General features: G+C 64.8%; 38 protein-coding genes and 1 other RNA gene. 25 read left to right on the top strand and 14 right to left on the bottom strand.

The window, feature by feature from the left end; translation table 11 throughout:
* The first annotated feature begins 318 nt into the window (after window positions 1-318).
* The 12 genes from ccoN to E3U47_RS21085 all read left to right on the top strand — a co-directional run bounded on the left by ccoN (window position 319) and on the right by E3U47_RS21085 (window position 12,302).
* Entirely contained in the window at window positions 319-1,761 is a 1,443-nt protein-coding gene (gene ccoN, locus E3U47_RS21140) for a cytochrome-c oxidase, cbb3-type subunit I (RefSeq protein WP_134693552.1), read from the top strand.
* Window positions 1,761-2,369 carry a cytochrome-c oxidase, cbb3-type subunit II gene (gene ccoO, locus E3U47_RS21135; protein ID WP_134693551.1) on the top strand — a complete coding sequence of 203 codons (609 nt, stop codon included), beginning with the start codon at window positions 1,761-1,763 and terminating at the stop codon, window positions 2,367-2,369. The genes ccoN and ccoO overlap by 1 nt, the downstream gene beginning before the upstream one ends.
* A gap of 5 nt (window positions 2,370-2,374) precedes the next feature.
* Window positions 2,375-2,566 (top strand): cbb3-type cytochrome c oxidase subunit 3, encoded by a 192-nt coding sequence (locus E3U47_RS21130; RefSeq protein WP_134693554.1) that lies wholly within the window; start codon window positions 2,375-2,377, stop codon window positions 2,564-2,566.
* Window positions 2,563-3,546 carry a cytochrome-c oxidase, cbb3-type subunit III gene (ccoP, locus tag E3U47_RS21125; RefSeq protein WP_134693550.1) on the top strand — a complete coding sequence of 328 codons (984 nt, stop codon included), beginning with the start codon at window positions 2,563-2,565 and terminating at the stop codon, window positions 3,544-3,546. The genes E3U47_RS21130 and ccoP overlap by 4 nt, the downstream gene beginning before the upstream one ends.
* Before the next feature lie 299 nt (window positions 3,547-3,845).
* On the top strand, window positions 3,846-5,261 hold the full coding sequence (ccoG, locus tag E3U47_RS21120) for a cytochrome c oxidase accessory protein CcoG (RefSeq protein ID WP_134693549.1): 1,416 nt from the start codon (window positions 3,846-3,848) through the stop codon (window positions 5,259-5,261).
* A 15-nt stretch (window positions 5,262-5,276) separates the two neighbouring features.
* Window positions 5,277-5,807 carry a FixH family protein gene (locus E3U47_RS21115; protein ID WP_134693548.1) on the top strand — a complete coding sequence of 177 codons (531 nt, stop codon included), beginning with the start codon at window positions 5,277-5,279 and terminating at the stop codon, window positions 5,805-5,807.
* A gap of 148 nt (window positions 5,808-5,955) precedes the next feature.
* Window positions 5,956-8,427: a heavy metal translocating P-type ATPase gene (locus E3U47_RS21110; protein WP_134693547.1), complete on the top strand. Its 2,472-nt coding sequence runs from the start codon at window positions 5,956-5,958 to the stop codon at window positions 8,425-8,427.
* Window positions 8,409-8,621 carry a cbb3-type cytochrome oxidase assembly protein CcoS gene (ccoS, locus tag E3U47_RS21105; RefSeq protein ID WP_134693546.1) on the top strand — a complete coding sequence of 71 codons (213 nt, stop codon included), beginning with the start codon at window positions 8,409-8,411 and terminating at the stop codon, window positions 8,619-8,621. The genes E3U47_RS21110 and ccoS overlap by 19 nt, the downstream gene beginning before the upstream one ends.
* Window positions 8,614-9,297, top strand: a complete 684-nt coding sequence (locus tag E3U47_RS21100; RefSeq protein WP_134693545.1) for a sulfite exporter TauE/SafE family protein — start codon at window positions 8,614-8,616, stop codon at window positions 9,295-9,297. The genes ccoS and E3U47_RS21100 overlap by 8 nt, the downstream gene beginning before the upstream one ends.
* 97 nt (window positions 9,298-9,394) lie before the next feature.
* Window positions 9,395-10,777, top strand: coding sequence for an oxygen-independent coproporphyrinogen III oxidase (gene hemN, locus E3U47_RS21095; RefSeq protein ID WP_134693544.1), 1,383 nt, complete (start codon window positions 9,395-9,397; stop codon window positions 10,775-10,777).
* Window positions 10,778-10,964: 187 nt separating this feature from the next.
* Entirely contained in the window at window positions 10,965-11,699 is a 735-nt protein-coding gene (fnrA, locus tag E3U47_RS21090; RefSeq protein WP_023630845.1) for a Crp/Fnr family transcriptional regulator FnrA, read from the top strand.
* A gap of 54 nt (window positions 11,700-11,753) precedes the next feature.
* Window positions 11,754-12,302, top strand: a complete 549-nt coding sequence (locus E3U47_RS21085; protein ID WP_028692867.1) for an adenine phosphoribosyltransferase — start codon at window positions 11,754-11,756, stop codon at window positions 12,300-12,302.
* Window positions 12,303-12,392: 90 nt separating this feature from the next.
* Here E3U47_RS21085 and recR read toward each other — a convergent pair whose 3' ends face one another.
* The 4 genes from recR to E3U47_RS21065 form a co-directional block, all read right to left on the bottom strand.
* Window positions 12,393-12,995, bottom strand: a complete 603-nt coding sequence (gene recR / locus E3U47_RS21080; RefSeq protein WP_134693543.1) for a recombination mediator RecR — start codon at window positions 12,993-12,995, stop codon at window positions 12,393-12,395.
* 89 nt (window positions 12,996-13,084) lie between these two features.
* Window positions 13,085-13,420 (bottom strand): YbaB/EbfC family nucleoid-associated protein, encoded by a 336-nt coding sequence (locus E3U47_RS21075; protein ID WP_023632783.1) that lies wholly within the window; start codon window positions 13,418-13,420, stop codon window positions 13,085-13,087.
* Between the two features lie 63 nt (window positions 13,421-13,483).
* Window positions 13,484-15,538 (bottom strand): DNA polymerase III subunit gamma/tau, encoded by a 2,055-nt coding sequence (gene dnaX, locus E3U47_RS21070; RefSeq protein WP_134693542.1) that lies wholly within the window; start codon window positions 15,536-15,538, stop codon window positions 13,484-13,486.
* Window positions 15,539-15,676: 138 nt separating this feature from the next.
* Entirely contained in the window at window positions 15,677-16,222 is a 546-nt protein-coding gene (locus tag E3U47_RS21065; RefSeq protein WP_372239545.1) for a DUF2938 domain-containing protein, read from the bottom strand.
* 37 nt (window positions 16,223-16,259) lie between these two features.
* On the opposite strand from E3U47_RS21065, the gene E3U47_RS21060 reads away from it, so the two are divergent.
* Entirely contained in the window at window positions 16,260-16,664 is a 405-nt protein-coding gene (locus E3U47_RS21060; RefSeq protein ID WP_134693553.1) for a helix-turn-helix domain-containing protein, read from the top strand.
* Between the two features lie 72 nt (window positions 16,665-16,736).
* On the opposite strand, the gene E3U47_RS21055 is transcribed toward E3U47_RS21060, so the two are convergent.
* The 7 genes from E3U47_RS21055 to E3U47_RS21025 all read right to left on the bottom strand — a co-directional run bounded on the left by E3U47_RS21055 (window position 16,737) and on the right by E3U47_RS21025 (window position 27,178).
* The gene (locus E3U47_RS21055; RefSeq protein WP_134693540.1) at window positions 16,737-18,683 is read right to left on the bottom strand and encodes a hypothetical protein; all 1,947 of its coding nucleotides are present in this window, start codon (window positions 18,681-18,683) and stop codon (window positions 16,737-16,739) included.
* Window positions 18,684-18,708: 25 nt separating this feature from the next.
* The gene (locus tag E3U47_RS21050) at window positions 18,709-19,089 is read right to left on the bottom strand and encodes a hypothetical protein (RefSeq protein ID WP_134693539.1); all 381 of its coding nucleotides are present in this window, start codon (window positions 19,087-19,089) and stop codon (window positions 18,709-18,711) included.
* A 149-nt stretch (window positions 19,090-19,238) separates the two neighbouring features.
* Window positions 19,239-19,335: signal recognition particle sRNA small type (gene ffs / locus E3U47_RS21045), an RNA gene on the bottom strand.
* Window positions 19,336-19,476: 141 nt separating this feature from the next.
* A complete protein-coding gene (ligA, locus tag E3U47_RS21040; RefSeq protein ID WP_134693538.1) occupies window positions 19,477-21,831 on the bottom strand; it encodes an NAD-dependent DNA ligase LigA in 2,355 nt (784 codons plus the stop codon).
* Between the two features lie 99 nt (window positions 21,832-21,930).
* The gene (gene zipA, locus E3U47_RS21035; RefSeq protein ID WP_134693537.1) at window positions 21,931-22,821 is read right to left on the bottom strand and encodes a cell division protein ZipA; all 891 of its coding nucleotides are present in this window, start codon (window positions 22,819-22,821) and stop codon (window positions 21,931-21,933) included.
* A 204-nt stretch (window positions 22,822-23,025) separates the two neighbouring features.
* The gene (smc, locus tag E3U47_RS21030; RefSeq protein WP_134693536.1) at window positions 23,026-26,514 is read right to left on the bottom strand and encodes a chromosome segregation protein SMC; all 3,489 of its coding nucleotides are present in this window, start codon (window positions 26,512-26,514) and stop codon (window positions 23,026-23,028) included.
* Window positions 26,515-26,518: 4 nt separating this feature from the next.
* The gene (locus tag E3U47_RS21025; RefSeq protein WP_134693535.1) at window positions 26,519-27,178 is read right to left on the bottom strand and encodes a GntR family transcriptional regulator; all 660 of its coding nucleotides are present in this window, start codon (window positions 27,176-27,178) and stop codon (window positions 26,519-26,521) included.
* 272 nt (window positions 27,179-27,450) lie between these two features.
* On the opposite strand from E3U47_RS21025, the gene xdhA reads away from it, so the two are divergent.
* From xdhA to guaD, 4 genes are all read left to right on the top strand, one after another.
* Complete coding sequence (gene xdhA, locus E3U47_RS21020; protein ID WP_134693534.1) at window positions 27,451-28,905, top strand: xanthine dehydrogenase small subunit; 1,455 nt, start codon at window positions 27,451-27,453, stop codon at window positions 28,903-28,905.
* The gene (xdhB, locus tag E3U47_RS21015; RefSeq protein ID WP_134693533.1) at window positions 28,898-31,297 is read left to right on the top strand and encodes a xanthine dehydrogenase molybdopterin binding subunit; all 2,400 of its coding nucleotides are present in this window, start codon (window positions 28,898-28,900) and stop codon (window positions 31,295-31,297) included. Before xdhA ends, xdhB begins: the two co-directional genes overlap by 8 nt.
* 152 nt (window positions 31,298-31,449) lie before the next feature.
* On the top strand, window positions 31,450-32,295 hold the full coding sequence (gene xdhC / locus E3U47_RS21010) for a xanthine dehydrogenase accessory protein XdhC (protein WP_134693532.1): 846 nt from the start codon (window positions 31,450-31,452) through the stop codon (window positions 32,293-32,295).
* A 10-nt stretch (window positions 32,296-32,305) separates the two neighbouring features.
* Window positions 32,306-33,610, top strand: a complete 1,305-nt coding sequence (gene guaD / locus E3U47_RS21005) for a guanine deaminase (RefSeq protein ID WP_134693531.1) — start codon at window positions 32,306-32,308, stop codon at window positions 33,608-33,610.
* Here guaD and aqpZ read toward each other — a convergent pair.
* A complete protein-coding gene (aqpZ, locus tag E3U47_RS21000) occupies window positions 33,607-34,305 on the bottom strand; it encodes an aquaporin Z (protein WP_134693530.1) in 699 nt (232 codons plus the stop codon). The two genes, guaD and aqpZ, sit on opposite strands and share 4 nt — an antisense overlap.
* Window positions 34,306-34,492: 187 nt before the next feature.
* Window positions 34,493-35,248: a GntR family transcriptional regulator gene (locus E3U47_RS20995; protein ID WP_134693529.1), complete on the bottom strand. Its 756-nt coding sequence runs from the start codon at window positions 35,246-35,248 to the stop codon at window positions 34,493-34,495.
* A gap of 355 nt (window positions 35,249-35,603) precedes the next feature.
* Here E3U47_RS20995 and E3U47_RS20990 point away from each other — a divergent pair, with 355 nt between their 5' ends.
* Window positions 35,604-36,953, top strand: coding sequence for an NCS2 family permease (locus tag E3U47_RS20990; RefSeq protein WP_134693528.1), 1,350 nt, complete (start codon window positions 35,604-35,606; stop codon window positions 36,951-36,953).
* 185 nt (window positions 36,954-37,138) lie between these two features.
* On the opposite strand, the gene uraH is transcribed toward E3U47_RS20990, so the two are convergent.
* On the bottom strand, window positions 37,139-37,492 hold the full coding sequence (gene uraH, locus E3U47_RS20985) for a hydroxyisourate hydrolase (RefSeq protein WP_134693527.1): 354 nt from the start codon (window positions 37,490-37,492) through the stop codon (window positions 37,139-37,141).
* A 367-nt stretch (window positions 37,493-37,859) separates the two neighbouring features.
* Here uraH and puuE point away from each other — a divergent pair, with 367 nt between their 5' ends.
* From puuE to E3U47_RS20950, 7 genes are all read left to right on the top strand, one after another.
* On the top strand, window positions 37,860-38,786 hold the full coding sequence (puuE, locus tag E3U47_RS20980) for an allantoinase PuuE (RefSeq protein ID WP_134693526.1): 927 nt from the start codon (window positions 37,860-37,862) through the stop codon (window positions 38,784-38,786).
* Window positions 38,786-39,301 carry a 2-oxo-4-hydroxy-4-carboxy-5-ureidoimidazoline decarboxylase gene (gene uraD / locus E3U47_RS20975; RefSeq protein ID WP_134693525.1) on the top strand — a complete coding sequence of 172 codons (516 nt, stop codon included), beginning with the start codon at window positions 38,786-38,788 and terminating at the stop codon, window positions 39,299-39,301. The genes puuE and uraD overlap by 1 nt, the downstream gene beginning before the upstream one ends.
* A 103-nt stretch (window positions 39,302-39,404) precedes the next feature.
* On the top strand, window positions 39,405-39,908 hold the full coding sequence (locus tag E3U47_RS20970) for an ureidoglycolate lyase (RefSeq protein WP_134693524.1): 504 nt from the start codon (window positions 39,405-39,407) through the stop codon (window positions 39,906-39,908).
* Window positions 39,909-39,963: 55 nt separating this feature from the next.
* Window positions 39,964-41,280 carry a urate hydroxylase PuuD gene (locus tag E3U47_RS20965; RefSeq protein ID WP_038705699.1) on the top strand — a complete coding sequence of 439 codons (1,317 nt, stop codon included), beginning with the start codon at window positions 39,964-39,966 and terminating at the stop codon, window positions 41,278-41,280.
* A 178-nt stretch (window positions 41,281-41,458) separates the two neighbouring features.
* A complete protein-coding gene (locus E3U47_RS20960) occupies window positions 41,459-42,814 on the top strand; it encodes a nucleobase:cation symporter-2 family protein (RefSeq protein ID WP_134693523.1) in 1,356 nt (451 codons plus the stop codon).
* Between the two features lie 141 nt (window positions 42,815-42,955).
* The gene (locus E3U47_RS20955; protein ID WP_134693522.1) at window positions 42,956-43,741 is read left to right on the top strand and encodes an outer membrane protein OmpK; all 786 of its coding nucleotides are present in this window, start codon (window positions 42,956-42,958) and stop codon (window positions 43,739-43,741) included.
* Window positions 43,742-44,091: 350 nt separating this feature from the next.
* Window positions 44,092-44,874: an outer membrane protein OmpK gene (locus tag E3U47_RS20950; RefSeq protein ID WP_134693521.1), complete on the top strand. Its 783-nt coding sequence runs from the start codon at window positions 44,092-44,094 to the stop codon at window positions 44,872-44,874.
* Window positions 44,875-45,092 lie beyond the last annotated feature (218 nt).

Here is a 45,092-nt window from a genome sequence, read left to right as displayed (position 1 = left end):
GACCGGAACAGACGTGGTGCACAGCCTGACACCACGCCTGCGATCCAGTCACACGAGCCTGCGGCTTTGGGATGACGCCTTGCGTGCCCGTCCCCGCTTTAAAAGCTTGACCGATCGATCAGAAAAATATGAAAAACGGTACACATTACAAATATTTGTTTGTGTACAATCGTTCAACCCCAACGCCACGGGACGGTGGCGAAACGGGTCTGGACACGGGTCGGCGCCCGATCCCTTGCGTTGCCATAACCCTGGTGGTTATCGATACTGGCGCCGATTTACCAACCAACAAGAACACCCAAACCGTGGAACCTTAGAATGAGCACTGCAATCAGTCCGACTGCTTATAACTATAAGGTCGTCCGCCAGTTCGCCATCATGACGGTGGTCTGGGGGATCCTTGGCATGGGGCTCGGCGTCTTCATCGCCTCGCAACTGGTATGGCCCCAGCTCAACCTGGACCTGCCATGGACGAGCTTCGGCCGCCTGCGCCCACTGCACACCAACCTGGTGATCTTCGCCTTCGGCGGCTGTGCCCTGTTCGGCACCAGCTACTACGTGGTGCAGCGCACCTGCCAGACCCGCCTGATCTCCGACAGCATGGCCGCCTTCACCTTCTGGGGCTGGCAGGCGGTGATCGTCGGCGCGCTGATCACCCTGCCGATGGGCTTCACTACCACCAAGGAATACGCCGAGCTCGAGTGGCCGCTGGCGATCCTCCTGGCCATCGTCTGGGTCACCTACGCCCTGGTGTTCTTCGGCACCATCGTCAAGCGCAAGACCAAGCACATCTACGTCGGCAACTGGTTCTACGGCGCCTTCATCGTGGTCACCGCGATGCTGCACATCGTCAACCACATCTCGCTGCCGGTGAGCCTGTTCAAGTCGTACTCGGCCTACGCCGGCGCCACCGACGCGATGATCCAGTGGTGGTACGGCCATAACGCCGTGGGCTTCTTCCTCACCACGGGCTTTCTGGGGATGATGTACTACTTCGTGCCCAAGCAGGCCGAACGGCCGATCTATTCCTATCGCCTGTCGATCGTCCACTTCTGGGCGCTGATCACCCTGTACATCTGGGCCGGCCCCCACCACCTGCACTACACCGCCCTGCCCGATTGGGCGCAGTCGCTGGGCATGGTGATGTCGATCATCCTCCTGGCACCGAGCTGGGGCGGCATGATCAACGGCATGATGACCCTGTCCGGCGCCTGGCATAAGCTGCGCACCGACCCGATCCTGCGCTTCCTGGTGGTGTCGCTGGCGTTCTACGGCATGTCCACCTTCGAAGGCCCGATGATGGCCATCAAGACGGTCAACTCGCTGTCGCACTACACCGACTGGACCATCGGCCACGTCCACGCCGGCGCCCTCGGCTGGGTGGCGATGATCTCCATCGGCGCGGTCTACCACATGATCCCGAAACTCTATGGCCGCGAGCAGATGCACAGCATCGGCCTGATCAACGCGCATTTCTGGCTGGCTACCATCGGCACCGTGCTGTACATCGCCTCGATGTGGGTCAACGGCATCACCCAGGGCCTGATGTGGCGCGCCATCAACGACGACGGCACCCTCACCTACTCCTTCGTCGAAGCCCTGCAGGCCAGCCACCCTGGCTTCATCGTCCGCGCCCTGGGCGGTGCGTTCTTCGCCTCCGGCATGCTGCTGATGGCCTACAACGTGTTCCGCACTGTCCGCGCCGCCAACCCGGTACAGGCTGAGGAAGCCGCCAAGATCGTCGTCGTGGGAGCGCACTGATGAAGCACGAAGCAGTCGAGAAGAACATTGGCCTGATGGCCTTCTTCATGGTCATCGCGGTGAGCATCGGTGGCCTTACGCAAATCGTCCCGCTGTTTTTCCAGGACGTCACCAACAAACCGGTCGAAGGCATGAAGCCGCGCACCGCGCTGGAGCTCGAGGGCCGCGACATCTACATCCGCGAAGGCTGCGTAGGCTGCCACTCGCAGATGATTCGCCCGTTCCGCGCCGAAACCGAACGCTACGGCCACTACTCGGTGGCCGGCGAGAGCGTGTGGGACCACCCGTTCCTGTGGGGTTCCAAGCGCACCGGGCCGGACCTGGCCCGCGTCGGCGGCCGCTACTCGGACGACTGGCACCGCGCGCACCTGTACAACCCGCGCAACGTGGTACCGGAGTCGAAGATGCCGTCCTACCCCTGGCTGGTCGAGCACAAGCTCGACGGCAAGGACACCGCGAAGAAGATGGAAGTGCTGCGCACGCTTGGCGTGCCCTACACCGACGAAGACATCGCCGGTGCCAAGGACGCAGTCAAGGGCAAGACCGAGATGGACGCCATCGTGGCGTACCTGCAAGGCCTTGGCACCCTCATCAAGAGCAAACGGTGACCATGATGGATATCGGGATGATTCGCGGTCTGGGCACCGCGCTGGTGCTGGTGGCCTTCGTGGGCCTGGCGTTGTGGGTGTTCAGCCCACGGCGCAAGAAGGATTTCGATGAAGCGACGCAATTGCCGTTCGCCGACGATCCCGAGGCCATCCGGCACCTCGAGCAAGCACGAGCTTCTGGGAGCAAACAACAATGACAACCTTCTGGAGTCTGTACGTCAGCGTCCTGACCCTGGGCACCATCTTCGCCTTGACCTGGCTGCTGCTGTCGACCCGCAAGGGCCAGCGCGAGGAAATCACCGACGAAACCGTCGGCCACGCCTTCGACGGCATCGAGGAGTACGACAACCCGCTGCCGAAATGGTGGTTCTGGCTGTTCGTCGGCACCGTCGTCTTCGCCCTCGGCTACCTGGTGCTCTACCCCGGCCTGGGTAACTGGAAAGGCATCTTGCCGGGCTACGCCTACCTGGATAACGACAAGCAGACCGAGTTCAGCAACGGCCAGGCCGGTTGGACCGGCGTGCACGAGTGGGAAAAGGAGATGGCCAAGGCCGACGCCCGCTTCGGGCCGATCTTCGCCAGGTTCGCCGCCATGCCGCTGGAGGAAGTGGCCAAGGATCCACAGGCGCTGAAGATGGGCGCGCGACTGTTCGCCTCCAACTGCTCGGTGTGCCACGGCTCCGATGCCCGCGGCGCCTACGGCTTCCCCAACCTGACCGACAACGACTGGCGCTGGGGCGGTGAACCAGAGACCATCAAGACCACCATCATGAATGGTCGCCACGGGGTGATGCCGGGCTGGGCCACGGTGATTGGCGAGCAGGGCGTGGCCGACGTGGCCGCCTTCGTGCTGAGCAACCTCGATGGCCGCAAGCTGCCCGAAGACGCCAAGGCCGATCCGGTCAAGGGCCAGCAGATCTTCGCCAGCAACTGCGTGGCCTGCCACGGCCCCGAAGGCAAGGGCACCCCGGCCATGGGCGCGCCCAACCTGACCCACCCGCAGGCGTTCATCTACGGCTCGAGCTTCGCCCAACTGCAACAGACCATCCGCTATGGCCGCCAAGGCCAGATGCCGGCCCAGGCGCAGATGCAGGGCAACGACAAGGTCCACCTGCTGGCGGCCTATGTCTACAGCCTGTCGCACCAGGAACAACAGCAGGCCCCACAAACCGAGTGATGCGCAACCGTGGGAGCGGGCTTGCCCCGCGATGGTCGCCAGGCTGACGCCACCATCGCGAGGCAACCCCGCTCCCACGGCTGTTTCAGCGCCAGCAAAAACAGCCGCGACTGACCTGGATCAATTGACACTCGCCATAACACGATTCACGCCGAGAACCCAACGCGACTAAGTGTCGCAGCACGACCCGCGCGCGCCATCACAGGCGTATCATGGGCCGCAGAGCGCTAGCAGAACGCGCGAGACTGCGGCCGGCAAGCACTGGTCGCGGCATTTCTCCACTGCCGTGGGACTTGATGATGAGCAAGCAAATTCCGGTACATGACGTCACCCCGCCTGCCAACAAAGGGAAGGATTCCGTCGATCTCTACGCCTCGCGCGAAAAAATCTACACCCGCGCCTTCACCGGCATCTTCCGCAGGTTGCGGATGGTCGGCGGCGCGGTGCTGTTCCTGCTGTACTTCGGTACTGTCTGGCTGAGCTGGGGCGGCCGCCAGGCCGTATGGTGGGACCTGCCCGAGCGCAAGTTCTACATCTTCGGCGCCACCATCTGGCCGCAGGACTTCATCCTGCTTTCGGGCATCCTGATCGTCGCCGCCTTCGGCCTGTTCTTCATCACCGTGTACGCCGGCCGGGTCTGGTGCGGCTACACCTGCCCGCAGAGCGTGTGGACCTGGGTGTTCATGTGGTGCGAGAAGGTCACCGAGGGCGACCGCAACCAGCGCATGAAACTGGACAAGCAGCCCATGAGCGCCAACAAGTTCCTGCGCAAGTTCACCAAGCACAGCCTGTGGCTGCTGATCGGCTTCGTCACCGGCATGACCTTCGTCGGCTACTTCACCCCGGTGCGCGAACTGGTCTTCGAGTTCTTCACCGGGCAGGCCGACGGCTGGGCCTATTTCTGGGTCGGCTTCTTCACCCTGGCCACCTACGGCAACGCCGGCTGGCTGCGCGAGCAGGTGTGCGTGTACATGTGCCCCTACGCGCGCTTCCAGAGCGTGATGTTCGACAAGGACACCCTGATCGTCTCCTATGACCCGCGCCGCGGAGAAACCCGTGGCCCGCGTAAAAAGGACATGGACTACAAGGCCAAGGGCCTGGGCGACTGCATCGACTGCACCATGTGCGTGCAGGTCTGCCCGACCGGCATCGACATCCGTGACGGCCTGCAGATCGAGTGCATCGGCTGCGCCGCGTGTATCGACGCCTGCGACGCGATCATGGACAAGATGAACTACCCCAAGGGCCTGATCAGCTACACCACCGAGCACAACTTGTCCGGGCAGAAGACCCACATGCTGCGCCCGCGCCTGATCGGCTACGCCCTGGTACTGCTGGTGATGATCGGCGCCCTGGCCACCGCCTTCGCCACCCGCTCGCTGGTCGGCTTCGACGTGGCCAAGGACCGCGTGCTGTACCGTGAGAACGCCCAAGGGCGGATCGAGAACGTGTACAGCCTCAAGGTGATGAACAAGGACCAGCGCGACCACGTATACGTGCTCGACGCCGCCGGCCTGCCGGACCTCAAGCTCGAAGGCCTGCGCGAGATTCGCGTCAGCGCCGGCGACATCGTCACCCTGCCGGTGCAATTATCGGTCGCTCCGGAGCAACTGCCCTCGACCACCAACGAAATCACCTTCATCCTCAAGGACGCCGACGACGGTGCCAGCCAGGTTGAAGCCAAGAGCCGCTTCATCGGCCCACAGATCCGCTGAGAGAGAATTTCGACAATGCCTGCCGCCACCGCCGCCAGCCCCTGGTACAAGCACCTCTGGCCCTGGATCATCATCGGTATCCTGGCCACCTCGGTGTGCCTGAGCCTGACCATGGTCAGCATCGCTGTGCGCAACCCGGACAACCTGGTCAACGACAACTACTACGAGGCCGGCAAGGGCATCAACCGCTCGCTGGACCGCGAACTGCTGGCCCAGGCCCTCAACCTCAAGGCCAGCGTGCACCTGGACGAGCTGACCGGCGAGGTCGAAGTGCGCCTGACCGGCAACAGCGACCCGCAGACGCTGGAACTGAACCTGATCTCGCCGACCCAGCCGGACAAGGACCGCAAGGTCCCGCTGGCGCGCAGCGAACCGGGGCGCTATGTCGGCCAACTCGACGACAAGGTCCAGGGGCGGCGCTTCGTCGAATTGCTGGGCAGCCAGGACGACCATGTGTGGCGGCTGTTCGAGGAAGAGAAGGTCGAGCATGGGGTGACCTTGCAGCTGGGGGACGAGGCGTTGCAAGGTGCCGAGCATCAGCAATGAGTCGCCGTACCGCTGGGGGCGCCTTGCGCCCCTTTCGCGACACAAGGCCGCTCCTACAGGGACACGCGATCCCCTGTAGGAGCGGCCTTGTGTCGCGAAAGGGCTGCAAAGCGGCCCCGACAATCTCAAAATACTAGACCGCACCAAAATGACCCAACCCACCCCCTGCTACCACTGCGCCCTGCCCGTCCCCGCCGGCAGCCGCTTCACCGCCGTGGTGCTCGGCGCGCCGCGGGCATTCTGCTGCCCTGGCTGCCAGGCGGTGGCCGAGTCCATCGTCGCCGGGGGCCTGGAGCACTACTACCAGCACCGCAGCGACACCAGCGCCAACCCCGAGGCCCTGCCGCGCCAACTGCAGGATGAACTGGCGCTGTACGACCGCGACGACGTGCAACGCAACTTCGTCCGTCACGAGGGCGAACTGGCCGAAGCCACGCTGCTGGTCGAAGGCATCAGTTGCGCTGCTTGTGGCTGGCTGATCGAGAAGCACCTGCGCAACCTGCCCGGCGTCGCCGAAGCCCGCCTGAACCTGTCCAACCACCGCCTGCTGGTCACCTGGGCCGACAGCCAGTTGCCACTGTCCAGGCTGCTCGCCGAGCTGCGCCAGATCGGCTACGCCGCCCACCCCTACCAGCCCGACCAGGCTGCCGAACAGCTGGCCCGGGAAAACCGCGGCGCCTTGCGCCGCCTCGGCGTGGCCGGCCTGCTGTGGTTCCAGGCGATGATGGCGACCATGGCCACCTGGCCGGAATTCAACATCGACCTGTCGCCAGAGATGCACACCATCCTGCGCTGGGTCGCGCTGTTCCTCACCACCCCCATCGTGTTCTACAGCTGCGCGCCGTTCTTCAAGGGCGCCGCCCGCGACCTGCGCACCCGCCACCTGACCATGGATGTCTCGGTGTCACTGGCCATCGCCCTGGCCTACTGCGCCGGCATCTGGACCGCGATCACCGGCAGTGGCGAGCTGTACTTCGATACCGTGGGCATGTTCGCGCTGTTCCTGCTCACCGGGCGCTACCTCGAACGCCGCGCCCGCGAACGCACCGCGGCAGCCACCGCGCAGTTGGTCAACCTGCTGCCGGCCTCGTGTCTGCGGGTGACGACCGACGGCCAGGCCGAACGCATCCTGCTCGGCGAGTTGCAGTGTGGCGACCGCGTGCAGGTGCTGCCCGGCGCGGTGATTCCCGCCGACGGGCGCATCGTCGACGGTCGCTCCAGCGTCGATGAGTCGCTGCTGACCGGCGAATACCTGCCCTTGCCTCGCCAGGCCGGCGACCGCGTCACTGGCGGCACCCTCAACGTCGAGAGCACGCTCACAGTGGAAGTCCAGGCCCTGGGCCATGACTCGCGACTGTCGGCCATCGTGCGCCTGCTCGAACGCGCCCAGTCGGAAAAACCGCGCCTGGCCGAGATCGCCGACCGCGCCTCGCAGTGGTTTCTGCTGTTCACCCTGGTGGCGGCGGCGCTCATCGGCCTGGCGTGGTGGCAACTCGATGCGCCCCGGGCGTTCTGGATCGTCCTGGCCATGCTGGTCGCCACCTGCCCATGCGCACTGTCGCTGGCCACCCCGACCGCCCTCACCGCCGCCACCGGCACCCTGCACAAACTAGGCCTGCTGGTGACCCGCGGCCACGTGCTGGAGGGCATGAACCAGATCGACACAGTGATTTTCGACAAAACCGGCACCCTCACCGAAGGCCGCCTGGCACTGCGTAGCGTGCGCCCGCTGGGGCGCCTGGACAGCGACAGCTGCCTGGCCCTGGCCGCCGCCCTGGAGAACCGCTCCGAACACCCGATCGCCCGCGCCTTCGGCCGCGCCGCGCGGCCCGCCGAGGGGGTCAATGCGGTGCCGGGGCTGGGCCTGGAAGGTGACATGGACGGCCAGCGCCTGCGCATTGGCCAGGCCACCTTCGTCTGCGCCCTGAGCGGTGCCGAGGTGCCCGCCGTACCCGAACCGCGCGGCCAATGGCTGCTGCTGGGCGATCGTCAGGGGCCACTGGCCTGGTTCGCCCTGGACGACCGCCTGCGCGACGATGCCGCCGACCTGGTGACCGCCTGCAAGGCGCGTGGCTGGCAGACCCTGCTGCTGTCCGGCGACAGCTCGCCAATGGTCGCCGAGGTGGCCGCGCAACTGGGCATCGACCAGGCCGTCGGCGGCCTGCGCCCGGACGACAAGCTCGCCCGCCTGAAAGCCCTGCAGGCAGAGGGTCGCAAGGTGCTGATGCTGGGCGACGGAGTCAACGATGTGCCGGTGCTGGCCGCCGCCGACATCAGCATCGCCATGGGCAGCGCCACCGACCTTGCCAAGACCAGCGCGGACGCGGTGCTGCTGTCCAACCGCCTGCAAGCGCTGGTGCAGGCCTTCGACCTGGCCCGGCGCACCCGCCGCAACATTGTCGAGAACCTGCTCTGGGCGACCCTGTACAATGGCCTCATGTTGCCGTTCGCCGCGCTCGGCTGGATCACCCCGGTATGGGCGGCGATCGGCATGTCGGTCAGCTCGCTGATCGTGGTGCTCAATGCCCTGCGCCTGACCCGGCTGCCCGCCGCGGCCGAGGCGCCTGCCGAGACGCCGCCGTCGCCTGAAAGGAAACCGCTATGCCCGCCCTCTACGTGATGATCCCCGCCGCCCTGCTGTTGGTCGGCGTCGCCGTGTACATCTTCTTCTGGGCAGTGGACAGCGGCCAGTACGACGACCTCGAAGGCCCGGCCCACAGCATCCTGTTCGACGACCAGGACCCGCGTCACCAGGCCGCCGTGAAGCACGACGAAGCCAAGCCTGACGACCAGGAACCGGCCCCGCGTGCCTGAACTGATCCCCCTGCTTGGCTCGGCGCTGGTGCTCGGCCTACTCGGCGGCGGCCATTGCCTGGGCATGTGCGGTGGCCTGATGGGCGCCCTGACCCTGGCCATCCCCCCCGAGCAACGCGGCAAGCGCCTGCGCCTGCTGCTGGCCTACAACCTCGGGCGCATCCTCAGTTACGCCAGCGCCGGCCTGCTGCTGGGCCTGGCCGGGGTGGCCCTGGCCAGCAGCCCGCTGGCGATCGGCCTGCGGGTGCTGGCGGCATTGCTGCTGATTGCCATGGGCCTGTACCTGGCGGGCTGGTGGAGCGGCCTGACCCACATCGAGGCACTGGGGCGCGGGCTGTGGCGCCATGTGCAACCGCTGGCCACGCGCCTGCTGCCGGTCTCCAGCCTGCCCCGCGCCCTGCTGCTTGGCGCCCTGTGGGGCTGGCTGCCCTGCGGCCTGGTGTACAGCACCCTGCTGTGGGCGGCCAGCCAGGGCGATGCGCTGCACAGCGCGGCGCTGATGCTGGCCTTCGGCGTCGGCACCTGGCCGGTGCTGCTGGCCACCGGGCTGGCCGCCGAGCGCGTAAGCAAACTGCTGCGCAAGCGCGGGGTGCGCATGGCCGGGGGCGTACTGGTGATTCTGTTCGGCTTGTGGACCCTGCCCGGGCCGCATCAGCACTGGCTGATGGGGCACTGATCACAGGGCTGCCAACTGCCCTTGATACAAATCAACACAGATTCCTACAGACGCCCCTAGACTCCGGACACTGCAGCTCTATCCGGGGACCACCCACATGCTCGACGACCTACGTTGGGACGCCGACCTGATTCGTCGCTACGATCTGGCCGGGCCACGCTACACCTCCTATCCGACCGCCGTGCAACTGCACGGCGAAGTGGGCTCGTTCGACCTGCTCCACGCCCTGCGCGAGAGCCGTCGCGCCACCCGTCCGCTGTCGCTGTACGTGCACGTGCCGTTCTGCGCCAACATTTGCTACTACTGCGCCTGCAACAAGGTCATCACCAAGGATCGCGGCCGCGCCGCGCCCTACCTGCAACGCCTGGAGCAGGAAGTCCAGCTGATCGCCTGCCACCTCGACCCTAAACAAGTTGTTGAACAGCTGCACTTCGGCGGTGGCACGCCGACCTTCCTCAGCCATGTGGAACTGCGCCAGCTGATGGCCACCCTGCGCCAGCACTTCAACCTGCTGGACGACGACTCCGGCGACTACGGCATCGAGATCGACCCGCGCGAGGCCGATTGGTCGACCATGGGCCTGTTGCGCGAACTGGGCTTCAACCGCGTCAGCCTCGGCGTGCAGGACCTTGACCCAGCCGTGCAGCGCGCGGTCAACCGCCTGCAAAGCCTGGAGCAGACCCGCACCCTGATCGAGGCAGCGCGCACCTTGCAGTTCCGCTCGATCAACCTCGACCTGATCTACGGCCTGCCCAAGCAGACCCCGGAAGGTTTCGCCCGGACCGTCGAGGAAGTCATCCGCCTGCAGCCCGACCGTTTGTCGGTATTCAACTACGCGCACCTGCCCGAACGTTTCATGCCCCAGCGGCGCATCGACAGCAACGATCTGCCGGCACCCGCGGCCAAGCTGGAAATGCTGCACGCCACCATCGACCAACTGACCGCCGCTGGCTACCGCTACATCGGCATGGACCACTTCGCCCTGCCTGACGACGAACTGGCCATCGCCCAGGAAGAAGGCACCCTGCAACGCAACTTCCAGGGCTACACCACCCACGGCCATTGCGACCTGATCGGCCTGGGCGTGTCGGCGATCAGCCAGATCGGCGACCTCTACTGCCAGAACAGCAGCGACCTCAACACTTATCAGGACACCCTTTCCACCGCCCAGCTGGCGACCCAGCGCGGCCTGCTGTGCAACCAGGACGATCGCTTGCGCCGGGCCGTCATCCAGCAACTGATCTGCCACTTCGAGCTGGACTTCGAGCCAATCGAGCGGGCGTTCACCATTGATTTTCGCGGCTACTTCAACGATCTCTGGCCGCAGTTGCAGGCCATGCAGCGCGACGGCCTGATCACCCTGGACGCCCAGGGCATACGCATCCTGCCGGCCGGGCGCCTGCTGGCACGCTCGGTGTGCATGGTCTTCGATGCCTACCTGGCGCAGCAGAACCGCCAACGTTTTTCACGGGTGATCTGAGGGTTATTGAGGCGTTTCACCGCATGGACAGCGGGCCTTTCGAGGCACACTATGGACAGTTGTACGGTACCGGAACACCCCACCGGACCGGAGCCGGCGCGCACCAAAAAAGCGCATGCTGGCCTACAGCCCATGCCACGGGTTATCCTTACGGCTTATGTGTGCTTTCCCACAAGGATCGAAAGAAATGTCCGAGCCAGTAAAACTGCGCCCACACAACCAGGCCCACTGCAAGGATTGCAGCCTGGCCCCCCTGTGCCTGCCCCTGTCCCTGAACCTGGAAGACATGGATGCACTGGATGAAATCGTCAAACGCGGCCGCCCACTGAAGAAAGGCGAGTTCCTGTTCCGCCAGGGTGACAATTTCGGCTCGGTCTACGCAGTACGTTCCGGCGCCCTCAAGACGTTCAGCCTCAGCGACAGCGGCGAAGAGCAGATCACCGGCTTCCACCTGCCCAGCGAGCTGGTCGGTCTGTCCGGCATGGACACCGAGGCCTATCCGGTGTCGGCCCAGGCCCAGGAAACCACCTCGGTGTGCGAGATCCCGTTCGAGCGCCTCGATGAACTGTCGGTGCAGCTGCCACAACTGCGTCGCCAACTGATGCGGGTGATGAGTCGCGAAATCCGCGACGACCAGCAGATGATGCTGCTGCTGTCGAAAAAAACCGCCGACGAGCGCATCGCCACCTTCCTGGTCAACCTGTCCGCGCGCTTCCGCGCCCGCGGCTACTCGGCCAACCAGTTCCGCCTGAGCATGTCGCGCAACGAGATCGGTAACTACCTGGGCCTGGCCGTGGAAACCGTGTCCCGCGTATTCACCCGCTTCCAGCAAAATGGCTTGCTCAAGGCCGAAGGCAAGGAAGTGCATATTCTCGATCCGATCCAGCTGTGCGCACTGGCCGGTGGCGCGCTCGAGGTCTGATCCTGGTGTGAACAGGGTATACTGGCGCCTTGGTTTTTCCAGGATACCCGTCCCATGCACAGCGACACCTTCGACCTCAAAGCCTTGATCCGCCCGGTAGTGGACTTCCCCAAGCCGGGCGTGATCTTCCGCGACATCACCCCGCTGTTCCAGTCGCCGCGCGGGCTGCGCTATGTCGCCGACCAGTTCATCGAGCGCTATGTCGAGGCCGAGTTCAGCCACATCGGCGCCATGGACGCGCGGGGCTTCCTGATCGGCTCGATCATCGCCCACCAGTTGAACAAGCCGCTGATCCTGTTCCGCAAGCAAGGCAAACTGCCGGCCGACGTGCTGAGCGAAGGCTACCAGACCGAATACGGCGAGGCCTTCCTGGAAGTCCACGCCGACAGCCTTTGCGAAGGGGACTCGGTGCTGATCTTCGATGACTTGATCGCCACCGGCGGCACCCTGCTGGCCGCGGCCAACCTGGTGCGCCGCACGGGCGCCCAGGTATTCGAGGCGGCGGCGATCATCGACCTGCCGGAGCTGGAAGGATCGCGTCGCTTGCAGGCGGCCGGGGTGCCGACCTTCTGCCTGACCGAGTTTTCCCTAAGCGAATACTGAGTTCGCGTCCGAAATGATCGCGGGGCAAGCCCGCTCCCAGGCGTATTGACCCGCGCGGGAGCGGGCCTGCCCCGCGATGCCTTGCAAGACCTACAGAGAAATTGGCCGACGCCCGGCGAAGGCGTGGGCAAGGGTCCCGCCATCGACCAGCTCCAGCTCGCCGCCCAAGGGTACGCCATGGGCGATGCGCGTGGCCGCCAGGCCTTTCTCGGTCAGCAGTTGGGCAATGTAATGCGCCGTCGCTTCCCCTTCCACTGTCGGATTGGTCGCCAGGATCACCTCGCTGAAGGTGCCCTGCTCCTCGATCCGCGCCATCAGCTGCGGAATGCCAATGGCATCAGGGCCCAGGCCGTCAAGCGGCGACAGGTGCCCCTTGAGCACGAAATAGCGACCGCGGTAGCCGGTCTGCTCCACCGCATAGACATCCATCGGCCCTTCGACCACGCACAACTGCGTGTCGTCGCGGCGCGGGTCGGCGCATTGCGGGCACAGTTCCTGCTCGGTCAGGGTGCGGCACTGGCGGCAATGACCAACGCCGTCCATGGCCTGGCTCAGGGCCTGGGCCAGGCGCGCACCGCCGCTGCGGTCGCGTTCGAGCAGCTGCAGGGCCATGCGCTGGGCGGTTTTCTGGCCAACGCCGGGCAGGATGCGCAGGGCGTCGATCAGTTGGCGGATCAAGGGGCTGAAGCTCATGTATGCGGGCCTGCCAATTCAGGAATCAGAATGAACAAGGGAGCAACGACCGCTGGGCCGTTGCTCCCCTTAATGACGCAAGCCGTCGATCAGAACGGCATCTTGAAACCAGGCGGCAGCTGCATGCCGGCGGTCATACCGCCCATCTTCTCCTGGCTGCTCTGCTCGATCTTGCGCACGGCGTCGTTCAGGGCCGCGGCGATCAGGTCCTCGAGCACTTCCTTGTCGTCAGCGTCGGTCGACATCAGGCTCTGGTCGATGCTGACGCGCTTGACGTCGTGACGACCGGTCATCACCACGCTGACCAGACCGCCACCGGACTGGCCGGTGACTTCCGCATTGGCCAGTTCTTCCTGCATTTTCTGCATCTTTTCCTGCATCTGCTGGGCCTGCTTCATCAGGCCGGCCATGCCACCTTTCATCATGGGGTGTACCTCGATTGGGTCATGTGATGCGGCCCGCCCCGTGGCCGGCCGCATGGTTATCCGTCATTGACCCTGGCTGACCAGGGCGTCTACAGGCTCAATAGTATCCTGTCGTACCGTCGCGCCGAACTGCCGAATCATCTGCTGGATGAGCGGATCCTGCTCGATCGATACTTCGGCGTCGCGCTGGCGGTTGGCGCGCTTGCGCGCTGCAGCCTGGGCCGGGGTTTCCTGCTCGGGGCGGATCAACTCGATGCTCAGGTTGATGCTACGCCCCAGCAGCTGGTTGAGCGCGTCGTTCAGGCGCCGTTGCTGGGTGGCATTGAACAGCGCGCCCTGGCCTGGGTCCAGGTGCAGCAGCCAATCGTCGCCCTCGGTGGCGATCAGGGTACAGTTGGCGGCGATGTTGCCTGTCATCCCAGAGACAGGCAACTGTGGGAATAATTCCAGCCATTGCAGGGCCAGACCGGTGGCCGGCTGAGCGGCGGGCAAGGGTTCAGGCGCCTGGGCAGGGGGCTCTTCCTGGACGTGCTCGGCGAGTTCGTCCAGATAGCTGAAACCGGCCGGGTCGCTGTCCGGGGTGTAGTAATCCTCATCGCCTGGCGGTTCGTCATCGCGCTCCATGCCCGCCGGGCTGTAGGCGGACGGGTCGAACGGCGGCGCGTCATCGTCGGGCTGGTAGTGCGCCGGTTCGGCGGCAGGCGGCTCAGGCTCAGGCTCAGGCTCAGGTTCGATAGCCACTGGCACAGGCGCGGCGACAGGCTCTTCCCACGGCAAGTCGACGACTTCCTCGACCGCTGCCGGCAGCACCACCGGTTCAGAGACGGGCTCTGGCGTCGCTGGCTCAACCGCCGCGGGCGCTGGCACCGCTGCCACGGGGGCCGCTTCGACAACCTCGGCGGGCGCCGGCACGGCAACGGGCACCACTGGCGACGTGACGACAGCAGCCGCCGCTGCCACCGGTGTGGTTGGATCAGCTGTGGCCTGGCTGATCCCCACCGGCTTTAGCACCGGCTTCGGCGCATCGTCGGCATCGGCCGGACGGAACGCCAGCATGCGCAGCAGGACCATTTCGAAGCCGCCACGTGGGTCCGGCGCCAATGGCAGGTCACGACGGCCAATCAGGCCCATCTGGTAATAGAACTGCACGTCTTCGGCCGGCAGGGCCTGAGCCAGCGCCAGCACTCGGTCGCGGTCGCCCTGGCCGTTGTCGACGGCCTCCGGCAGCGCCTGGGCAATGGCCACCCGGTGCAGCACGTTGAGCATTTCCGAGAGCACGCCGTTCCAGTCCGGGCCTTGCTCGGCCAGGTCACGCACCGCCTCCAGCAGCGCCCGGGCATCGCCCTCGAGCAGCGCCTGGAGCACGCCGTACACCTGGCCATGATCGAGGGTGCCGAGCATCGCCCGCACATCGGCCGCCAGCACTCGCCCTTCACCGAAGGCAATGGCTTGGTCGGTCAGGCTCATGGCGTCGCGCATCGAGCCGTCGGCGGCGCGCCCGAGCAGCCACAGGGCATCGTCCTCGAACGGCACGTTCTCGGCGCCCAGCACGTGGCTAAGGTGTTCGACCACGCGCTCCGGGCTCATGTTCTTCAGCGAGAACTGCAAGCAGCGCGACAGGATGGTTGCCGGCAACTTTTGCGGGTCGGTGGTGGCGAGGATGAACTTGACGTAGGGCGGCGGCTCTTCCAGCGTCTTCAACAGGGCGTTGAACGAGTGGGTGGAAAGCATGTGCACTTCGTCGATCAGGTAGACCTTGAAGCGCCCGCGGCTGGGGGCATACTGCACGTTGTCGAGCAGTTCGCGGGTGTCCTCGACCTTGGTGCGGCTGGCGGCGTCGATCTCGATCAGGTCGACGAAGCGGCCCTCGTCGATCTCCCGGCATACCGAGCAGGTGCCGCAGGGCGTCGAGGTGATGCCGGTCTCGCAGTTCAGGCACTTGGCGATGATCCGCGCGATGGTGGTCTTGCCTACGCCACGGGTGCCGGTGAACAGATAGGCGTGGTGCAGGCGCTGGTTGTCCAGGGCGTTGATCAAAGCCTTGAGCACATGGGTCTGGCCGACCATTTCGCGGAACGAGCGCGGACGCCATTTACGTGCAAGAACCTGATAACTCATCAAAAAACCATCGTGACCGGAGCGGGCGGAAAGAGCGCTAATGCTAGCGGAGCGGGGCCAAAATTGCACCCTGCCGTTGTCGTCCAGGCGCAAGCCTGGACAGACCGCCAAGGCGCCAAGCCCTCCTGCCCTGTCCGCCTACCCCCGCAGGCACCAGGCCAGGGCCCAGGCGCTAAGGAACAGCCCAACGCCAAACACGCAGTGCGTCGCCAGGCTGCGCAGGCAACTACGCAGCGGCGCCGGGGTGTTCGCCGCGAAGTAACCGGCGCCCAGAGCCGGTTGCACGACGCACAAGGGCACCAGTACGGTCACCGCCCCGACCAGCAATGCTGGCCACAGGCTCGGTGCGCGCAGCCAGGGCTCCCCAACCATGGCCACCAGCAACAGGGCGAACGCCAGCCCGGTGGCATAGTGGATCAGCCAGCCCCAGCCGAGCTCGCCGCGTACTGGCGCGGCCTTGCCGATCGCCACATGACGCCAGCGCCCCTGCAGCAGATGCCCGGCCCAGCGGCCGATCATCGCGTAGTTCAGGGTGGTAACGCCCAGGCGCTTGAGCAGCCAGGTCCACAGGTCCATGACCAGGGTCGCGCCGATACCGACCAGCACGATGCAGAGAACGAGGAGTGAGGTAGTCACGGTGAAAGTCCTTGGCAAGTTGACGAAAAGGTACCTGCCAAGCAGCATGCAAGTTGAAGTCGACTTCAAGTCAAGGGGGATTGCCATGGACATTGCCGATGTCGCCCGGCGCACCGGGGTGCCTGCGTCGACACTGCGTTATTACGCGAACAAGGGACTGCTCAAGTCACTGGCCGGCCGCGGTCAGCGCCGACAGTTTCCAGCCGACACAGCAGAACGCCTGGCACTGATCGCCCTCGGCCAGGCAGCCGGGTTCTCCCTGGACGAGGTGGCGGCGATGCTCGTTGAGCAGCAGGTCGACCGGCAGATGTTGCTGGCCAAGGCCGACGAGATCGACCACAAGGTCCGACGCTTGCAAGCCATGAGCAAAGGGTTGCGCCATGCAGCGGCCTGCCCCGAAGCGCATCATCTGCACTGCCCGACATTCCAGCGCTTGATGCAGGTATCGGCCAGCCAGGGCAAGCGCGGCAGATTAGCCGCCAAGGCCTGAAACCCGCCCCGCGATGGCTGGCAGCGCCTTCGCCGGTATCGCGGGGCGCTCCCAGGCCCCATCCAGCAAGCCTCAGTAACCGTGCAACTCGCGAAACGGCTGGCTCTTGTGGTAGTCGATCCACTCCTGCACATCGTACGGCAGGTACAACTGCCGGCGCGCCCGCGACAAGGCGATATACACCGCGCAGATCCGCACATCGAAGGCGTAGGCATCCTTGAAGCGCTGGGTGGTCATCAACTCTGGCGTCAGCAGCACCTGGTCGAACTCCAGCCCGCCGGCCTCCTCGGCCTGCATCAGGGTAAGGCTGCCCCGCCGATCCGCGACCCGGGCATCGAGCAGGGTCAGGTCGGCCAGCTTGAACCCGGCTTCCAGGCGCGCCTCGACCCACTGGAACGACGCATCGAAGCGCTCCGACTCACGCACCTGCCGCCAATCGAGCAGATGGGCAAAATAGCCGTGCTGACCCTCGGCATCCGGCCCCGTGGCATGGAACGCCGACCTGAACAGGCTGACTGCCGTGGCCATGAAGCGGCGCATGTCGGGCCAGTCGGGGAAGCTCAGCAGGCAGTTGCAATCGACCAGTTCCATGGCCCAGCGCATGGTGTCCCAACGCGAGGCTGTCAGCACCACGCAACCCTCGGGCGGCACAAAACCTTCAGGGAAGTGCTCTATCCCGACATCCACGGCGTCCGCCGCCTCGAAGGCCACCTTGGATTTTTGCGAGTGCACGCCAATCAACGGGTTGATCAGGCGCTCGACCTGGCGCCCGGAGCGCACGGCGAACGCCATGTCCTTGTGCCGCACCTGGCGCTCGCGGCGCACCACCTCGCCACTGGCCTTCTGGTATTCATCACCCAGGGTGATCAGCACCTGGCGGCCGCGCTCGATGGTTTGCAGCAGCGACGCCGGCACATCCTGGCTCTCATCGATGATCACATGGCTGAAACGCCCGGGCACGCTGCAACCGGCCAAACTCGCGCGCTTGATCAGCAGCAGAGCCTCGAAGCCGGTCTGCGCGCCCCAGGCCGGGTTCGCCTCCAGGTAGCGCCACAGCCGGCTGGCGTACTCCAGCAACACCTGCGCATCGAGGGCCGACAGCGCCTGGCGAAAGAACGGCAAGTGGCGGTTCGACAGGCTGTAGTCCCGCGACTCGCAGTAGCGTTGCAGCACTTCAAGGCAGATATCCAGGGCATGCTCGGCGTCGTACTGGCGTAGCCCGACGATGCCCAGCTCTTCGGCCAGGCGGCGCTTGCCCGGCCCCCGCGGCGACGCCTTGGCCGCCGGCCGGGCCTCCTTGAGCAGCGCGCGGGCGAACTGGCCGAAGGTCATGCCGACCCTGGCCTGGGCATCCAGCCCCATGCGCTGGCGCAGGGCACCCAGCTTGGCCGGCGTGCGCGCCAGGGCCAGCACCCGCCCCCGCGGCAGGCAGTCCATCAGCGCGCCGAGCAGGTAGCTCTTGCCGATCCCGGCATAACCTTGCACATGCAGGTCTTCATCAAGGTTGGCGCGCACCAACTTGAGCAGCTTGTCCTGTTCGACGGTCAGCCAGCGCTCCTTGTCGAAGCCCGTGGTCACCTGCTGGCTGAACGGGTCGCCGTCTTGCTGCAGACGGATACGGAAAGCGAAATCCCACTTGCCGTCCGCCAGCAGGTAGGCCCGCGCCCGTACCTGTTCGGCATCGAGCAGGCGCAGCCGGGAGCCCTTGATTACCTCAAGGCCGAAGTACAGCTTGCGCGCATCGAACAGTCGGCGCGCCTCCGACAACAGGCCGACATCGGCCGAATGCGGCCCGTCCACTGCCCAGGCCAGCAACCGCCCCAGCACCTTCTCGGCGGCCAGCGCATCGACCTTGGCGCCGCCCTGGGCCAGGTTCTGGATCACCAGCAACGCGGCGAGTTCGGGCTCGCTCAGGGCCTCGAGCGCGGGCGCGCCTTCGGCCTGCAACAGCCCCTGGCAGACCTCGGCGGTCACCGGCAAATAGACCGGACAGGAAAAGTCGAAGTGTTCAGGCTGCATGAGGGCGCAGGTTCCGGGCAAACATTCAGGATTCGCCGGGCTCGGCGCTCAGCGTGAAGCGGTAGGCGCCGAGCGAGCCGGCCATGTCGGCGCATTGGCTGCCCGGCCGAGGCTCGGCCAGGGCGTCATCGAGTTCGTGCAAGGCCAGCTCGAGCAACTTGCGCAGATCTCGCGCATTCTTCGCCGAGACCTGCAGGTGCAGCTCGAGTGGCGTGGCGTTGGGCGTCACGCTGGCCGGCGGGGTTGCCTCCTCGAGAATCCGCTCATGCTCCTCTTCCATCTGGTCGAGCACCTGCGACAGCTCCAGCACACGCTCGGGCTGGGCGGCCATCTGGTCCTTGATTTCCAGGCGGCGCAGTTGCCACTCACGGATTTTCTGGCGGGTGAGCTCGTCGACATGTTCCACGGTCGCTATCTCCTGGCCGAACGGACTGAAACGCTGGGATGCATGATAAGGCCACACGCTGCTTTGTGCAGGTGCGAAGACGTATGCAGACGTAAGAAGGGCTGACGCGGCAGGCACCATGAGCTTTAGCGGGCCTGAAATGGAGGCGGCCCCACCAGCCACACCCCGGCACTCGATGTTCCCGCTATGGCTGCTCCCTTCCGGGCCTGACCAGGTTAACGGGTAATCAATGCGGGGGGACCGATGGGGCCACCACGACGGCTCGCCAAGTGACGAGCCGCGCCATTGTACAGCGCCAGGGCGAAGTTACAACCTTTGATCGTGAAAAAACCATCATTTCTCAAGGACTTGTGGGAGCGGGCTGGCCCCGCGACAAGGCCAGCGGGTTCAGACGCTGATACCGCGCTCCGCCAGGAAGCCCACGAATGCCTCCTCGTCCATCACCGCAACACCCAGCTCAGCGGCCTTGGCCAGCTTGGAGCCAGCGCCGGGGCCGGCGACCACGCAGTGGGTCTTGCCGGACACCGAGCCCGCCACCTTGGCTCCCAGGCTTTCCAGCTTGTCCTTGGCGATATCGCGGCTCATGCGCTCCAGGGTACCAGTCAGTACCCAGGTCTGGCCGGCCAGGGGCAGGCCCTCGGCGGTCTTCTTCTCGCACGACCAGTGCATGCCGAAGTCCAGCAACTGGGCCTCGATGGCACGGGCCAACTGCTGGTTGGCCTCGACCTTGAAGAACTCGCGCACGCCGTCGGCCGCCTTGGTATTCAAGGCCTGGCGCAGGTCGATGCCGTCGGCGGCAATGATCTTGTCCAGGGTGCCCAGCTTGTCGACCAGCTTCTCGGCCCCGGTGGGCCCCACCGACGGGATATCGAGCTTGGCGAGCATGCCGGCCAGGGTGGTGCTGGCCGCGAATTCGGCAGCCAGCTCGCCCTCCTCCTGCAACTGCATGCCGCTCTCGAGCAATTGCCTGATCACCGCGCGGTTGTGCTCGTCCTCGAAGAAGTTGTGGATCTCGTGGGCGACTTCCAGGCCGATGTCCGGCAGGTAGGTGAGCACTTGCGGCAAGGCCACCTGCACCCGCGCCAGGCTGCCCAGCGAGCGCGCCAGCACCTTGGCGGTTTCCTCGCCCACGTCAGGGATGCCCAGGGCGTAGATGAAGCGCGCCAGGCTCGGGCGCTTGCTGGCTTCGATGGCCTCCAGCAACTTGCGGCTGGAGACCTCGGCGAAACCTTCGAGAGCGACCACCTGCTCGAACGCGAGCTGGTAGAGGTCGGCTGGCGAGCGAATCAGGTTCTCATCGACCAACTGCTCGACGCTCTTCTCGCCCAGGCCGTCGATATCCATGGCCCGGCGCGACACGTAGTGGATGATCGCCTGCTTGAGCTGGGCAGCGCAGCTCAGGCGCCCGACGCAGCGGTACACCGCGCCTTCACTGGTGGTTTCCTTGCCCTTGCTGCGCTTGACCAGCTGGGTGCGCTCGACCTGCGAGCCGCACACCGGGCAACTGCTCGGCACCTCGACCGCGCGGGCATGCGCGGGGCGACGCTCGAGCACCACCTGCATTACCTGGGGGATCACGTCACCGGCCCGGCGGATGATCACCGTGTCGCCAATGCGCAGGCCCAGGCGAGCGATCTCGTCCATGTTGTGCAAGGTGGCATTGGACACCGTGACCCCGGCGACCTTGACCGGCTTGAGGCGGGCCACCGGAGTCACCGCGCCAGTACGGCCGACCTGGAACTCGACATCGAGCACCTCGGTGAGCTCTTCCATGGCCGGGAACTTGTGGGCGATGGCCCAGCGCGGCTCACGGGCGCGGAAGCCCAGTTCGCGCTGCGCGGCCAGGGCATTGACCTTGAACACCACGCCGTCGATCTCGTAGGGCAAGTCGTTGCGACGGGCGCCGATATCGCGGTAATAGGCCAGGCACTCCTCGATCCCGGCGGCGTGACGCAGCTCGCGGCTGATCGGCAGGCCCCAGGTCTTGAGCTTCTCGAGAATGTCGATATGGCTGTCGCCGAACGGCTCGGACACCTGGCCAACGCCATAGCAGCAGAACTCCAGCGGGCGACTGGCGGTGATCTTCGAGTCCAGTTGGCGCAAGCTGCCGGCGGCGGCGTTGCGCGGGTTGGCGAAGGTCTTGCCGCCGGCCTCGGCCTGGGCGGCATTGAGCCGGTCGAAACCGGCCTTGCTCATGTACACCTCGCCCCGCACTTCCAGTACCGTCGGCCAGCCCTGCCCCTGCAACTTCAGCGGGATGTTGCGCACGGTACGCACGTTGGCGCTGATGTCCTCGCCGGTGCTGCCGTCGCCACGGGTGGCCCCTTGCACCAGCTGGCCATCGCGGTACAGCAGGCTCACCGCCAGGCCGTCGAGCTTGGGCTCGCAGCTGTAGTCGACGGCGGCGCGGGTGGCGAACAAGTCGCCGCCCGGCAGGTCCAGGCCCTCGACCACGCGGCGGTCGAAATCGCGCAGGTCGTCTTCCTCGAAGGCATTGCCCAGGCTGAGCATGGGAATTTCATGACGTACCTGGCTGAACGCGGCAAGCGCCGCGCCGCCGACGCGCTGGGTCGGTGAATCTGGGGTCACCAGGTGCGGGTGCTCGGCCTCCAGCGCCTTGAGCTCCCTGAACAGGCGATCATATTCGGCGTCCGGCACGCTGGGCTCATCGAGCACGTAATAGCGGTAGTTGTGCTGGTCGAGCTCGGCACGCAACTCATGGATTCGGGATTCGGCGTTCATTCTTCGTCTTCTCTTGCAAAGCAAAAGAGCAGCCCCAGGCTGCTCTTTTGCTTGAATCATCGCGAAGTGGGCGAGGCAAGGCCCACTCGCTCGGGTACATCAGCGTTTCTGGGTCAGCGCGCGGCGCTCGAACTCGACGATGCGCTGGCGGTAGTGCTCGATGGTCTGGGCGGTCAGCACGCTGCGCTGGTCGTCCTTGAGTTCGCCATCGAGCTCATGGGCCAGCTTGCGGGCGGCGGCGACCATCACGTCGAACGCCTGCTTGGGGTGACGCGGGCCCGGCAGGCCGAGGAAAAAGCTCACGGCACGGGTGCTGAAGTGGTCGATGTCGTCCAGGTCGAACACCCCTGGCTTGACCGCGTTGGCCATGGAGAACAGCACTTCGCCGTGACCGGCCATGCTCTCGTGACGGTGGAAGATGTCCATGTCGCCGAAGCGCAGGCCGCTTTCCAGGATGTTCTGCAGCAAGGCAGGGCCCTTGAAGCCGCCTTCATCACGGGAGATCACGCTGATCACCAGCACCTCCTCGGCGGGCGGCAGCTCCTTGGCCGGGGTGCTGGCTGTGGCGAAGCTGCCATTGCGCTTGCTGTCGGCGGCGAGCTCGTCGCGGCCTTCGTCGAACAGGTCGGGCTCGCGCGGCTCGGCGGCCAGGTTCAGGTCACCCTGCTGCGGTTCGCTGTTGTTGCGTTTGCCACGCTTGGCGGCCTTGGCCGGCTTGGCTTCGCGCTCACGCTCGCGTTCACGCGCGGGCGCGCTCACCGAGGGCAGGTCGCTTTCGTCCAGCTCGGGCTCTTTATGGGTATCCAGCACACGTGCAGGGCCAAGCACCTCGGCGCTGCCCTCATCGTCCGGAACGTTGGCGTAGCTACGGTCCAGACGGAATTTCAACTTGCCCTTGCCGCCGCGCATGCGGCGCCAGCCGTCGAAAAGAATACCGGCGATGACAATGATGCCGATGACGATCAGCCACTCGCGCAGACCGATTTCCATGTAATCCCGTGCCTCTATAAAAAATATGCTTGAAAACAAAGGCTTCAAAGGCCTTTAACACGTGGCGCCAACTCTATGTTCTGACAGGCGTTTTACCCACGCAAAAAACAAGTGACATAAAGCTAGCACGACCAAAGGCAACTTTACACCGTCTGTCGCATCTGCCGAGGAAATTGCCTACAAGATCGACCTCTTTCATACACCTCATGTGTCAACCATGGCCATGGCCTCTTCCACATCAACTGCTACAAGACGTGAACAACCCGGCTCGTGCATGGTCACCCCCATCAGTTGATCCGCCATCTCCATGGCAATCTTGTTATGGGTGATGTAGATGAACTGCACGGTTTCGCTCATTTCCTTCACCAGTCGCGCATAGCGGCCAACGTTGGCGTCGTCCAGCGGCGCGTCGACCTCGTCGAGCATGCAGAACGGCGCCGGATTCAGCTTGAAGATGGCGAACACCAGTGCCAGTGCCGTCAATGCCTTCTCGCCGCCGGACAGCAAATGGATGGTGCTGTTCTTCTTGCCCGGCGGGCGCGCCATGATCGTCACCCCTGTATCGAGTAGATCTTCGCCCGTCAGTTCCAGATAAGCGCTGCCGCCACCGAAAACTTTTGGGAAAAGTGCCTGTAATCCGGCATTTATCTGATCAAAGGTATCCTTGAAGCGGTTACGGGTTTCCTTGTCGATCTTGCGAATGACGTTTTCCAGGGTATCGAGCGCCTCGACCAGGTCGGCGTCCTGGGCATCCAGATAGCGCTTGCGCTCGGACTGCTGTTCGTACTCCTCGATGGCCGCCAGGTTGATCGCGCCCAGGCGCTGAATACGCGCCTCGAGTTGCTCCAGCTCCTGCTCGGTGCCTTGCTCGCTGGCATCGGCCTCGAGCGTGGCGAGCACGCCCTGAAGATCGTAGCCGTCGGCCAGCAATTGTTCCTGCAGGGTCTTGCGCCGCACATCCAGCCCCTGGGACTCCAGACGCTGTTGCTCCAACTGGCCGCGCAGCATCTGCGACTGCTGTTCGGCCTGGGTGCGGCGGCGTTCGGCATCGCGCAGTTCGCGGTCGGCCTCGTCCATGTGCAGGCGGGCCTGGCGCATCTGCTCATCGACACTCATGCGTCGCTCGAGCAGCTCCTCGAGCTTCAGGCGCAGCTCTTCGAGCGGCGCCTCGCCCTCCTCCAGATTCAGGTTCAGTTGTTCCTGGCGCTCGCTCAGGCGCGCGGCCTGCTGCTCCAGGCGCTCGAGGGCCTGGCGGGTGGAGTCGTGCTGGGCGCGCAGCGAGCCCAGGCGCACGGCCAGTTGATGGGCGTGATCCTTATGCTGGCGGGCTTCCTGGCGGACCCGGTCAAGGCCTTCGCGCAGGGTGTCGCGGCGCGCCATCAGTTGCTCGCGCTGCTCGGTGTCCTGGGCCATCAGGTCGAGTGACTCCTGCAACAGCAGGCGCGCCTCGCCCAACTGCTCGTGCTCCAGGGCGCGCTGCTCCTGGAGCTCGGCCAATTCTTCGTGCAAGCGTCGGCGGCGCAGTTCGAGCTGTTCGGCCCGGGCTCGGCCAGCCGACAGGCGCGCCTTGAGCTCACCGTGCTGGCGGCTCTCGTCCTGGCTGCGACGGCGCAACTGCTCGCGCTGCTCCTCCAGGTCGAGCTGTTGTTCACGCAGGCGCTGCAGTTGCTCGTCAAGCTGTTCGAGCGACGCCTCCTGCTCCAGTTGCTCCTGGGCCAGGCGTTCGATTTCCTGGCCCCTGGCCAGCACGCCGCCCTGGGACTCACCCCCGCGGCTGACCCGCAGGAAATGCCGCCCGACCCAGTATCCGTCGCGGCTGACCAGGCTTTGCCCAGCAGCCAGCGACGCCCGCTGCGCCAACGCCTGCTCCAGCGTTTCAACCGGCCTGACCTGCCCCAGCCAGGCCGACAGATCGGCCCGCCCCTCGACCTTGTCGAGCAGGCTGCCGGCAACGCGCGAGCCCTCGTCCACGGCCAGCAGCAGGCGCAGATCGCCCTGCTCCAGCGCGGCGAAGTCCAGGCCGGCGAAGTCGTCCAGCAACACGGCCTGCAGGTCTGCGCCAAGCACCGTTTCCACCGCCAGCTCCCAGCCGGGCTCGACCCGCAGCCCCTCGGCCAGGCGCGGGCACTGCTCCAGGCCCTGGGCGCGCAGCCAGTCGGCGGCCCCTACACCGGGCTCCAACGCAGCCTGCTGCAAGGCCTCCAGCGAGGCCAGGCGCCCGCCCAGGCGCTGCAGATCACCCTGCTGTTGCTGTTGCGCCTGGCTGGTCTGCTGCAATTGTTCGCGCAACCCTTCCAGGCGCTCGACCACCTGCTGCTCTTGCAGGTGCAGCTCCTCGAGCAGCAACTCGCTGCTGGCCACTTGCTCGCCCAGATCGAACGTCTCGGTGTCCTGGGTATCACCACCGAGCTGCTCGCCCTCCTCGCCGAGCTTGCGCTGGCGCTCGGCCAGGCGCTCCAGGCTGGATTCGAGCTGCGCCAGGCGCGCCTGCTGCACCTCGGCCTGGCGGCGCGGCTCGGCGGAGCGGGTGTTGAAACCGTCCCACTGCTCTTGCCAGCCATGCATGCCAAGCTCAGCTTCCTCCAGGGTCGCGGCGGCCTCCTCGGCTGCGGCCAGGGTCAGCTCCTGCTCCGGTTCGAGCATCGCCAATTCTTCGCCGAGGGTCGCCAGCAAGGTGCGGTCGTGCCCCAGGTGCGACTCGGTTTCCAGGCGGGTGCGCTCGGCTTCCTTGAGGTCGTCCTGCAACTGGCGCAGGCGCTGCTGGCCATGCTGGATGCTCTGCTCGACCCGGGCAATATCACCGGCCACCGAATAGAAACGGCCCTGCACCTGATTGAAATGCTCGGACAACTCGTGATGGCCATCGCGCAAGCGCTCGATGCTGGCGTCGGCGTTGCGCTGCTCGGCCACCAGCGCCTCGAAGGCGATCTCCTGGTCGCCAATGACCGTCTCTCGCTGACGCACGCGGGCATCCAGTTCACGCCAGCGCAAGGCCGACAGGCGCGCCTTGAGCTGACGTTCCTGGGCCTTGTACTCGCGGTACTTCTCGGCAGCCTGGGCCTGGCGGTGCAGACGTTCGAGCTGGCGCTCCAGCTCCTCGCGCAGGTCGGTCAGGCGCGCCAGGTTTTCCTGGGTGCGGCGAATGCGGTTTTCGGTTTCGCGGCGGCGCTCCTTGTACTTGGAGATCCCCGCCGCTTCCTCGATGAAGTTGCGCAGTTCCTCGGGCTTGGCCTCGATCAGCTTGCTGATCATGCCCTGCTCGATGATCGAGTAGCTGCGCGGCCCCAGGCCGGTGCCGAGGAAGATATCGGTGATATCCCGGCGCCGGCACTTGGTGCCGTTCAGGTAATAGGTGTTTTGACCGTCACGGGTGACCTTGCGCCGGATCGAGATCTCGGCATAAGCGGCGTACTCGCCCACCAGGCTGTTGTCGCTGTTGTCGAACACCAGCTCGATGCTCGCCTGGCTGACCGGCTTGCGGCTGGTGGAGCCATTGAAGATGACGTCGGTCATCGACTCGCCACGGAGGTTCTTCGCCGAACTCTCGCCCATCACCCAGCGTACCGCGTCGATGATGTTGGACTTGCCGCAGCCATTAGGGCCGACCACCGCCGCCATGTTGCTGGGGAAGTTGACGGTGGTCGGGTCGACGAACGACTTGAACCCGGCCAGGCGAATGCACTTCAGGCGCATGGCTTCAGGCTCGCGCCAGCGCCGCCAGCACCAGCTCGCAGCTGCGCTGGCAATAGGCGGTGAGGACCTCGCGGATGCGCGGCAGGTCGCGGGCGACCACCGCCTCGAGCAGGCTGGCGAACAGGGTGAGGTAGTCGACCATGCTGGCCTGGCGCTGGTCGAGGGCCAGGTAATAGGCACGGCTCATGGCCGGCTGCAGGTTCTCGACGGTCTCCTGCAGGTACGGGTTGTTGGCGAACGGATAAGCCGCGCGCATCACCGCGAAACTGTCGGCGACGAAGGCCTTGATGTCCTTGCCGACGTGGGCCTGCTGCAAACGCTGCTGGATCTCCAGGAACGGGCGCAGGTCGCTGTCGCTGCGCCAATGCTCGGCGACGGCGTTGCCCAGCAAGATGTAGAACTCGCCCATCAGGGTGCACAGGCTGCGCACGCTATTTTCGTCCAGCTCGGTCACATGGGCGCCGCGACGCGGCAGGATCGCCACCAGGTGGCGACGTTCGAGGATCAGCAGCGCCTCGCGCACCGAGCCGCGGCTGACGTTGAGGGCCTGGGTGACCTTCTGCTCCTGGATGCGCTCGCCGGGTGCGAGTTCGCCGCGGATGATCCGCTCGGCCAGGTAGTGGGCAATTTGCTCGGAGAGGCTGTCCGGCGCCTTGAACGTCATGGTTTTCCTTCGCGATCTGGGTAGCTGTGCACAAGGGCGCGATTGTAGCGCACTTGCCCTGCGCTCGCGCAGCGCGACGAGGTGCTTTGTGCGACTGTCGGGTCGAGCGTGGGCCACGCCGCGAACTATGCTTGGGAAAAGGCTCGATGAGGCGGTTTGGAAAGGGCTCGAGCAAAATCTTGACCTTTGGGTCAGAAAATCATTGACCACAAGGTCAAGCGTTGCTTAGAGTCCGCCCGAACAACAATAAAACCATTGCGAGGCCCTCCCCCGTGATCCAGTTTCTCGTCAACCAGGAGCTGCGCAGCGAGCACGCCCTGGACCCGAACATGACGGTGCTGCAATACCTGCGCGAGCACCTGGGCAAGCCCGGCACCAAGGAAGGCTGCGCCAGCGGCGACTGCGGCGCCTGTACCGTGGTCGTCGGCGAACTGCTACAGGACGAACAGGGCAGCGACAGCATCCGCTACCGCAGCCTGAACTCATGCCTGACGTTCGTCTCGTCGCTGCACGGAAAACAGCTGATCAGCGTCGAGGGCCTCAAGCACCAGGGCGAACTGCACAGCGTGCAACAGGCCATGGCCGACTGCCATGGCTCGCAATGCGGCTTCTGCACCCCAGGCTTCGTCATGTCGCTGTTCGCCTTGCAGAAGAACAGCAGCGGCCACGACCTGCACCAGGCCCAGGAAGCACTGGCTGGCAATCTGTGCCGTTGCACCGGCTACCGGCCGATCCTCGACGCCGCCGAACAGAGCTGCGCGCGCCCCTGCCGCGACCAGTTCGACGCCCAACAGGCACAGACCATCGCCCGCCTCAAGGCCATCGCCCCACAACAGACCGGCGAGCTCAACAGCGGCGACAAGCGCTGCCTGGTGCCGCTGACCGTGGCCGACCTGGCCGAGCTGTACAGCTCGCACCCCGAAGCCCGGCTGCTGGCCGGCGGCACCGACCTGGCCCTGGAGGTCACCCAGTTCCACCGCACCTTGCCGGTGATGATCTACGTCGGCCATGTCGCCGAGCTCAAGCGCATCGACAAGCGCGCCAGCCACCTGGAGATCGGCGCCGCCACCCCGCTGACCGACTGCTACGCCGCGCTCAACGAGGAATACCCCGACTTCGGCGCCCTGCTGCACCGCTTCGCCTCGCTGCAGATCCGCAACCAGGGCACCCTGGGCGGCAACATTGGCAACGCCTCGCCGATCGGCGATTCGCCGCCCCTGCTGATCGCCCTGGATGCGCAGATCGTCCTGCGCCAGGGCGAGCGCCAACGCACCCTGGCGCTGGAGGACTACTTCATCGACTACCGCATCACCGCGCGCCAGGACAGCGAGTTCATCGAGAAGATCATCGTGCCGCGCGCCAGCAACGACTGGACGTTCCGCGCCTATAAGGTGTCCAAGCGCCTGGATGACGATATCTCCGCGGTGTGCGCGGCATTCAACCTGAGCCTCGACAACGGCGTGGTCAGCGGCGTGCGCATCGCCTTTGGCGGCATGGCGGCAATCCCGAAACGCGCCCGCGCCTGCGAAGCCGCGCTGCGCGGCAAGCCCTGGAACCAGGCCAGCGTCGAACGCGCCTGCCAGGCCCTGGCCGAGGACTTCACCCCGCTCAGCGACTTCCGCGCCAGCCGCGAGTACCGCCTGCTGACCGCGCAGAACCTGCTGCGCAAGTACTTCATCGAACTGCAAACACCGCACATCGAAACCCGGGTGAACGCCTATGTCTAACCATCACGCCGTCAAGAGCCAGGCCGAGATGGCCGCATTGTTCAGCCAGGGCCTGACCACCGGGGTCGGCCGCAGCCTCAAGCACGATAGCGCCGACAAGCACGTGGCCGGCGAGGCGGTGTACATCGACGACCGCCTGGAATTCCCCAACCAGTTGCACGTCTATGCGCGCACCGCCGACCGCGCCCACGCGCGTATCCTGCGCATCGACACCACGCCCTGCTACCAGTTCGAAGGCGTGCGTATCGCCATCACCCATGAAGACATCCCAGGCCTCAAGGACATCGGCCCAGTGGTCGCCGGCGACCCGCTGCTGGCCATCGACAAGGTCGAGTTCTTCGGCCAGCCGGTACTCGCCGTGGCCGCCCGCGACCTGGACACCGCCCGCCGCGCCGCCATGGCCGCCATCGTCGAGTACGAAGACCTGGAGCCAGTGCTCGACGTGGTCGAGGCCCTGCGCAAGAAGCACTTCGTGCTCGACAGCCACACCCACCAGCGCGGCGACTCGGCCGCTGCATTGGCCAGTGCCCCGCACCGTATCCAGGGCACCCTGCACATCGGTGGCCAGGAGCACTTCTACCTGGAAACCCAGATCAGCTCGGTAATGCCCAGCGAAGACGGCGGCATGATCGTCTACTGCTCCACGCAGAACCCCACCGAGGTGCAGAAGCTGGTGGCCGAGGTGCTCGACGTGCCGATGCACAAGATCGTCGTCGACATGCGCCGCATGGGTGGCGGTTTCGGCGGTAAAGAGACCCAGGCTGCCAGCCCGGCCTGCCTGTGCGCGGTGATCGCGCGCCTGACCGGCCAGCCAACCAAGATGCGCCTGCCGCGGGTCGAGGACATGACCATGACCGGCAAGCGCCACCCGTTCTATGTCGAGTACGACGTAGGCTTCGACGACACAGGCCGCCTGCACGGGATCAATTTCGATCTGGCCGGCAACTGTGGCTACTCGCCGGACCTGTCCGGCTCAATCGTCGACCGCGCCATGTTCCACTCCGACAACGCCTACTACCTGGGCGACGCTACCGTGCACGGCCACCGCTGCAAGACCAACACGGCCTCCAACACCGCCTACCGCGGTTTCGGCGGGCCGCAGGGCATGGTCGCCATCGAGCAGGTGATGGACCATATCGCCCGCCACCTGGCCCTCGACCCACTGGCGGTGCGCAAGGCCAACTACTACGGCAAGACCGAGCGCAACGTCACCCACTACTACCAGACCGTCGAGCACAACATGCTCGACGAGATGACCGCCGAACTGGAGGCCAGCAGCGACTACCACGAGCGCCGCGAGTCGATCCGTCGCTTCAACGCCAACAGCCCGGTGCTGAAGAAAGGCCTGGCGCTGACCCCCGTAAAGTTCGGCATCTCGTTCACCGCCACCTTCCTCAACCAGGCCGGCGCCTTGATCCACATCTACACCGACGGCAGCATCCACCTCAACCACGGCGGCACCGAGATGGGCCAGGGCCTGAACACCAAGGTCGCCCAGGTGGTGGCAGAGGTGTTCCAGGTGGACTTCAACCGTATCCAGATCACCGCCACCAACACCGACAAGGTGCCCAACACCTCGCCCACCGCCGCCTCCAGCGGTGCCGACCTGAACGGCAAGGCCGCGCAGAATGCCGCCGAGATACTCAAGAAGCGCCTCACCGAGTTCGCCGCGCGGCATTACAACGTCACCGAGGAAGACGTCGAGTTCCGCAACGGCCATGTGCGCGTGCGCGAGCAGATCATCAGCTTCGAGCAACTGGTGCAGCAGGCGTACTTCGCCCAGGTGTCGCTGTCGACCACCGGCTTCTACCGCACGCCGAAGATCTTCTACGACCGTGCCCAGGCCCGTGGCCGGCCGTTCTACTACTACGCCTTCGGCGCCGCCTGCGTGGAAGTGATCGTCGACACCCTGACCGGCGAGTACAAGATGTTGCGCGCCGACATCCTGCATGACGTGGGAGACTCGCTGAACCCGGCCATCGACATCGGCCAGGTGGAAGGCGGCTTCATCCAGGGCATGGGCTGGCTGACCACCGAGGAACTGGTGTGGAACGCCAAGGGCAAGCTGATGACCAACGGCCCGGCCAGCTACAAGATCCCGGCGGTGGCCGACATGCCGCTGGACATGCGGGTCAAGCTGGTGGAGAACCGCAAGAACCCCGAGGACACGGTGTTCCATTCCAAGGCCGTGGGCGAGCCGCCATTCATGCTCGGCATCGCCGCCTGGTGCGCGATCAAGGATGCGGTGGCGAGCATCGCCGACTACCGGGTACAACCGAACATCGACGCGCCATCGACGCCGGAGCGGGTGCTGTGGGGCTGCGAGCAGATGCGCAAGGCGGTGGCTGCGCAGCAGCCTGTGGAGCCCGCTTTGGAAACTGTCACCCACTGAAAACGCGGGACCCTGTAGGAACGGCCTTGTGTCGCGAAAGGGCTGCGTAGCAGCCCCAGAAATCTTCATCGCTGCACAGATGTTGGGGCCGCTTCGCGCCCCTTTCGCGACACAAGGCCGCTCCTACAAAGGGCACGAGGAGGATTGAAGACATGCACCAATGGATCAACGCCCTCGCCGAGCATCAAGCGCGCGGCGAACCCTGCGTGCTGGTGACCATCATCGAGGAGCGCGGCTCCACGCCGCGCAACGCCGGCTCGAAGATGGTGGTCAGCGCCAGCGCGCTATACGACACCATCGGCGGCGGCCACCTGGAGTTCAAGGCCCTGCACATCGCCCGGCAGATGCTCGAGGAACACCGCAGCACCCCGCACCTGGAGCGCTTCAGCCTCGGCGCCAGCCTCGGCCAGTGCTGCGGCGGCGCCACCGTGCTGCTGTTCGAGCCGATGACCGGGGTGCAGGCCGAGATCGCCGTGTTCGGCGCGGGCCATGTCGGCCGGGCTCTGGTACCCTTGCTCGCCGCGCTGCCCTGCCGGGTGCGCTGGATCGATTCGCGCGAACAGGAATTCCCCGAGGTCATCCCCAATGGGGTGAGCAAAATCGTCAGCGAAGAGCCGGTCGACGAAGTCGCCGACCTACCCGCCGGCAGCTACTGCATCGTCATGACCCACAACCACCAGCTGGACCTGGAGCTGACCGCCGCGATCCTCAAGCGCAACGACTTCACCTGGTTCGGCCTGATCGGCTCGAAGACCAAGCGTGTCAAGTTCGAGCACCGCCTGCGCGAGCGCGGCTTCGAAGACGCGCTGATGGCGCGCATGCGCTGCCCGATGGGCCTGGCCGAGGTCAAGGGCAAGCTGCCGATCGAGATCGCCGTGTCGATCGCCGGGGAAATCATCGCCACCTACAACGCCTGCTTCGGCCAGCATGACGCTGGCGCCAACGCAGGCCCCATCGCCCAGTTGCTGCCGCCGTCCCGGCGCAGCCAAGCCATTTGACGAGAGCCTCATGAGCGCAACCCGCAAAGCCTACCGAGCCGCCATCCTGCACAGCATCGCCGACCCCGCCGAGGTCGGCCTGGAGGCGTCCTGCGAATACTATGAAGACGGCCTGCTGGTGGTCGATGACGGCCGCATCAGCGCCTTGGGCCATGCCCGCGAGCTGCTGCCGGGCCTGGCTGGCGATATCGTCGTGGAACACTACCAGGACGCACTGATCACTCCAGGCTTCATCGACACCCATATCCACTTCCCGCAGACCGGCATGATCGGCTCCTACGGCGAGCAGTTGCTGGACTGGCTGAACACCTACACCTTCCCGTGCGAGAAGCAGTTCGCCGACAAGGCTCACGCCGACCAGGTGGCGAAGATCTTCCTCAAGGAACTCCTGCGCAATGGCACCACCACCGCGCTGGTGTTCGGCAGCGTGCATCCGGAGTCGGTCAACGCCCTGTTCGAGGAGGCCGAACGCCTGGACTTGCGCCTGATCGCCGGCAAAGTGATGATGGACCGCAACGCCCCCGACTACCTCACCGACACCGCCGAATCCAGCTACCGCGACAGCAAGGCACTGATCGAGCGCTGGCACGGCAAGGGCCGCCTGCACTACGCGGTGACCCCGCGCTTCGCCCCGACCAGCACGCCGGAGCAGTTGGCCGCCGCCGGACAGTTGCTCAAGGAGCACCCAGGCGTCTACCTGCACACCCACCTGTCGGAGAACCTCAAGGAAATCGACTGGGTCAAGGAGCTGTTCCCCGAGCAGAAAGGCTACCTGGACGTCTATGACCACTTCGAGCTGCTGGGCGAGCGCTCGGTGTTCGCCCACGGCGTGCACCTGTGCGACAGCGAATGCCAGCGCCTGGCCGAAACCGGTTCGGCCATCGCCTTCTGCCCGACCTCCAACCTGTTCCTCGGCAGCGGCCTGTTCAACCTGCCCCAGGCCGAGCGCTTCAAGGTCAATGTCGGCCTGGGCACCGATGTCGGCGCCGGCACCAGCTTCTCGCTGCTCAACACCCTGAACGAGGCGTACAAGGTGATGCAGCTGCAAGGCGCGCGCCTGCACCCGTACAAGTCGCTGTACCTGGCCACCCTCGGCGGCGCCCGCGCCCTGCGCCTGGACGACCGCATCGGCAGCCTGCGCCCGGGCAACGACGCCGACTTCGTGGTGCTCGACTACAAGGCCACCCCGTTGCTGGACTACCGCCTGCAGCAGTCCAGAAGCATCGAGGAGACCTTGTTCGTGCTCACCACCCTGGGCGACGACCGCACCGTGCGCGAGACCTACGCCGCCGGGCGTTGCGTGCACCAGCGCTAAGGCTGTTTCGCCAGGCCTCGATAAAGCGCACCGCCGATCGCCGCGCCGATCAGCGGTGCCAGCCAGAACAGCCACAGCTGTTGCAGCGCCCAGCCGCCGACGAACAAGGCAGGCCCGGTGCTACGTGCCGGGTTCACCGAAGTGTTGGTGACCGGGATCGAGATCAGGTGGATCAAGGTCAGCGCCAGGCCAATGGCGATCGGCGCGAACCCAGCCGGCGCCCGGGCATCGGTGGCACCCATGATGATCACCAGGAACATCGCGGTCATCACCACCTCGCTGACAAAGCCCGCCGCCAGGCTGTAGCCACCCGGCGAGTGTTCGGCATAACCGTTGGAAGCCAGCCCGTTGGCCAGCTCGAAGCCGGCCTTGCCACTGGCGATGAAATAGATCACCGCCGCGGCGAGAATCGCGCCGATCACCTGGGCAACCACGTAGGGCAGCAATTCTTTAGCCGGAAACCGCCCACCCACCACCAGGCCGAACGACACGGCGGGGTTGAGATGGCAACCGGAGATATGGCCGATGGCGAAGGCCATGGTCAGCACGGTCAGGCCGAAGGCGAACGCGACGCCGAGCACCCCGATGCCGACCGGCGAACTGGCGGCCAGCACCGCGCTGCCACAACCACCGAGTACCAACCAGAAGGTACCGACCAGCTCGGCACCCATGCGCACACCCAGGGAAGTAGTCATGGACCTCTCCTCAAGTCATTGGACGCAACGTTTGCGCAAGCCCAACCACATTGAAAAGGGGTTTGCAACTAGTAAATCTATCAGGACCCCGGCAAATGACCAGTAACGACAAGGGCCGCCTCGCGCCCCATCGTCGGCAAGCCGGCGATGGGGCGCGAGGCGGCCCCTTGCTCATACAGGCAAACGATCAACCCTTGACGCTGACCTTGGGCTTTTTCAGCAGGTGGGAAAACACCGCATGCAGGTCGTCCGAAGCGCTTTCCTCGTCGAGGTTGAGCTTGCTGTCGATGTGGTCCATGTGATGCATCATCAGGCTCACCGCCTGCTCGGCATCGCGTGCCTCGATGGCGTCGATCAGTTGCATGTGCTCGTCGTACGAGCAGTGCGAACGGTTGCCGCTCTCGTACTGGGCGATGATCAGCGAAGTCTGCGATACCAGGCTGCGCTGGAAGCTCACCAGCGGTGCGTTGCCGGCGGCCTCGGCCAACTTGAGGTGGAATTCGCCGGACAAGCGGATGCCGGCGCCACGGTCGCCGCGGGAGAAGCTGTCACGTTCTTCGCGCACCATGTGGCGCAGTTCGTTGAGCTGCTCGAGGGTAGCGTGCTGCACCGCCAGCTCGGTAATGGCACGCTCGACCATGCGCCGGGAGAAGAACACCTGGCGCGCCTCCTCGACCGTCGGGCTGGCCACCACCGCGCCGCGGTTGGGCCGCAGCAGCACCACGCTTTCGTGGGCCAGGCGCGACAGGGCGCGACGAATGATGGTGCGGCTGACGCCGAAGATCTCGCCCAGCGCTTCCTCGCTCAACTTGGTGCCCGGTGCCAGGCGCTGCTCGAGGATCGCCTCGAAGATGTGCGCGTAGACGATGTCGTCCTGGGTACCGCTGCGGCCGGCCTTGCCAGTGCGCGCAGGTTTTTTCAGAGGTTGCAGCTGTTCGTTCATGAGCTCTCGAGCACGAAGGGTCTGCCAGTCGGACCGTGACTGTAATACCTGTCAGCGGGGGGATGGCAAGTCCAGGAAGAAGATAGTGGGCCAAGGTATGGCGCCATTGTACACAGGCTGACCCGTTTCTGCAGGTGGCCTTTTACCTATATAGCCGTTGTACGGCAGTTTGTACGCACAAAAGATAAAACATTATTTGCATTATTTGTACACAAAAGCATAATCCTGCGAGCAACTTCCTGACCCAAAAGTCAACAAAATGGTCGGACGTCTGCCACACCCCCTCGCGAAGCCCCCCAGTGCATGGCTCAGGACCCGGCTTCGAACAACAAGAAAGACTTGAGGAGTACTCGCTGTGGAAAGCCGCAAATCCGAAGCACCTACGCTGGATCTCGCCCCACCGCTCGAAACGGGCTGGCTGGAGCGGATTTTCAAACTCAAACAGCATGGCAGCACCGTCCGCACCGAGCTGATCGCCGGGGTGACCACCTTCATCACCATGGCCTACATCATCTTCGTCAACCCCAACATCATGGCCGACGCCGGCATCGACCACGGCGCCGCGTTCGTCGCCACTTGCATCGCCGCCGCGCTGGGCTGCCTGCTGATGGGCCTGTACGCCAACTGGCCGGTGGGCCTGGCGCCGGGCATGGGGCTCAATGCCTTCTTCACCTACACCGTGGTCGGCACCATGGGCTACAACTGGGAAACGGCGCTGGGGGCGGTGTTCGTCTCAGGCGTGCTGTTCATGTTCCTGACCGTCTCACGCGTGCGTGAGTGGCTGCTCAACAGCATCCCGCTGAGCCTGCGCCATGCCATGGGGGCCGGCGTCGGATTGTTCCTCGGGCTGATCGGCCTGAAGACCGCCGGCATCATCGTCGACAGCCCGGCAACCCTGGTCAAGCTGGGCTCGCTGCATGAGCCCGGCCCGCTGCTGGCGGCCGTGTGCTTCCTGCTGATCGCCATCCTCAGCTACAAGCGGGTGTTCGGCGCGATCCTGATCAGCATCATCGGCGTCACCCTGGCCGGCTGGGGTCTGGGCCTGGTCAAGTTCGGCGGGGTGGTGTCGATGCCGCCGAGCCTGGCACCGACCTGGATGGCCATGGACGTGGTCGGCGTGTTCAACGTCAGCATGATCAGCGTGGTGCTGGCGTTCCTGTTCGTGCACATGTTCGACACCGCTGGCACGCTGATGGGCGTGGCCCAGCGGGCCAACCTGGTGGCACCGGACGGGCGCATCGAGAACCTGTCGCGGGCGCTCAAGGCCGACAGCACCTCCAGTGTTTTCGGCGCGGTGGTTGGTGTGCCACCGGTGACCAGCTACGTGGAAAGTGCCGCGGGTGTCGCGGCAGGTGGACGTACCGGCCTGACCGCCGTGGTGGTGGGGATCCTGTTCATCGCGGCGATGTTCTTCGCCCCGCTGGCCGGGATGATCCCAGCCTATGCCACCGCTGGCGCGCTGATCTACGTGGCGATGCTGATGATGGGCAGCATGGCGCATATCGAGTGGGATGAAGCCACCGACAGCATTCCGGCGATCGTCACGGTGATCATGATGCCGCTGACCTTCTCGGTCGCCGACGGCATCGCCCTTGGCTTCATCAGCTATGTGGCGCTGAAGGCGGGTACCGGCAAGTACAAGGAGATCTCGGCCAGCCTGTGGGTGCTGTGCGCGATCTTCATTGCCAAGTTCGTGTTCCTCTGACCTCGCAGCAACAACCAAGGGCGCCTCGGCGCCCTTTCTTTTTGCCTGCTCGGCATGCCTGCTTCCACACATCCCCTGTAGGAGCACCCGAAGGGCAGATTGGCAACTGCAAAAACAGCAGACGAAAAAAAGCCCGCCAGTGTGAGAGCGGGCCAAGGACCTACGAAGATTCTTCTAGCGACCAACTAGCTTCCACGATAGGTCGAATAGCTGTACGGCGAGATCAGCAACGGCACATGGTAATGCTCTTGCTGCTCGTCGATGCCAAAGCGCAGCACGACAACATCGAGGAACGCGGTGTCCGGCAGCTTCACACCCTTGGCGCGATAGTAGTCACCGGCGCTGAACTGCAATTGATAGACGCCGGTGCGGTAATCGTCGCCCTGCAGCAGCGGCGCGTCGACGCGACCATCGCTGTTGGTCAGGGCGGTGTTCACCAGTTCCAACTGCTGGCCTTCGACGCGGTACAGCTCGACCGTGATCGAGCTGCCCGGGCAGCCATGCGCGGCGTCCAGTACGTGTGTGGTCAAACGTCCCATTTGCTTGTCGCCTCTTGTCGTCTACGTGGGCAAAAAATACACGGCTACAGCCTGGCAGCGGTGCGGGAATGACGCCATTAAGACAGTTGAACGACAAATTGTACACAATTTTTTATCTCCTTTGCGCCAGCACGACCTGAACAGCCCATCAGTCGCAAAGACACGTCCCATGCCGACCCTCACACCATTAGCTGACCAATCGGGCAGGTTTCTTGCAAGGATTCTCCAACCGACAAAAGGGCAGAAATGCGGAAAAACAGGCTTACAAAAGATTTCAGAAGTTGTATACAATCAGCCCATCCGGTGGTGCGACATCCCGACGCGGCCCGCCCACCACTCGCACATACGTACAAGAAGGAAGACTGCAGTGAGCGCTGACTACCCTCGCGACCTGATCGGTTACGGCAACAACCCACCTCACCCGCAATGGCCGGGGAATGCCCGCATTGCACTGTCCTTCGTGCTCAACTACGAAGAAGGTGGCGAGCGCAACATCCTGCATGGCGACAAAGAGTCCGAAGCGTTCCTCTCCGAAATGGTCGCTGCCCAGCCGCTGCAGGGCGCGCGCAACATGAGCATGGAATCGCTCTACGAATACGGCAGCCGCGCCGGCGTATGGCGCCTGCTCAAACTGTTCAAGGACAGCGGCGTGCCGCTGACCATCTTCGCCGTGGCCATGGCCGCCCAGCGCCACCCCGACGTGATCCGCGCCATGGTCGAGGCCGGCCACGAGATCTGCAGCCACGGCTACCGCTGGATCGACTACCAATACATGGATGAAGCGCAAGAGCGCGAGCACATGCTCGAAGCCATCCGCATCCTCACCGAGCTTACCGGCGAACGCCCGCAAGGCTGGTACACCGGCCGCACCGGTCCGAACACCCGGCGCCTGGTGATGGAGGAAGGCGGCTTCCTCTACGACAGCGACACCTACGACGACGACCTGCCCTACTGGGAGCCGAACAACCCCACCGGCAAGCCGCACCTGGTGATCCCCTACACCCTCGACACCAACGACATGCGCTTCACCCAGGTGCAGGGTTTCAACTGCGGCGAGCAGTTCTTCCAGTACCTGAAGGACGCCTTCGACGTGCTCTACGCGGAAGGCGCCGAGGCACCGAAGATGCTCTCCATCGGCCTGCACTGCCGCCTGGTCGGCCGCCCGGCGCGCCTGGCCGCGCTCAAGCGCTTCGTCGACTACGCCAAGAGCCACGAGCAGGTCTGGTTCGCCCGTCGCGTGGACATCGCCCGCCACTGGCACGCCACCCACCCGTACAAGAAAGAGAACGCCTGATGACCGCCTTCAAGACCCTCAAGCCCTCCACCCTGGACCGCGCCGCCTTCGTCGCGGCCTTCGCCGACATCTACGAGCACTCGCCGTGGGTCGCCGAGAAAGCCTACGACCTGGGGCAACTGGCCGAGCTGGACGAGATCGAGGCGCTGCATCAACGCATGAGCGACATCCTGCTCAGCGCCAGCCATGCCGAGCAACTGGCACTGATCAATGCTCACCCGGACCTGGCCGGCAAGGCCGCCATCCAGGGCGAGCTGACCGAATCGAGCACCAACGAACAAGCCGGCGCCGGCATCCACCAGTGCACCGCCGAGGAGTTCGCCCGCTTCACCGAGCTGAACGACGCCTACAAGGCCAAGTTCCAGTTCCCGTTCATCATGGCGGTCAAGGGCAGCAACCGCCACCAGATCCTCGCCGCCTTCGAACAGCGCATCCACAACGACACCGATGCCGAGTTCAAGGAGGCCCTGGCGCAGATCAACCTGATCGCGCTGTTCCGCCTGCTGCAGCTGTAAGGCACTGGCAGCGCCCTGGCCCGAGTGCGTGACGCGTCCGCACCCAGGGCCCCGGCCCGCCAAGCCACCAAAATCCAGAACAACGAATAGAAGAGATAACCGCATGCGCACCCTGATGATCGAGCCCCTGAGCAAAGAAGCCTTCGCCCCTTTCGGTGACGTGATCGAAACCGACGGCAGCGACCACTTCATGATCAACAACGGCTCGACCATGCGCTTCCACAAGCTCGCCACGGTCGAGACCGCCGAGCCGGAAGACAAGGCGATCATCAGCATCTTCCGCGCCGACGCGCTGGAGATGCCGCTGACCGTGCGCATGCTGGAACGCCATCCGCTGGGCAGCCAGGCTTTCATCCCGCTGCTCGGCAACCCCTTTCTGATCGTGGTCGCGCCCGTTGGCGATGCACCTGTATCAGGCTTGGTCCGCGCCTTCCGCAGTAATGGCAGGCAGGGCATTAATTACCATCGCGGCGTCTGGCACCACCCGGTGCTGACGATCGAAAAGCGGGATGACTTCCTGGTGGTTGATCGCAGTGGTTCCGGCAACAACTGCGATGAGCATTACTTCCCCGAGGAACAGATGTTGATCCTCAATCCCCACCAATAAGAAAAGGTCGGTCACCCAGGTCCGCCTGAACCGTGACCGGCGAGAGGTACATACTGTGGAAGCACACCTTCACGAATGGCTGAACCTGAGCATTCGCTGGGTTCACATGATCACCGGCGTGGCCTGGATCGGTGCATCGTTCTACTTTGTCTGGCTGGAGAACCACCTGAACCGCAGCAACCCGCGCGATGGGTTGTCGGGTGACCTCTGGGCCATCCACGGTGGCGGCATCTACCACCTGGAAAAATACAAGCTGGCACCGCCGAAGATGCCCGAGAACCTGCACTGGTTCAAATGGGAAGCCTATTTCACCTGGATGTCCGGGATTGCCTTGCTGTGCGTGGTGTTCTACTGGAACCCGACGCTGTACCTGCTGGCACCCGGCAGCACACTCAGCGGTGCCGAAGGCGTGGCCATCGGTATTGGCTCGCTGATCGCCGGCTGGTTCATCTACGACTTCCTCTGCGACTCGCCCCTGGGCAAGAAGCCGGCCCTGCTCGGCGCCGTGCTGTTCGTGCTGATCATCGCCGCCTGCTGGGGCTTCAGCCTGGTGTTCAGCGGTCGCGGCGCGTACCTGCACACCGGCGCGATCATCGGCACCATCATGGTCGGTAACGTGTTCCGCATCATCATGCCGGCGCAGCGCCAGCTGGTGGCGGCCATCGAGAACAACCAGACCCCCGACCCGGTGCTGCCGGCCAAGGGCCTGCTGCGCTCGCGCCATAACAACTACTTCACCCTGCCGGTGCTGTTCATCATGATCAGCAACCACTTCCCGAGCACCTACGGTAGCCAGTACAACTGGCTGATCCTGGCCGGGATCGCGGTGGCCGCGGTACTGATCCGTCACTACTTCAACACCCGCCACGACAGCAACAAGTACGCCTGGACCCTGCCCGTGGGCGCCCTGGCGATGATCTGCCTGGCCTATGTAACCGGCCCGAAACCACTGCCGAGCGCTCCTGAGCAGGCCGCCGCCAAGGTCGAGTACCAACCGCTGCCGGCCACCGCCGTGGGCGGCAAGACCGCCGCCGAACTGCGCGCCGAGGAAGCCGCCAAACCTGCGGCCCCCGCCGAGGCTCCAGCCCAGGCCACCGCCCAGGCTGGCGGTGAAACCTTCGACAAGATCCACACCGTCATTCAGGAACGCTGCACCGTGTGCCACTCGGCCAAGCCGACCAGCCCGCTGTTCAGCGCCGCACCTGGCGGCGTGATGTTCGACACCCCGCAGCAGATCCAGGCCCAGGCCGCGCGCATCCAGGCGCAGGCCGTCGCCAGCCAGATCATGCCGCTGGGCAACATCACCCAGATGACCGTCGAGGAACGCAAGCTGGTCGGCGACTGGATCGCCAAAGGCGCGCAGGTCAACTGATCACACAGCGTTCAAAGACTGTAGGAGCGGCCTTGTGCCGCGAAGAGGCCGCTAGACCCGGCCTCTGTTTCAAGGTTTACGCAACAAGCAAGCATCGAGCGTTCGACTTCAGGCGGGAACCTGCCGCTTGAAGTCGCCCGCTTGGATCCGAGAATAAAAACAAAACTCGAGGTGCTGCATGTCCGAGTCACCCAAGGCGTACATCCCTGTTGCGCCGCCACGACAGCCCCTGCCCTTGTTCCAGCTGATCCTGGTGGGTCTGCAACACGTGCTGCTGATGTACGGGGGCGCCATCGCGGTGCCGCTGATCATCGGCCAGGCGGCGGGCCTGTCCCGCGAAGAAGTCGCCTTCCTGATCAACGCCGACCTGCTGGTCGCCGGCGTTGCCACCATCATCCAATCCTTCGGTATCGGCCCGGTCGGCATTCGCATGCCGGTCATGATGGGCGCAAGCTTCGCCGCTGTCGGCAGCATGGTGGCCATGGCCGGCATGCCCGGTGTCGGTTTGCAGGGGATCTTCGGCGCGACCATCGCCGCCGGCTTCTTCGGCATGCTGATCGCGCCATTCATGTCCAAGGTCGTGCGCTTCTTCCCGCCACTGGTGACCGGCACGGTCATCACTTCCATCGGCCTGTCGCTGTTCCCGGTGGCGGTCAACTGGGCCGGCGGCGGGCAAGAGGCCACCGCCTTCGGCGCGCCGATCTACCTGATGGTCGCCGGCCTGGTGCTGGCGGTGATCCTGCTGATCAACCGCTTCATGCGTGGTTTCTGGGTCAACGTCTCGGTCCTGGTGGGCATGGGCCTGGGCTACATCCTGGCCGGCTCCATCGGCATGGTCGACCTGTCGGGCCTGGACCAGGCACCGTGGCTGCAGGTGGTCACCCCGCTGCACTTCGGCATGCCGACCTTCAGCCTGGCGCCGATCCTGTCGATGTGCCTGGTGGTGGTGATCATCTTCGTCGAATCCACCGGCATGTTCCTCGCCCTGGGCAAGGTGACCGACCGTGAAGTGACCCCGGGGATGCTGCGGCGCGGCTTGCTGTGCGACGCTGGCGCCTCGTTCATTGCTGGCTTCTTCAACACCTTCACCCACTCCTCGTTCGCCCAGAACATCGGCCTGGTGCAGATGACCGGGGTACGCTGCCGCTACGTCACGGTGATGGCCGGCGCGCTGCTGATCCTGCTCAGCCTGCTGCCCAAGGCGGCGTTCCTGATCGCCTCGATCCCGCCTGCGGTACTGGGCGGCGCGTCCATCGCCATGTTCGGCATGGTCACCGCCACCGGCATCAAGATCCTCCAGGAGGCGGACATCGCCGATCGTCGCAACCAGTTGCTGGTGGCGGTCAGTGTCGGTTTCGGCCTGATCCCGGTGGTGCGTCCGGAGTTCTTCGCGCAGATGCCGCAGTGGATGGAACCGATCACCCACAGCGGTATCGCCATGGCTACCCTCAGCGCCCTGGTGCTGAACCTGTTGTTCAACATCCTCGGCGGCGCCGAGCGTGCCGCGCACAACGACGCCTGTCATCAGCATTGAGTGACCAGGGGCGGCGCCTCGCCGGCCGCCCCGCTCCACCCCTGTCGTAACGCATTACCGTCGGCCCGCCGGAATGGGCCGCCCGGGGCGCCTGCGCGCCAAAAAAGCCCAAACAAAAACAATAAGTCCGGGAATCACAACATGAAGCGCATCACCTCGTCCGTTTTGCTCGGCAGCACCTTGCTGGCTACCCTCCCCGCCCACGCCGGCGAATGGCTGCAGTGGCACGGCGAAAGCCTGACCTATCTGTATGGCAAGGACTTCAAGGTCAACCCTTCGATCCAGCAGACGATCACCTTCGAGCACGCCAACAAATGGAAGTACGGCGATACCTTCCTGTTCATCGACAAGATCTTCTACAACGGCAAGGCCGACCCCGGCAAAGGCGTGACCACCTACTACGGCGAGTTCAGTCCGCGCCTGTCGTTCGGCAAGATCCTCGACCGCAACCTGGCCTTCGGCCCGATCAAGGATGTGCTGCTGGCCATGACCTACGAACGTGGCGAGGGCGACAACGAGGCCTATCTGATCGGCCCCGGCTTCGACCTCAACGTGCCCGGTTTCAACTACTTCACCCTGAACTTCTACGTGCGCAATACCGAAGGCAGCCGCCCCGGCGACAACGTCTGGCAGATCACCCCGGCCTGGTCGTACACCATCCCGGTGGGCAAGTCCGACATCCTGATCGACGGCTACATCGACTGGGTGGTGGACAACGACCAGACCCGCCGCGGCACCTATCACGCCAACTTGCAGTTCAACCCACAGGTCAAGTACGACCTGGGCAAGGCCCTGAACCTGGGCGCCAAGCAGCTCTACGTGGGCTTTGAGTACAGCTACTGGAAGGACAAGTACGGCATCGACAGCCGCGGCAACCTGGACAGCAACCAGAGTGTCGCCAGTGCCCTGGTGAAGGTGCATTTCTAACCCGACGGGCGCTCGCCCAACGATGTGACAGCGTGCTCCAGGACGGAGCACTTGAGGCCCGGCGCGCAAGTGAGTAATCTGCGCGCCCCCTCGATCGGGGCAGGATGGATCCTGCCCGCGTTTGCTGACCGCCAAGTCAATGATTCCGGGCGATTGGCCAACGTGTTGCCAGCGTGAAATACCCATTTCATCCGTAAGAAAGACGTCGAGCAGGATGGTTGTGGCCAACGTGGAAAAGTTGGCGCAGCGCTTGCCAAACAGCTGTGGCCTATTGAAAAAAGCTGACCCAAAAGACAAGAACAGCGCCCGAGCGCTGACAACAGATCCAACTCAAGGGAGCGACACTCGCAATGCGTACCATCAACAGCCTGATCCTCGCCGGTGGCCTGCTGGCCTGCGGCGCCAGCCAAGCCGGCGACCTGCTGCAATGGCAGAACAACAGCCTGACCTACCTGTGGGGCAAGAACTTCAAGGTCAACCCCGAGACCCAGCAAACCTTCACCTTCGAGCACGCCGACGCGTGGAAGTACGGTGACAACTTCTTCTTCTTCGACAAGATCTTCTATCAGGGCAAGAAGGACGCCGGTAACGGCCCGAACACCTACTACGGCGAGTTCAGCCCACGCCTGTCGTTCGGCAAGATCTTCGACCAGAAGCTCGAGTTCGGCCCGGTCAAGGACGTGCTGCTGGCGATGACCTACGAGTTCGGCGAGGGTGACACCGAGGCCTACCTGATCGGCCCCGGTTTCGACCTGGCAATCCCTGGCTTCGACTACTTCCAGCTGAACTTCTACCAACGCACCACCGACGGCAGCCGCCCGGGCGACAACGTCTGGCAGATCACCCCGGTGTGGTCATACACCATCCCGGTGGGTTCGTCCGACATTCTCATCGACGGTTTCATGGACTGGGTGGTGGACAACGACGAGAACCGTCGCGGCACCTACCAGGCGAACCTGCACTTCAACCCGCAGGTCAAGTACGACCTGGGCAAAGCGCTGCACCTGGGCGAGAAGCAGTTGTACGTGGGTATCGAGTACGACTACTGGAAGAACAAGTACGGCATCAAGGACAGCGATGCCTTCACTACCGATCAGAACACCATGAGCTTCCTGGTGAAAGTGCACTTCTGATCTGAAGCCAGTGCATAACCCGTAGGAGCGGCCTTGTGTCGCGAAAGGGCTGCGCAGCAGCCCCGGCGACTTTGCATGATGTCGAGATCCTGGGGCCGCTTCGCGCCCCTTTTCGCGACACCAGGCCGCTCCTACTGGTGAACCTGGGCAAGCCCCGGCCAGACGCCTCAGTTTGCCGGTTTTAGCGCCCGCCATACCTTGCCGACGACGCTCACCAC

It is taken from the genome of Pseudomonas sp. RIT623 (assembly GCF_004519305.1).
Classification (GTDB): domain Bacteria; phylum Pseudomonadota; class Gammaproteobacteria; order Pseudomonadales; family Pseudomonadaceae; genus Aquipseudomonas.
This window is presented reverse-complemented; position numbering and strand designations above follow the sequence as displayed.

Coding starts and splice junctions, on each gene's coding strand:
- ccoP (WP_134693550.1), top strand. CDS start 2,563: ATGACAACCTTCTGGAGTCTGTACGTCAGCGTCCTGACCCTGGGCACC.
- dnaX (WP_134693542.1), bottom strand. CDS start 15,538: ATGAGTTATCAGGTTCTTGCACGTAAATGGCGTCCGCGCTCGTTCCGC.
- xdhC (WP_134693532.1), top strand. CDS start 31,450: ATGCACCAATGGATCAACGCCCTCGCCGAGCATCAAGCGCGCGGCGAA.
- E3U47_RS20960 (WP_134693523.1), top strand. CDS start 41,459: ATGTCCGAGTCACCCAAGGCGTACATCCCTGTTGCGCCGCCACGACAG.
- E3U47_RS21075 (WP_023632783.1), bottom strand. CDS start 13,420: ATGATGAAAGGTGGCATGGCCGGCCTGATGAAGCAGGCCCAGCAGATG.
- E3U47_RS21130 (WP_134693554.1), top strand. CDS start 2,375: ATGGATATCGGGATGATTCGCGGTCTGGGCACCGCGCTGGTGCTGGTG.
- E3U47_RS21060 (WP_134693553.1), top strand. CDS start 16,260: ATGGACATTGCCGATGTCGCCCGGCGCACCGGGGTGCCTGCGTCGACA.
- hemN (WP_134693544.1), top strand. CDS start 9,395: ATGCTCGACGACCTACGTTGGGACGCCGACCTGATTCGTCGCTACGAT.
- xdhB (WP_134693533.1), top strand. CDS start 28,898: ATGTCTAACCATCACGCCGTCAAGAGCCAGGCCGAGATGGCCGCATTG.
- uraH (WP_134693527.1), bottom strand. CDS start 37,492: ATGGGACGTTTGACCACACACGTACTGGACGCCGCGCATGGCTGCCCG.
- fnrA (WP_023630845.1), top strand. CDS start 10,965: ATGTCCGAGCCAGTAAAACTGCGCCCACACAACCAGGCCCACTGCAAG.
- ligA (WP_134693538.1), bottom strand. CDS start 21,831: ATGAACGCCGAATCCCGAATCCATGAGTTGCGTGCCGAGCTCGACCAG.
- E3U47_RS21115 (WP_134693548.1), top strand. CDS start 5,277: ATGCCTGCCGCCACCGCCGCCAGCCCCTGGTACAAGCACCTCTGGCCC.
- ccoS (WP_134693546.1), top strand. CDS start 8,409: ATGCCCGCCCTCTACGTGATGATCCCCGCCGCCCTGCTGTTGGTCGGC.
- smc (WP_134693536.1), bottom strand. CDS start 26,514: ATGCGCCTGAAGTGCATTCGCCTGGCCGGGTTCAAGTCGTTCGTCGAC.
- E3U47_RS20955 (WP_134693522.1), top strand. CDS start 42,956: ATGAAGCGCATCACCTCGTCCGTTTTGCTCGGCAGCACCTTGCTGGCT.
- E3U47_RS20970 (WP_134693524.1), top strand. CDS start 39,405: ATGCGCACCCTGATGATCGAGCCCCTGAGCAAAGAAGCCTTCGCCCCT.
- recR (WP_134693543.1), bottom strand. CDS start 12,995: ATGAGCTTCAGCCCCTTGATCCGCCAACTGATCGACGCCCTGCGCATC.
- zipA (WP_134693537.1), bottom strand. CDS start 22,821: ATGGAAATCGGTCTGCGCGAGTGGCTGATCGTCATCGGCATCATTGTC.
- ccoG (WP_134693549.1), top strand. CDS start 3,846: ATGAGCAAGCAAATTCCGGTACATGACGTCACCCCGCCTGCCAACAAA.
- E3U47_RS21065 (WP_372239545.1), bottom strand. CDS start 16,222: ATGCTGCTTGGCAGGTACCTTTTCGTCAACTTGCCAAGGACTTTCACC.
- E3U47_RS21110 (WP_134693547.1), top strand. CDS start 5,956: ATGACCCAACCCACCCCCTGCTACCACTGCGCCCTGCCCGTCCCCGCC.
- E3U47_RS21025 (WP_134693535.1), bottom strand. CDS start 27,178: ATGACGTTCAAGGCGCCGGACAGCCTCTCCGAGCAAATTGCCCACTAC.
- E3U47_RS21055 (WP_134693540.1), bottom strand. CDS start 18,683: ATGCAGCCTGAACACTTCGACTTTTCCTGTCCGGTCTATTTGCCGGTG.
- E3U47_RS20995 (WP_134693529.1), bottom strand. CDS start 35,248: ATGAACGAACAGCTGCAACCTCTGAAAAAACCTGCGCGCACTGGCAAG.
- uraD (WP_134693525.1), top strand. CDS start 38,786: ATGACCGCCTTCAAGACCCTCAAGCCCTCCACCCTGGACCGCGCCGCC.
- E3U47_RS20950 (WP_134693521.1), top strand. CDS start 44,092: ATGCGTACCATCAACAGCCTGATCCTCGCCGGTGGCCTGCTGGCCTGC.
- guaD (WP_134693531.1), top strand. CDS start 32,306: ATGAGCGCAACCCGCAAAGCCTACCGAGCCGCCATCCTGCACAGCATC.
- ccoN (WP_134693552.1), top strand. CDS start 319: ATGAGCACTGCAATCAGTCCGACTGCTTATAACTATAAGGTCGTCCGC.
- E3U47_RS21085 (WP_028692867.1), top strand. CDS start 11,754: ATGCACAGCGACACCTTCGACCTCAAAGCCTTGATCCGCCCGGTAGTG.
- ccoO (WP_134693551.1), top strand. CDS start 1,761: ATGAAGCACGAAGCAGTCGAGAAGAACATTGGCCTGATGGCCTTCTTC.
- aqpZ (WP_134693530.1), bottom strand. CDS start 34,305: ATGACTACTTCCCTGGGTGTGCGCATGGGTGCCGAGCTGGTCGGTACC.